This is a genomic window from Thermostichus sp. MS-CIW-30 (assembly GCF_054058015.1).
The window spans coordinates 1-54,352 of the sequence record NZ_JBSRZW010000023.1; the positions used below are offsets into that span (position 1 = coordinate 1).

Annotated in this window: 48 protein-coding genes and 2 pseudogenes; 22 read left to right on the top strand and 28 right to left on the bottom strand. The window is 57.5% G+C overall.

Annotated elements, in window-relative coordinates:
* Nucleotides 1-307 precede the first annotated feature (307 nt).
* From clpP to ACVWXW_RS10375, 4 genes are all read left to right on the top strand, one after another.
* Complete coding sequence (clpP, locus tag ACVWXW_RS10360) at nucleotides 308-910, top strand: ATP-dependent Clp endopeptidase proteolytic subunit ClpP (RefSeq protein ID WP_011434140.1); 603 nt, start codon at nucleotides 308-310, stop codon at nucleotides 908-910.
* Nucleotides 911-1,419: 509 nt separating this feature from the next.
* Complete coding sequence (locus ACVWXW_RS10365; protein ID WP_011434138.1) at nucleotides 1,420-2,844, top strand: form I ribulose bisphosphate carboxylase large subunit; 1,425 nt, start codon at nucleotides 1,420-1,422, stop codon at nucleotides 2,842-2,844.
* Between the two features lie 66 nt (nucleotides 2,845-2,910).
* On the top strand, nucleotides 2,911-3,318 hold the full coding sequence (rcbX, locus tag ACVWXW_RS10370) for a RuBisCO chaperone RbcX (protein WP_414349604.1): 408 nt from the start codon (nucleotides 2,911-2,913) through the stop codon (nucleotides 3,316-3,318).
* An 8-nt stretch (nucleotides 3,319-3,326) separates the two neighbouring features.
* Nucleotides 3,327-3,659, top strand: a complete 333-nt coding sequence (locus tag ACVWXW_RS10375) for a ribulose bisphosphate carboxylase small subunit (protein ID WP_011434136.1) — start codon at nucleotides 3,327-3,329, stop codon at nucleotides 3,657-3,659.
* Between the two features lie 321 nt (nucleotides 3,660-3,980).
* Here ACVWXW_RS10375 and ACVWXW_RS10380 read toward each other — a convergent pair whose 3' ends face one another.
* The 3 genes and pseudogenes from ACVWXW_RS10380 to ACVWXW_RS10390 all read right to left on the bottom strand — a co-directional run bounded on the left by ACVWXW_RS10380 (nucleotide 3,981) and on the right by ACVWXW_RS10390 (nucleotide 6,849).
* Nucleotides 3,981-4,739, bottom strand: coding sequence for a TIGR00297 family protein (locus ACVWXW_RS10380; RefSeq protein ID WP_414343840.1), 759 nt, complete (start codon nucleotides 4,737-4,739; stop codon nucleotides 3,981-3,983).
* A 73-nt stretch (nucleotides 4,740-4,812) separates the two neighbouring features.
* Nucleotides 4,813-5,386 (bottom strand): annotated as a pseudogene (locus ACVWXW_RS10385) (IS5 family transposase); the annotation flags it as partial.
* Between the two features lie 98 nt (nucleotides 5,387-5,484).
* Nucleotides 5,485-6,849, bottom strand: a complete 1,365-nt coding sequence (locus ACVWXW_RS10390; RefSeq protein WP_457403767.1) for a serine/threonine protein kinase — start codon at nucleotides 6,847-6,849, stop codon at nucleotides 5,485-5,487.
* 134 nt (nucleotides 6,850-6,983) lie between these two features.
* Between ACVWXW_RS10390 and ACVWXW_RS10395 the strand changes: the two genes are divergently transcribed.
* Both ACVWXW_RS10395 and ACVWXW_RS10400 read left to right on the top strand, forming a co-directional pair.
* Nucleotides 6,984-8,555: a photosystem II high light acclimation radical SAM protein gene (locus ACVWXW_RS10395; RefSeq protein ID WP_457403768.1), complete on the top strand. Its 1,572-nt coding sequence runs from the start codon at nucleotides 6,984-6,986 to the stop codon at nucleotides 8,553-8,555.
* Nucleotides 8,556-8,684: 129 nt separating this feature from the next.
* Nucleotides 8,685-9,512 carry a DnaJ domain-containing protein gene (locus ACVWXW_RS10400; RefSeq protein ID WP_011434132.1) on the top strand — a complete coding sequence of 276 codons (828 nt, stop codon included), beginning with the start codon at nucleotides 8,685-8,687 and terminating at the stop codon, nucleotides 9,510-9,512.
* Here ACVWXW_RS10400 and ACVWXW_RS10405 read toward each other — a convergent pair.
* From ACVWXW_RS10405 to ACVWXW_RS10420, 4 genes are all read right to left on the bottom strand, one after another.
* Nucleotides 9,509-10,204: a chorismate pyruvate-lyase family protein gene (locus tag ACVWXW_RS10405; protein WP_457403769.1), complete on the bottom strand. Its 696-nt coding sequence runs from the start codon at nucleotides 10,202-10,204 to the stop codon at nucleotides 9,509-9,511. The two genes, ACVWXW_RS10400 and ACVWXW_RS10405, sit on opposite strands and share 4 nt — an antisense overlap.
* A 132-nt stretch (nucleotides 10,205-10,336) precedes the next feature.
* Nucleotides 10,337-10,840 (bottom strand): AbrB family transcriptional regulator, encoded by a 504-nt coding sequence (locus ACVWXW_RS10410; protein WP_414330730.1) that lies wholly within the window; start codon nucleotides 10,838-10,840, stop codon nucleotides 10,337-10,339.
* Complete coding sequence (locus ACVWXW_RS10415; protein ID WP_414357549.1) at nucleotides 10,837-11,286, bottom strand: Fur family transcriptional regulator; 450 nt, start codon at nucleotides 11,284-11,286, stop codon at nucleotides 10,837-10,839. The genes ACVWXW_RS10410 and ACVWXW_RS10415 overlap by 4 nt, the downstream gene beginning before the upstream one ends.
* A gap of 29 nt (nucleotides 11,287-11,315) precedes the next feature.
* Entirely contained in the window at nucleotides 11,316-11,639 is a 324-nt protein-coding gene (locus ACVWXW_RS10420; protein ID WP_011434128.1) for a DUF1825 family protein, read from the bottom strand.
* A gap of 150 nt (nucleotides 11,640-11,789) precedes the next feature.
* On the opposite strand from ACVWXW_RS10420, the gene cobT reads away from it, so the two are divergent.
* The gene (cobT, locus tag ACVWXW_RS10425) at nucleotides 11,790-12,917 is read left to right on the top strand and encodes a nicotinate mononucleotide-dependent phosphoribosyltransferase CobT (RefSeq protein WP_457403771.1); all 1,128 of its coding nucleotides are present in this window, start codon (nucleotides 11,790-11,792) and stop codon (nucleotides 12,915-12,917) included.
* On the opposite strand, the gene clpS is transcribed toward cobT, so the two are convergent.
* The 4 genes from clpS to ACVWXW_RS10445 form a co-directional block, all read right to left on the bottom strand.
* Nucleotides 12,866-13,171 carry an ATP-dependent Clp protease adapter ClpS gene (gene clpS, locus ACVWXW_RS10430; protein WP_011434126.1) on the bottom strand — a complete coding sequence of 102 codons (306 nt, stop codon included), beginning with the start codon at nucleotides 13,169-13,171 and terminating at the stop codon, nucleotides 12,866-12,868. The two genes, cobT and clpS, sit on opposite strands and share 52 nt — an antisense overlap.
* Nucleotides 13,172-13,348: 177 nt before the next feature.
* Entirely contained in the window at nucleotides 13,349-15,190 is a 1,842-nt protein-coding gene (locus tag ACVWXW_RS10435) for a hypothetical protein (RefSeq protein WP_457403773.1), read from the bottom strand.
* A gap of 140 nt (nucleotides 15,191-15,330) precedes the next feature.
* Complete coding sequence (locus tag ACVWXW_RS10440; protein ID WP_457403774.1) at nucleotides 15,331-15,726, bottom strand: hypothetical protein; 396 nt, start codon at nucleotides 15,724-15,726, stop codon at nucleotides 15,331-15,333.
* A gap of 59 nt (nucleotides 15,727-15,785) precedes the next feature.
* Nucleotides 15,786-16,979 carry an RNA-guided endonuclease InsQ/TnpB family protein gene (locus tag ACVWXW_RS10445; RefSeq protein ID WP_457403776.1) on the bottom strand — a complete coding sequence of 398 codons (1,194 nt, stop codon included), beginning with the start codon at nucleotides 16,977-16,979 and terminating at the stop codon, nucleotides 15,786-15,788.
* A gap of 132 nt (nucleotides 16,980-17,111) precedes the next feature.
* Between ACVWXW_RS10445 and ACVWXW_RS10450 the strand changes: the two genes are divergently transcribed.
* The 3 genes from ACVWXW_RS10450 (at nucleotide 17,112) to ACVWXW_RS10460 (ending at nucleotide 20,565) form a co-directional block, all read left to right on the top strand.
* Nucleotides 17,112-17,780, top strand: coding sequence for a RibD family protein (locus tag ACVWXW_RS10450; RefSeq protein ID WP_457403777.1), 669 nt, complete (start codon nucleotides 17,112-17,114; stop codon nucleotides 17,778-17,780).
* A gap of 620 nt (nucleotides 17,781-18,400) precedes the next feature.
* Nucleotides 18,401-18,601, top strand: coding sequence for a DUF2811 domain-containing protein (locus tag ACVWXW_RS10455; RefSeq protein ID WP_041436785.1), 201 nt, complete (start codon nucleotides 18,401-18,403; stop codon nucleotides 18,599-18,601).
* A gap of 149 nt (nucleotides 18,602-18,750) precedes the next feature.
* Nucleotides 18,751-20,565 carry a tetratricopeptide repeat protein gene (locus ACVWXW_RS10460; protein WP_457403779.1) on the top strand — a complete coding sequence of 605 codons (1,815 nt, stop codon included), beginning with the start codon at nucleotides 18,751-18,753 and terminating at the stop codon, nucleotides 20,563-20,565.
* Here the strand turns inward: ACVWXW_RS10460 and rpaB are convergent.
* The 4 genes from rpaB to ACVWXW_RS10480 all read right to left on the bottom strand — a co-directional run bounded on the left by rpaB (nucleotide 20,538) and on the right by ACVWXW_RS10480 (nucleotide 23,961).
* The gene (gene rpaB, locus ACVWXW_RS10465; protein ID WP_011434119.1) at nucleotides 20,538-21,278 is read right to left on the bottom strand and encodes a response regulator transcription factor RpaB; all 741 of its coding nucleotides are present in this window, start codon (nucleotides 21,276-21,278) and stop codon (nucleotides 20,538-20,540) included. The genes ACVWXW_RS10460 and rpaB overlap by 28 nt on opposite strands.
* 463 nt (nucleotides 21,279-21,741) lie before the next feature.
* Nucleotides 21,742-22,599 (bottom strand): DNA repair protein RecO, encoded by an 858-nt coding sequence (recO, locus tag ACVWXW_RS10470; protein WP_457403781.1) that lies wholly within the window; start codon nucleotides 22,597-22,599, stop codon nucleotides 21,742-21,744.
* Nucleotides 22,596-23,291, bottom strand: a complete 696-nt coding sequence (gene deoC / locus ACVWXW_RS10475) for a deoxyribose-phosphate aldolase (RefSeq protein ID WP_414407456.1) — start codon at nucleotides 23,289-23,291, stop codon at nucleotides 22,596-22,598. The genes recO and deoC overlap by 4 nt, the downstream gene beginning before the upstream one ends.
* 205 nt (nucleotides 23,292-23,496) lie before the next feature.
* A complete protein-coding gene (locus ACVWXW_RS10480; protein ID WP_414343843.1) occupies nucleotides 23,497-23,961 on the bottom strand; it encodes a redox protein in 465 nt (154 codons plus the stop codon).
* Nucleotides 23,962-24,135: 174 nt separating this feature from the next.
* On the opposite strand from ACVWXW_RS10480, the gene ACVWXW_RS10485 reads away from it, so the two are divergent.
* Nucleotides 24,136-25,017 (top strand): LysR family transcriptional regulator, encoded by an 882-nt coding sequence (locus ACVWXW_RS10485; protein WP_011434114.1) that lies wholly within the window; start codon nucleotides 24,136-24,138, stop codon nucleotides 25,015-25,017.
* A gap of 568 nt (nucleotides 25,018-25,585) precedes the next feature.
* On the opposite strand, the gene ACVWXW_RS10490 is transcribed toward ACVWXW_RS10485, so the two are convergent.
* On the bottom strand, nucleotides 25,586-26,224 hold the full coding sequence (locus tag ACVWXW_RS10490) for a response regulator transcription factor (RefSeq protein ID WP_457403782.1): 639 nt from the start codon (nucleotides 26,222-26,224) through the stop codon (nucleotides 25,586-25,588).
* Nucleotides 26,225-26,769: 545 nt separating this feature from the next.
* Between ACVWXW_RS10490 and ACVWXW_RS10495 the strand changes: the two genes are divergently transcribed.
* The gene (locus ACVWXW_RS10495) at nucleotides 26,770-28,830 is read left to right on the top strand and encodes a ribonuclease catalytic domain-containing protein (RefSeq protein WP_457403784.1); all 2,061 of its coding nucleotides are present in this window, start codon (nucleotides 26,770-26,772) and stop codon (nucleotides 28,828-28,830) included.
* 103 nt (nucleotides 28,831-28,933) lie between these two features.
* The gene (locus ACVWXW_RS10500; protein WP_457403785.1) at nucleotides 28,934-29,947 is read left to right on the top strand and encodes a phosphate ABC transporter substrate-binding protein; all 1,014 of its coding nucleotides are present in this window, start codon (nucleotides 28,934-28,936) and stop codon (nucleotides 29,945-29,947) included.
* Nucleotides 29,948-30,205: 258 nt separating this feature from the next.
* Here the strand turns inward: ACVWXW_RS10500 and ACVWXW_RS10505 are convergent, their stop codons facing one another.
* Nucleotides 30,206-31,003, bottom strand: a complete 798-nt coding sequence (locus ACVWXW_RS10505; protein WP_457403795.1) for an ABC transporter permease — start codon at nucleotides 31,001-31,003, stop codon at nucleotides 30,206-30,208.
* 266 nt (nucleotides 31,004-31,269) lie between these two features.
* Entirely contained in the window at nucleotides 31,270-32,091 is an 822-nt protein-coding gene (locus ACVWXW_RS10510; protein ID WP_414389998.1) for an ABC transporter ATP-binding protein, read from the bottom strand.
* 196 nt (nucleotides 32,092-32,287) lie between these two features.
* Between ACVWXW_RS10510 and argJ the strand changes: the two genes are divergently transcribed.
* From argJ to hypA, 3 genes and pseudogenes are all read left to right on the top strand, one after another.
* On the top strand, nucleotides 32,288-33,505 hold the full coding sequence (argJ, locus tag ACVWXW_RS10515) for a bifunctional glutamate N-acetyltransferase/amino-acid acetyltransferase ArgJ (RefSeq protein ID WP_457403796.1): 1,218 nt from the start codon (nucleotides 32,288-32,290) through the stop codon (nucleotides 33,503-33,505).
* Nucleotides 33,506-33,631: 126 nt separating this feature from the next.
* A pseudogene (locus ACVWXW_RS10520) lies at nucleotides 33,632-34,156 on the top strand (arginase family protein); the annotation flags it as partial.
* Between the two features lie 3 nt (nucleotides 34,157-34,159).
* Entirely contained in the window at nucleotides 34,160-34,558 is a 399-nt protein-coding gene (gene hypA / locus ACVWXW_RS10525; protein WP_011434106.1) for a hydrogenase maturation nickel metallochaperone HypA, read from the top strand.
* Here the strand turns inward: hypA and ACVWXW_RS10530 are convergent.
* The 4 genes from ACVWXW_RS10530 to ACVWXW_RS10545 form a co-directional block, all read right to left on the bottom strand.
* Nucleotides 34,555-34,872, bottom strand: a complete 318-nt coding sequence (locus ACVWXW_RS10530) for a TMEM14 family protein (RefSeq protein WP_011434105.1) — start codon at nucleotides 34,870-34,872, stop codon at nucleotides 34,555-34,557. The genes hypA and ACVWXW_RS10530 overlap by 4 nt on opposite strands.
* 27 nt (nucleotides 34,873-34,899) lie before the next feature.
* The gene (locus ACVWXW_RS10535) at nucleotides 34,900-35,106 is read right to left on the bottom strand and encodes a hypothetical protein (protein WP_238376795.1); all 207 of its coding nucleotides are present in this window, start codon (nucleotides 35,104-35,106) and stop codon (nucleotides 34,900-34,902) included.
* Between the two features lie 329 nt (nucleotides 35,107-35,435).
* Nucleotides 35,436-36,242 (bottom strand): PPC domain-containing protein, encoded by an 807-nt coding sequence (locus tag ACVWXW_RS10540; RefSeq protein WP_414329052.1) that lies wholly within the window; start codon nucleotides 36,240-36,242, stop codon nucleotides 35,436-35,438.
* Between the two features lie 167 nt (nucleotides 36,243-36,409).
* Entirely contained in the window at nucleotides 36,410-37,702 is a 1,293-nt protein-coding gene (locus ACVWXW_RS10545) for a methionine gamma-lyase family protein (protein WP_414341573.1), read from the bottom strand.
* A gap of 879 nt (nucleotides 37,703-38,581) precedes the next feature.
* On the opposite strand from ACVWXW_RS10545, the gene hpf reads away from it, so the two are divergent.
* Together hpf and ACVWXW_RS10555 are read left to right on the top strand one after the other, a co-directional pair.
* Nucleotides 38,582-39,154, top strand: a complete 573-nt coding sequence (gene hpf, locus ACVWXW_RS10550) for a ribosome hibernation-promoting factor, HPF/YfiA family (protein ID WP_011434101.1) — start codon at nucleotides 38,582-38,584, stop codon at nucleotides 39,152-39,154.
* A gap of 12 nt (nucleotides 39,155-39,166) precedes the next feature.
* Complete coding sequence (locus tag ACVWXW_RS10555) at nucleotides 39,167-39,907, top strand: urease accessory protein UreF (protein WP_457403786.1); 741 nt, start codon at nucleotides 39,167-39,169, stop codon at nucleotides 39,905-39,907.
* 449 nt (nucleotides 39,908-40,356) lie between these two features.
* Here the strand turns inward: ACVWXW_RS10555 and psbV2 are convergent, their stop codons facing one another.
* Nucleotides 40,357-40,860 (bottom strand): photosystem II cytochrome PsbV2, encoded by a 504-nt coding sequence (gene psbV2, locus ACVWXW_RS10560; RefSeq protein WP_457403787.1) that lies wholly within the window; start codon nucleotides 40,858-40,860, stop codon nucleotides 40,357-40,359.
* A gap of 26 nt (nucleotides 40,861-40,886) precedes the next feature.
* Nucleotides 40,887-41,429 carry a photosystem II cytochrome c-550 gene (gene psbV, locus ACVWXW_RS10565; protein ID WP_011434097.1) on the bottom strand — a complete coding sequence of 181 codons (543 nt, stop codon included), beginning with the start codon at nucleotides 41,427-41,429 and terminating at the stop codon, nucleotides 40,887-40,889.
* Nucleotides 41,430-41,750: 321 nt separating this feature from the next.
* Between psbV and ACVWXW_RS10570 the strand changes: the two genes are divergently transcribed.
* Complete coding sequence (locus ACVWXW_RS10570; protein WP_457403788.1) at nucleotides 41,751-42,638, top strand: hypothetical protein; 888 nt, start codon at nucleotides 41,751-41,753, stop codon at nucleotides 42,636-42,638.
* Nucleotides 42,639-42,668: 30 nt separating this feature from the next.
* Here the strand turns inward: ACVWXW_RS10570 and ACVWXW_RS10575 are convergent, their stop codons facing one another.
* Nucleotides 42,669-43,976, bottom strand: coding sequence for a hypothetical protein (locus ACVWXW_RS10575; protein WP_457403790.1), 1,308 nt, complete (start codon nucleotides 43,974-43,976; stop codon nucleotides 42,669-42,671).
* 71 nt (nucleotides 43,977-44,047) lie between these two features.
* The gene (locus ACVWXW_RS10580; RefSeq protein ID WP_457403792.1) at nucleotides 44,048-45,898 is read right to left on the bottom strand and encodes a M61 family metallopeptidase; all 1,851 of its coding nucleotides are present in this window, start codon (nucleotides 45,896-45,898) and stop codon (nucleotides 44,048-44,050) included.
* Nucleotides 45,899-46,171: 273 nt separating this feature from the next.
* Here ACVWXW_RS10580 and ntcA point away from each other — a divergent pair, with 273 nt between their 5' ends.
* A complete protein-coding gene (ntcA, locus tag ACVWXW_RS10585) occupies nucleotides 46,172-46,846 on the top strand; it encodes a global nitrogen regulator NtcA (RefSeq protein ID WP_011434093.1) in 675 nt (224 codons plus the stop codon).
* Nucleotides 46,847-47,084: 238 nt separating this feature from the next.
* Nucleotides 47,085-48,368 carry a phosphopyruvate hydratase gene (eno, locus tag ACVWXW_RS10590; protein WP_011434092.1) on the top strand — a complete coding sequence of 428 codons (1,284 nt, stop codon included), beginning with the start codon at nucleotides 47,085-47,087 and terminating at the stop codon, nucleotides 48,366-48,368.
* Here the strand turns inward: eno and ACVWXW_RS10595 are convergent.
* Entirely contained in the window at nucleotides 48,365-50,452 is a 2,088-nt protein-coding gene (locus ACVWXW_RS10595; RefSeq protein WP_457403793.1) for a prolyl oligopeptidase family serine peptidase, read from the bottom strand. The two genes, eno and ACVWXW_RS10595, sit on opposite strands and share 4 nt — an antisense overlap.
* Nucleotides 50,453-50,907: 455 nt before the next feature.
* On the opposite strand from ACVWXW_RS10595, the gene treZ reads away from it, so the two are divergent.
* Nucleotides 50,908-52,731: a malto-oligosyltrehalose trehalohydrolase gene (treZ, locus tag ACVWXW_RS10600; protein ID WP_457403798.1), complete on the top strand. Its 1,824-nt coding sequence runs from the start codon at nucleotides 50,908-50,910 to the stop codon at nucleotides 52,729-52,731.
* Here treZ and ACVWXW_RS10605 read toward each other — a convergent pair.
* Nucleotides 52,728-54,254: an FAD-binding oxidoreductase gene (locus tag ACVWXW_RS10605; RefSeq protein ID WP_457403794.1), complete on the bottom strand. Its 1,527-nt coding sequence runs from the start codon at nucleotides 54,252-54,254 to the stop codon at nucleotides 52,728-52,730. The genes treZ and ACVWXW_RS10605 overlap by 4 nt on opposite strands.
* Between the last annotated feature and the right edge of the window lie 98 nt (nucleotides 54,255-54,352).

Below are 54,352 nucleotides of genomic sequence, written 5' to 3' on the forward strand. Positions count from 1 at the left end.
CGCCTGAAATTCCGAAACTTAGCTGTCCTCTGGGGCCGCTAGGGATTGGGATAAAGCTCGCACCCTGCGCATAGCGCGGGTGTCGGGTAGTTTACCTCACCACATCACAAAGAGCCACACCTCAGACCCGTTCCACATCCCAGAAGAAGAGGGATCCCGCCATAACCACCCCGTCTCTTTGCTGTTCTAGCCGGCTCACACCCCATCGAGCCCCGTACGGAGGCGGGCCGGTGAGTCGTCCTGAGCAAAGCATCCGTCCGGTGGCTTAGACTACACTAGTAAGGACTGACCCATCGTTTGGACTGGCATGATTCCCACCGTTATTGAGCAATCTGCGCGAGGCGAGCGCGCCTTTGACATTTACTCGCGTCTCTTGCGGGATCGGATCATTTTCTTGGGCACCCAGGTGGACGACGACATTGCCAACCTGATTGTGGCCCAGATGCTCTACTTGGAGTCCGAAGACCCTGAAAAAGACATCTACCTCTACATCAACTCCCCCGGCGGCTCTGTCTATGCTGGCATGGCCATTTACGACACCATGCAGCACATTCAGCCGGATGTCTCCACCATCTGCATTGGTTTGGCTGCCAGCATGGGAGCCTTTCTGCTGGCAGGGGGCACCAAAGGCAAGCGCATTGCCCTTCCCCACGCCCGCATCATGATCCACCAACCCCTTGGTGGAGCTCAGGGGCCAGCTACCGATATTGAAATTCAGGCCAAAGAGATCCTCTTCATCAAAAACAGCCTCAATAGCTTGCTGGCCTACCACACCGGTCAACCTCTAGAGCGCATCGAACGAGATACCGACCGCGACAACTTCATGACCCCAGAACAAGCCAAAGAGTACGGCCTCATCGACCAAGTGATCAGCAAGAGACCCCAGCCAACCCTGGCAGCCGTTTCTTGACCCTCCAGATCCTGTGGGTGGACTTGCTCCGCTCCCTCAAAGAAGGGAGCTTTTGGTTTTGGCCGGGGATCCCACCCGAAGGATATTAAGAAAGCCAAAGAAATCTGTATTCTCGGCAGGCAGCAACGGGACTCACTTTAACCAAACTAATCAAACTCATAAAGAAAGTAATGTTCAGCCCACTATTGCGGATGATAGCTTAGGATTAAACCAGTATAGAGTTGTGTTTGCCGAGATTCTAGCTTAGGCACTGTATAAAAATCTTTCTACTGGATTTGCAAGTCCAGGGAGTCCAAGCTAGCAATTGAAGGCACTCGAAAAGAAGGGTTTGGGGCTTCCATCCCCTGGGATGAAGAGTGTCTTAAGGCCCAACTTTGGCCTCGCGGTTGTGGGGCGAGTTCGTTCACGAAAACTCGGTGGTCTTGAGTTTTGGCCCTGGGTTTTTTCCTCTTGGTTGCATCCGTGAATGGCATTTTCTGGTTCTGTGATTCGTTCAGAGGGAGATCAACGTGGCCTATTCAGCAACCCAATCCAAAAGCGGCTATCAAGCCGGTGTGAAGGATTACCGACTCACCTATTACACTCCCGACTACACGCCTAAGGATACCGACGTCTTGGCCTGTTTCCGGGTTACTCCTCAGCCGGGTGTTCCTCCCGAAGAGGCCGGGGCGGCTGTGGCGGCTGAGTCTTCGACAGGCACCTGGACAACGGTATGGACAGATTTGCTGACCGACTTGGATCGGTACAAAGGCCGCTGCTATGACATCGAGCCGGTTCCCGGCGAAGACAACCAGTACTTCTGCTTCGTCGCCTATCCGCTGGATCTGTTCGAGGAAGGCTCGGTGACCAACATGCTCACCTCGATTGTGGGCAACGTTTTTGGCTTTAAGGCCCTAAAGGCGCTGCGGCTGGAAGATGTGCGGATCCCGGTGGCCTACCTGAAAACCTTCCAGGGCCCTCCCCACGGCATTCAGGTGGAGCGGGATAAGTTGAATAAGTATGGCCGTCCGCTGCTGGGCTGCACCATCAAACCCAAGTTGGGCCTTTCTGCCAAAAATTACGGGCGGGCCGTGTATGAAGCTCTGCGGGGCGGTTTGGACTTCACCAAAGACGACGAAAACATCAACTCCCAGCCCTTCCAGCGCTGGCGGGATCGCTACCTGTTCGTGATGGAGGCTGTCCACAAGGCCCAAGCAGAAACCGGCGAGATCAAGGGCCACTACCTGAATGTGACGGCGCCTACCTGTGAGGAGATGTTCAAACGGGCCGAGTTCGCCAAGGAGTTGGGCGCTCCCATCATCATGCACGACTACTTGACAGCCGGCTTTACTGCCAACACCAGCCTGGCCAAGTGGTGCCGGGATAACGGCATTCTGTTGCACATTCACCGTGCCATGCACGCGGTGATCGACCGGCAGAAGAACCATGGCATCCACTTCCGGGTGTTGGCCAAGTGTTTGCGCATGTCCGGTGGCGACCACCTGCACTCTGGGACGGTGGTGGGCAAGTTGGAAGGCGACCGCGCCATCACGATGGGCTTTGTGGATCTCATGCGGGAAAACTACGTAGAGGCCGATCGCTCCCGCGGCATTTTCTTCACCCAAGATTGGGCTTCCATGCCAGGGGTGATGCCGGTGGCTTCCGGTGGGATCCACGTTTGGCACATGCCGGCGCTGGTGGAAATCTTCGGCGACGACTCGGTGCTGCAGTTTGGCGGCGGAACCTTGGGACACCCCTGGGGCAACGCGCCGGGCGCAACCGCCAACCGGGTGGCCTTGGAGGCTTGTATCCAAGCTCGTAACGAAGGTCGAGACCTGGCCCGTGAAGGCAACGACATCATCCGGGAAGCGGCCAAGTGGTCGCCAGAGCTGGCGGCTGCCTGCGAGCTGTGGAAGGAAATCAAGTTCGAGTTCAAGGCCGTCGACACCCTCTAGAGATTTGCTGGGGGCAAGGGATCCCTACGGTTCTCTTGCCCTACTGGCTCCCTCCCTGGATCGGCAATGGATCTGAAACAGATCGCCAAAGACACCGCCAAGACCTTGATCAGCTACCTGACTTATCAGGCGATGCGCACGGTGCTGGCTCAACTGAGCGAAACAGATCCCCCCAGGGCTCTTTGGCTACAGCAGTTCTCCGCTCGGCAAAACCTTCAGGATGGGGAAGCCTACCTGCGGGCTTTGCTGGCTGAGCGTCCTGAGTTGGCCTATCGCATCATGACCGTTCGTGAACACATTGCTGCGGAGGTGGTCGATTACCTGCCGGAAATGGCCAAAGCCGGCATCCAGCAAGCCAACATGGAGCACCGCCGCAATCATCTAGAACGGATCACCTCAGCAACAGGATCCCTACCCGTTACCCACCCGGAAGCGGGATCCCCCCCACAAAACCCTAGACCCGAAACGGAGTGATACCCATCATGCAAACCTTACCGAAAGAGCGCCGCTACGAAACCCTCTCCTATCTGCCGCCGCTGACGGATCTGCAGATCATCAAGCAGGTGCAGTACATCTTGGATCAGGGCTACATCCCGGCCATAGAGTTCAACGAATCGTCTGAACCAACGGTTCGCTATTGGACGCTGTGGAAGCTGCCCCTGTTCAGCGCCACTTCTCCCCAGGAGGTGCTCAGCGAAGTGCAGGCTTGCCGCAGCGCCTACCCCAACTGTTTCATTCGCGTGGTGGGGTTCGACAACATTAAGCAGTGCCAAGTGCTCAGCTTCCTGGTCTATAAGCCCAGCGGCCTGCGCTAAGGGAGCTCTGGTCAGCGAAAGGGGAGAGCTTCTCCCCTTTTGGTCAAGCCTCCTGGCTTGACTTCTTTGTATGGCCGTTCTCGGTGGCACGGCAATAGAGACCGTGGTTCGGTAATGGTCATGTACAACGTTGCCGTCAACGGGCAACCGGGGTTGGGAACCAGCCTCGTTGGTCTCGGATGTTGCAGCACTCCTTCAGAGACCTGCGGGTCTATGAAGCAACTGGGACAGAGGAAGGGACAAAAACCTCACTGTTAAGGGGATGGGGCACTAGAAACCCCATCTGCCTATACGGTGGGGTAGTTCATGGTGACCCTATTTCTAGGATCCGATGCCCATAAGGGATCCCAGCCCTACCGCCAGAAGAGCGGCCAGGGTTGTTTGAATACTGTTTACAACTTCGTTGGTCATCCAGGCCAAACGGGGTTGTAACACCACTCCCATCCAGCTTTCCGCCAGGGTGGCCAGGATCCCAGCCAGCCAGCAGATGCCCAACCAAAATGGGCTTTCCCCCACCCACTCCCCGCCAATCCCCCAGGCCAACCCGGCCATCCCTGCCGCTGCCGCCACCCCCGCCAGGGATCCCTCTAGGCTCACGGCTCCTTCTGTGCCCGCCGGCACGGACTGGAAGGTGGTGATCAAAAAGGTCTTGCGGCCATAGGCTTTCCCCACCTCGCTGCTGACGGTATCGGCCAATTTCGCTGCAAAGCTGGCGCTGTATCCCAACCACCACAGGGGATGCGGGAAGAAAGCGTATCCTAGCGCACATACTGCCCCGGTTAAAGCGGATCCCCAGACGTTCTCCGGCCCTCGCGCCCCCTCTCGCTTTTCGGCGATCCCCTGCGCCTGCTTGCGCCGGATCCCCAGTTTGGTTACGGCTGTTCCCACTAAAAAATAGGCAGCTACCACCGCGTAGCCCCGCCCCCCCAGCCCCCCCCACACCAGCAGGCCCAGCAGGCCCGCGTGGATGACCCCTGCTCGCGTCAAAGCCTTCTGAGGGCTCAGCAGACCCAGCACCACCAGAGCCAGGTTGAGCCAGAGTGCCACCCCCCACTGACTCAGAAGCCACGCTTGCCACATATACCCTTAAACTTTAGCCACAGCAATTTGGCCAGATAATTCTCAGCACAAGCACCAATATAGCAATTCGTGTTAAATCGTAAAAAAATCTTTTATCGACTAAATGCCTCTCCCTGTAAACGTGCCGGTCAAATCTCCCACCACCCTCCTATTCCTCTTAGAAGGAATCAGCACCCGGCCTTCCCTTGTTATCCTCTCCCTGAATTCCTGAGAATCTTATCCCCTATCACCTTCGTATGCTCTTCTTGCCAACTCTCTGGTAATGCCTCTGCTTGGGTAATATCCTGCTTTGCCCTGCTGTGATTCTAAACACTAACGGCTTCCCCAAACCATCCACACTCACATGGATCTGAGTGCTGTATCCACCTCGACTCCTCCCCAAAGCTTGCTCCCCTTTTTTTGCGGCTGCCCAGGGGTGAGCACGAACGACAGTTGAGTCAAGGATAAGATGCTCTAAGTCAGGGTCTTTCCCAAACTCCCAAGCAACTCCAGCGATGGAATCTCTGGTGTATCATTTTCCATATCTTTTTGGGAGGTAGCGCCACGGGGATCCAGAGCGAGCTATTACAGCAGGCCTTGGATAAACTGTTTGCATCCTGCCTCTTTGCCGATGTGGATCTGGATTCTGTTTTCAGGAAAGCTATAATTTTTTGCTATTTTATTTGCTGTGATCTGCAGCAAGATAACTCATCAGACCTTACCCAAAAACTGTCCTTATCATAACTAAATGCAAAAAACCTAACGACTACACCTTTTGCCGTTCAACTGGGATCTGCAGCCAACGGCTTAGTTCCGAGGCCAACCACTCCACCTCTGGCTCCTGCAAAGGGATCCCCGCTCCCAACTCGTATTTGCGGTTGCCCGCCCAGATGTTCAACTGTGGGCTTTGGCGTGGGATCAGCTCTAGCCGGCCAATATCCCATCGCCGACTGGGGGGAACATTGCGAAACCTCAGGCCAAACACCTCGTGAGCCAGGCGAATGTATTCTGTGTCGATCCGTAGGTGGACTTTGCCGAATAGACCGTAGAGGATCCCGCCCACCATCCCCAACCCCACCTTCCAGAAGGGCAGGGTGAACAGGCCAACCACCAGATTGACCGGAAAAGGCGCAGGCACAACCGATATGATCGTGAATAAGGTGATGAAGGAGTTCCAAGCGATGGCGACAGACAGCAACACCAAAACACCGGTTTTCCGGGCCGGGATCACCACCTGAAAGGTCTGTTCGGACTTGTGCAGTTGAATCCGGCTGCCTGCTGGCTGTCGAGGAGGGACTGCTGCTGCGTCTGAGGGAATCAAGGCGGGACGACGATCCAAATGCTCCAGCGCCTCCAGGGCCTGCCGGGCGGAAGCGGGACGATTCGCCACCAGAGGCTCCGTCAACCACCGCAGCCAGTCGCGAAAGGGCGGGCTCAGTTGCACCGCTTGCTCGAACGCAATCCGGGCTCCCTCCTGGGGCAAGTCCGCCGGATGCTGGCCCGTGAGCAGGTGAATCAGCGTGGCGCCCAGGCTGTAGAGATCGGAAGCGGGCACGGTTCTGCCGCCAAATTGCTCCAGGGGCATGTAGCCGTAGCTTCCCACCACAGTGTAGGATCCCTGCTCCCGGGGGGCAGCCGCCTGAACCGAACCAAAGTCCACCAGATACACCTGCTGGTCGGATCCCAAGAGAATGTTGCTGGGCTTGAGATCCCGGTGGATGACCGGCGGATGGAGTTCGTGGAGGTAGATGAGGATGCGTAGCAGCTTCTGCGCCAAGTCGCGCACCTCCGGCTCAGCAAAACGCCGCCCTTGCTCCATCCACTCCTGCAGCGAGGGGGCGTCGATGTAGGTTTGCACCAGGGCTAGGCCCCGTCCTCCCTCTAGGCTGATCTCGAAGTGGTCGCGGTATTCAGGAATGGCCGGATGGGAGAGGGTCTGCAGGATCTGGGCTTCCCGCTCGAACAGCTTCAGGTCGGCCCAATCGAAGTCTGGCCCGAAGAGCAGCAGCTTGATCACCACCTGTTCCGAGGTGAGCAAATCCTGAGCCAGGTAGGTGTGTCTGCCGCTGCGCTTGCTCAATCGCCGCTCTGGTCGATAGCGCTGGTGCCAAATTGGACGCTCTGGAGTCATACCCCCTCCTCAGGTCTGCCCCTGCTGGTTGCTTCAGCTTTAGCTTATCCTTGTCCCTTTCGGATCCCTGCCGCCGCGCCCCTCAAAAACCGACTAGAGTGAGTGAAGAGATGTAAAGTAAGCTCTCAGGTTGTATGGCCTCGCACCTGAAGATTCAAAAAATCCTCTATGTGCGGCTGCCCTGCAACCCCATTTTTCCCATTGGGGTGGTTTATTTGGCCGATCATGTCCACAAGCTGTTCCCCCAAGTTGAGCAGCGCATCTTCGATATGGGCACCTTCCCGCCCTTGGATTTTCGCCGCCGCATGCTGGAGCAAATCGATCAGTTTCAGCCGGATTTGCTGGTTTTCTCTTGGCGAGATATTCAAGTCTATGCGCCGGTGAACGGGCGGGCCGGCAACCTGTTGCAACACTCTTTTGAGTTTTTCTACGCCCGCAACCCCCTGAAAAAATTGCGGGGATCCCTGAATAGCCTCAGGCTGGTGCTGGCCTACTATGGCGAGATTTGGCGCAACACCCGGCTGGTCTGGCAGGGGATCCGCAGAGCCAGGCGCTACAAACCTCACGCTGAAGCGGTGTTGGGGGGTGGGGCAGTCAGCGTCTTCTACGAACAATTGGGCCGCTATCTGCCCAAAGGCACCATCATCTCGGTAGGGGAGGGGGAAACCCTGCTGGAAAAAGTCATCCAAGGGCAAAGCCTAGCCACAGAGCGCTGCTATCGGGCCAAGCTGGAGCAACCTCGCCCAGGTTTGATCCACGAGCCGCCCCAACCTCTGCAAAAAACCGCCTGTGATTACACCTACATCACCGCCATTTGGCCGGAAATTGACTACTACCTAGAAGGGGGCGATTTTTACATTGGGGTACAAACCAAACGCGGCTGCCCCCACAACTGCTGCTACTGCATCTACACCGTCATCGAAGGCAAGCAGGTGCGCCTCAACCCTGTGGATGAGGTGATCCGAGAAATGATGCAGTTGTACGAGCGAGGAGTGCGAAACTTTTGGTTTACTGACGCCCAGTTTATCCCTGCCCGCCGCTACATTGAGGATGCGGAGGAATTGCTGCAGAAAATCCTTGATGCCGGCATGACCGATATCCGCTGGGCTGCCTATATTCGGGCCGACAACCTCACCCCAAAGCTGGCCGAGCTCATGGTGAAAACTGGCATGAGCTACTTCGAGATCGGCATCACCAGCGGATCCCAGGAGCTGGTGCGCAAAATGCGCATGGGCTATAACCTGCGCACGGTACTGGAGAGTTGCCGCTACCTCAAACAGGCAGGATTTAACGACCTGGTTTCGGTCAATTACTCCTTTAATGTTATCGACGAGCGACCGGAAACCATTCGGCAAACAGTACGGTACCATCGCGAGCTGGAAGCCATCTTTGGTCGCGACAAAGTTGAGCCGGCCATCTTCTTCATCGGCCTGCAACCCCACACCCACCTGGAAGATTTTGCCCGCAAAATCGGTGTTATCGACGACCGCTTTAACCCCATGCACATGACTCCTTGGACGGCGCGCAAACTGCTCTGGAACCCAGAACCCCTGGGATCCTTTTTTGGGGAAGTGTGTCTGGAAGCCTGGGATCGCAACCCCCATGATTTTGGCCGCGAGGTGATGGATATCCTGGAGCGTCGTCTTGGCCTGGCAGAGTTGGAAGAAGCCCTGAGCGCGCCTCTAACAGGGGTTTACGTGTCTTAGCTCTTGGGCCAGCAGCCTCGCTGAACCGGGCAGGATATGCTGGTCCGAAAGGAGGGATCCCTGTTGGGGTAAGGTGGCTGGCCTTCGAAGGCAGCCGGTTCTCCCTCTGTTCTGCAACCAACTGCTCCCATGCCTACTCTGCCTGCTTCCCCCACCTACTACCAACAGCTGGGGCTTTCTCCCCAAGCCAGCCTGGAGGAGATCAAAGCTGCCTACCGCCAGCGGGCACGCGAACTGCACCCGGATCGGTTGCCTGCCGATATCCCCGCAGGGTTGCGGCAGTTGGCCCAGCGGGAGTTCCTCCAGCTACAACACGCCTACCGAGTTCTCAGCGATAGCCAGCAGCGTCGGGCTTACGATCTCAGCCTCATGTCCAAACCCTTGCCTCCTCATGCGCCGGTGCAGGTGGTGCTTGAGCCGACTGCGACCTCTGTCAGTTGGCTCGCCCTCTTGAGTGCTGGACTGATAGGGGCTGCTCTGTGTTTGGCGGGCTTGGCCCTTTGGAATGCCCTCAACCCGGCCCAAGACTTGGACGCAGCCGGCAGAGTGGCCCTCCAGGCTCCTGCCAACCCGGATCCCTCTCCCTCGCCCAGGCCAGACTCCGGATGGGATGGGGATCTGCCCGCAACCTCTTCAGAGACGATGACCTCGGCCCCGGCTAGTCTTTCTGAAGCCACCTCTCCACCTTCTTCTGAGCAGATTGACCGCTTTGCCCGCACCCTCCTGGCGGTGCAACCTCTTCTGGAGAGCACCCAAAATCGCCTCCAACAGGCCAACAGCAGCGAGGAACGTCGGCAAATCGAACAACAGTTTGAGGCTGCTGCTGCCGAGATCATCGTCGCCCATCAACTGACCCCAGAGGACTATCAGCGCATCTCCGCCAGCGCCCAATTGGATCCGCAGGTGGCAGCCGCCATCACCGCAGCTGTGCGCCGTTGGAGGTCTCCGTCGCGCTAGCGGGACAGGGCCCTTGCGGCCAGCCGTGGAGAAAACACCTCGTAGATGACGGTCAAAGGCTGGCCCCTGTGCAACAAAAGATAATGCCTAGCCCAGAAGGGACCGGGACACTGCAGCAGCCGGGCAACCGGGTCTGCCTCGCCGTGGTAAAGGCCGCGCAGCTCGCGAAAGGTCTCCAGTTTTTCTTGGATCAGATTTTGGCCAATGGGCCGATCGGGATGGGGCAAGTATTGAACCAGATGTTCGGAGTTCCACCAAGAGGTGGCATAGAGCAAGGGCTGTTGAGAGGTTACTCCGCACAGCCAAACCCGCCGCCGCATCAAAGGGGATCCCAGCCGCCCCAAATCTCTGGCCAGCTGTTGCATGGACTTGGGGGCAGTGCCCTGCTCTGCCTGTAAATCAACCCGGCCCGTGTCCAGCAGATGAGCCTGAATCGGCTCTTGGATCAAGGCAGCAAGATTACGGGTGGTAAAGCCATCCCCCAAAAGCAGCAAGCGCAACAGGGGATCCACCTGCACCAGCTCAGGCTGTACCGGGTCTGGCTCCCCCTGCCAATGCAGCTGTAGAGGCCACCAATCGCCTTGGCCAGAGGAGACATTGCCCAAAGAGCCATCTGCAGAACGGAGAGCAGCGCTCCAAGGGGATCCGGCAGCGGCGGCATGGCAGGTGAGGGGAGAAGGGGAAAGTTCCAAGGCGGCGGTTCAGTTGTTAAGTTCTGTATCGCCCCTAGTCTAACCCACCCACCGTCTCTGCTCCGAGGACTTTCGTGACATACTCCGGCACTCATGCTGATGCACAGAGGGCGGGGCTTCCCGGCGGTCTAGCTAACTCGTGCCCGGCTGAACCAACAGCCGCACCACCCAGGGGACGACCACGACGACACTGATCAGGCGTGCCAAGTGCATGACCACCACTGTGCTGGTTTGGGCTCCCATGTCCAGGGCTATCAGGCTCATGTCGGAAATGCCTCCTGGAGCTGTGCCCAAGATGGCAGTCAAGCGCTCGATCCCCAGCCAACGGGAGATCAGGTACCCCGACAAGACCCCCGTGCCCACCGCAATCACTGTACAGAGCAGGGCCGGTCGCCACAGATCTTTCAGGGCCAGAAGCGTATCGGCAGTGAGCTTAGTACCCAAAAGAATGCCCAACACCACCTGCATGGCAAAACGGATCCCGGCTGGGGGAGCGGGAATTGGGATCGCTCCCCAGACATTCACCAAACCCACCGCCACCATGGAGCCCACCAGTGCTCCCGCCGGAAGCCTCAGCTTGACCCCGATCAGGGCGCCGGCCAGCCCGATCAACACCGTCCAGAGATAGCTCATCATTTGGGCTTAGCTTTGAGAAAAGAGGAACGCCGTGAGTCCGGGCTTGGCCCAACCCCTCTACGGCACTGGGCACAGACGCCGTAGAAGTCAAGCACATGGTACTCGATCGCAAATTGGTATCGGCTGGAAAGCTGTGCCTCCAAATCTTCCACCGGACAATCGGGCAAAGGCACCACCCGCCGACATTCGGTGCAGATCAGGTGGTGGCGGTTGTGGCCATTGCTGGGCAGAACCTGGTAGTAGGTCTGCTGGTCTCCCAAGTTGACCGCCTGCAGCTTGCCCTCATTGCGCAGAGCATCCAAAACTCGGTAAACCGTGGCCAGACCGACGGTGTGGTTGGCATTGCGCAACTCCAGAAAGATCTCTTGCGCCGAAAGGGGTTGTGAACGATGCTCTAGCACCTCCAGAATCAATTTCTGGTTGCGGGTCTGGCGGGAAGAAGACATGATCCCTTCGTGTAGGTCGTTCTTGGGGGTCAACGCTCAGCGTCTGCCTCAGCTTTCATGCGCTCTAGGGTCTGGTGCATCTGGTCAAACATTTGGGTCAGGGAGAGCCCAAACCCCCCAAGCTGAGTTTGCAGTTGTTTGATGGTCATTTGAGCCATAAAGTCGTCGGAGAGTTCCAGCCGCTTCATGAAAATGCGCTGGCGCTCCAGCAACTCCTCCATCTGTTCGATGAAGATTTTTTTGCCTTCCCGGTCGAATTGGCCGTACCGTTGACCAAGCTGCATCAGGTTTTGGAAATCCTGAAACAGTTGCTTGGCTTCCTCTTGGACGATCTCAGAGTCGAAGAAGCTCATGGCCTTCCGTTTGCCCTGAATAAACTGCATTGGGTATACCCATCCTATCCGAATCCGATTGCCTCAGCAGGAGGCAACCCCTCCTGCGAGTACGGGATCCCGCCCTTCTGGCTCAGGATAGACTCTGGCTTGTTTGCCTCGGTGTCCGGTATGCTTCCGTTTCCTTGCGTTAAGGCTTACACTCAGCCGGCTGTGGCCCGGCGGTGGTGCGAACGGGTGCAGGGATCCCGACCTCTGTTTCTGGCCTGCTTGGGGTTTACCGAAACGGCTCTTGTTCCGGGCATTTCGGCTGCCGGCGCTACCCCCTCCTTGCGTCGCTACACAGCTCTTGCCGATGGGGAAGTGTTGCTGGCGGGCCATTCTCACCGCTTGCCCACCTCTCCGGATGGCTATCCTTCTCCGGTGGTGATCAGCTGCGCCATCCTGAGGGAGTTGGGGATCCCGTGCCGAGTGTTCGATTGTGGCTTGCCGGAACCTTTGCCGGGGGCAGAAATGGTGAGCTCTGGGGGAGTGGCCCGCTGCTTGAGCACAGGACAGGCTCTGTCTTTGGAGCAGGTGGGATCCCTTTGGCAAGAAGGGTACGACCGCGGATCCCGGCTGGAGAAAGGCTACTGCGTGATTGGAGAATGCGTGGCGGGGGGCACCACCACGGCGCTGGCGGTGTTACTGGGGTTGGGGTGGGCAGCAGAGGGCATGGTGAACAGCAGCCACCCGGTCTGTAACCACACCCAAAAGCTGGCCTTGGCCCGGCAGGGATTGGCCCGTCTGCCAAGGGGAGCTTCTGCTGCTGAGGTGGTGGCGGCAGTGGGGGATCCCATGCAGCCCTTTGTGGCCGGGTTGGCGATGGGCGCAGCGCAACGGGGAGCGGTGCTGCTGGCGGGGGGAACCCAAATGTTGGCGGTGCTGGCCTTGATGCAGCGCTGGGGGGAAGAGCAGGGGATCCCTTGGCCCCCGGAGAACGTGGTGGTGGGAACCACCCGCTGGGTGGCAGAGGATCCCTCGGGCAATACGGTGGCCTTGGCAGAGTTGTTGGGGGTTGCTCCCCTTTTGGCCACCCAACTAAGCTTTGCCAATAGCCGCTATCTGCCTCTACAGGCTTACGAGCGGGGCTATGTCAAGGAAGGGGTGGGGGCGGGTGGGCTGGCCATTGCCAGCAGCCTTTACGCCGGTTGGGGCCAAGCGGAGCTGTTGGCAGCAGTTGAGCGCAGCTACGAACGCCTGGTGCTTCAGGCCGGCTCCAAGGGGGCCATGGTCAACCCCTCCCGCAGCAATTGCTGATGGTAGAGCTCCGCCTGTTCTTGAGGGCCGACCCAAACAACTGCTTGCCCTTCGGCATCCACCTGCACGGTCAGTTGCCGCGCTAGGGGCAAAGTCATGCCGGGGATGTATTTCAGCAGACATTCCGTAACGTGCTGAAAGGTATTGAAATCGTCATCCAAGACGATCACCTTGAAGTGGGGGTAGGGCTGGCGAACCTGGGTTCTCGAGGGCGAGAACTGCTGAGCAGGTCGAGTTGGAGCTTCCGTAGTCATAGCAGAAGAGATCGACACAACTACCGAGTAACTTGGGTCTCTCAGGGGTGAGAAACCGGTCGCTTCTGATGATCTATCTCTATCTAGTTTCTAGTCTAATTGGCATCTTGTTGGCAGCTTGTGTCTGTATTCGGATCCCTTGTCGGTCGTTGGCGTCAGCGATAGAGCATGGTTCCTCTAAAGCTCTTCCCGCAGCGGGCGGCGGGGCTTTTGCCCGCCGAAGTGGCGCTCGAAATACAGGGCAGTGGCCCGGCGTAGAATCCCGGCTTGGGCAAGGGCCTGACACAGGGATCCCCCTGGCGGCAGGTGCTTCTGGATCTGTTCGATTTGGGTGGCACTGACCAATCCAGAAGCCTTGAGGTAGTCGGCCACGTGGCGTCCCCCTGCCAGTTGAACAGAGTAGCCCCCTTCGCTGAAAAATTTGACGGTCTCCGGCTTGAGGCCGCTGTGGTGGGCCAGCACATCTGTGAAAGTGCCCCCTGCCTTTTCCCAAGCGTGAATGACGGTTTCGATGCCGGCATTGTCGATCAGGCCAGCCGCCCGCAATTGGGTCAATACCCGCTGTACCCAGGGGGTAGCCCGCTGTAGAGCTTCCAAGTCCTCTTCCCCCAAATACTGCTGCGGGGGCAATTCGCTTTCTGGGGCACTCAGCTCGGCTGCCCAGTCGGCTATGGTCAGGGCCTTGAGATCCTCTGCCTCTGGCCGGGCTTTCTCTGGAGCTGGGGTCGGTGCAGCTGCAGGTGGGGAAGTTCGCCGGGCTTCGGCTACCGCTGCGGCTAGAGCACGGTTTTCCGCTTGGGCCGCCTGCAGTTGGGCCTGGAGCTGGCTCACTTGGGCTTGGGCTTCCTGCAAGCGATCTTGAGTTTCTCGCAGTTGGGCTTGGGTTTCTTGGAGCTGCACTTGCAGGCGGTGGGTGGCCTCGGCAGCTTCTTGGCGAACGTGGGCTAGGTCGGCAGTTAAGCGCTGTTTCGTGGACTGGGCCAGTTGGAGTTGATGTTGGTGCTCCTGCAGCGATTGGTTCAGGGCGGCCACTTGGGCTTCCATTTGCTGCAGAGTATGACGCAGGTGGGTTTGCTCTTGGAGCTGCTGTGCCTGATCCTGCTGTATCTTCTGCTGCTCCTGCAGTTGGGATCCCAGCTCTTGCAGCTTGTGTTTGGCTTGAGATTGCCATTCTGTCAGCTCGTGGCAGCGGCGACGTAGGATTTCCAGCTCTGCTTGGGCGGCTTGCAGTTGCGCGGATCCCTGAGTTTGCTGGGCTTGGAGTTGCTCCTCCAGTTCCCGAATGCGCTGTTGGGCAGCCTTTTGTTGTTCTGTCTCCTGTTGAATTTGGGCTTCCAATTGGGCAATGCGCTGCTGCTGCTCCTGCTGGCGGGCTTGATGGTCGGCAACCTGCTGCAGCGATTGTTCGACCAGGAGCTGTTGCTGCTGCCGCTGCTGCTCCAGTTGCGCTTCTAAGATGGCAATTTGCTCTTGGTAGCGCTCCAGCTGGGCTTTGTATTGCTGGGTAACTCTGTAGGTCTCTTGGGCTACCTGTAGAGGGGAGACATAAAGAGGGGGCTGATCGGGAATGGTGGACCACTGCTCCACCATCACCTCCCAACTGTTGGCAGCTCCTTTCTGGCGCCGCAGCCGCTGTTGCTTGTCCAAGGCCCATTCCAACCAGTGGGGTTGTACCCAGCCCTGCTGCACCAAGATCTCCCCCAGCTTGCGCTCCGGGTGCTGCCGCTGCTGAATCAGGGCCTGATGGATGTGCTCCAGCTCCAGATACCCATGCAGCATCAAGATCTCGCCGATACGCACCAGTTCGACCGGGATCAACGGATAGAGATCTTGGGGGGCAATCCAGCCGTGCTGCATACACAGCTCCCCCAACATCAAGGGGGTATCGGCCTTTTCCCACATGGCCTGAGCCAGTTGGGCGGGGGTGAGCAGTCCTGCTCGGTTGAGGGCTTCTCCCAAGCGGATCTCAAACTTTTCCTGCTCGATGGCGGTTGGGGTGGGGCTGGTCGGCGGATTCATTGGGCCTCTCGGACGGGAAGAGTAAGCTCTGCTACAACTATCGTAGTGGAAAATCTTTAGAGAAGTAGCATGCTGCAACCGAAACGCATTTTGTCAAGCCGAGGATCCACGGATTTTGCCGGAAGGTCGCTTTTTAAGTCCTAAGAGGGGCGCTGTTCTTGGCTTTGGGCAAACTGTTGCAGCCGCCGCAGCATCAGCAATTGTCCCAAGCCCAAGGGCAGGAGAGAGACGGCCTCTACCCGCAACTGCACCCAGCCGTTCCCCCACAGCCAGTCACAGTAGCCATCGGCTCCTCCCCACATCAGCAGGCGCAGCCGTTCCGGCAGCAGGGTTTCCACCTGGTGCATGATCGAGAGGGGGCCCCATTGGGCCGCAAAGGTGCTGCCCGGCTCCAGCCTTTCGGGAAGGGATCCCTGCAGTTGCTGGGGCCAGATCCACTGCTGCAACAATCCCACCTCTGTCAGACAGCGCTGCACGGTCGATGCACTGGCCTCGACTTCAACCCGGATGGTGGAGGATTGAAATGTCCCTAGCATATCCGTTCCGCGTGGGCGCTCTGGTGACCGGTGCCACGGTTCCCCCGGCGATGCGTAAACTACCCGACCCTGACTGCTTCGCAGTACAGGGCGGGCTTTCGGTAGCCCTGCAGTTGGCAAGCCAACCACGAACCTCTAGGCTGGTTTACAGCAGCCCCCAAAAGCGCAATCACATTCGCACCATTCAAATCCGCATCCCCTTCCCATCCACAGTGCCCACACTTGAACTGCTTCCCATTGCGGTAGGATTGCGCAGGGTCGGGATGAATGTGCAAACACCGGTGGCAGGTCTGCGACGTGTAGGCAGGCGGCACAAGAATCAGAGCAACCCCCGCACGCAGAGCCTTGTACTCCAAAAATTGACGGAGTTGATAAAACGCCCAACTGTTGGCCCTGCGCCGTTCAGTTTTACTGCGGGGTTGTTGGTTGATGCGCTCCCGGATCCCTGTCAAGTCTTCCAGAGCAAGAGCGCTGTTTGTCGCCTTTGCCCTAGAGACAATAGCTTTGGAGATGCGATGATTGACCCACGCCTGAAAGCGCCTCTCCTTGCCAGACAGCCGTTGCAACAGTTCTCTGCATCTGCGCCGCGAACTGCGGGTGCCCTTACTGGCTTTGCGTTGGAGTGCCGCCCTCAGCTTGGAGTAGTGGTCTCGGACTCGGTTCAACTGCTGTCCATTCCAGTTATCTCCTTCCGATGTATGAGCAATATCCGTCCTTCCCAAATCCACGCCCAGCACTCTATCCGTGCGTTGCGGTGGGCACGGTTCCGTTTCCACACAGATTTGAATGGAGTAGGAACCGTCTTTACGCTTGACCAGAGTGGCAGATTTGGGATTGGAGCCCGCCAGCCGTTCTCTCTGGTAACGGCCAATCGCCAGCTCAAAGCGCTCCCGACCCTCCACCGTGGTCAGCGACACCGACCAGTCTTTCTCGCGGAACGAAAAGATACGGGCATCGTAGGTCGCAAAGCCTCTCTTGAACGCTTTGACCGGACGGTTTTTCTGTTGGGCAACTTTACGGGCACCGGCCAGCCGTCTGCAGACCTGCTGAGCCAAGTTACTGGACAAGCCAAACCGAGCGCGAATCTGGTAATAGCAAAGGGACTGGAGTTTGACTGCGTTGACTACTTTTTCTGGTGTGTTTTGGTTGACCCAGTTCAACGCCTGCACAAAGGCATCGATTGTCGCATCCAACTTTGCGGCTTGCGACTGGGCTACCTTGAGCTTGCAGGAGACGGTCAGGACTTGGGTCATGATTCTATCGTAACTTCCGCATTCCTCCCGGCACTGACCCTACGGGTACAGTGCGGGGCTCCTGCGATTTCTAGCTGACTCTATTCTGGTCAATTTGTAGGGTTTGCCCACCCTTTCTCAGCAATCTTGTCTTTGAATCGTCCCCATTTGGTAGCCATCTTCGCCCAGAGCTTGGATGGAAAGATCGCAGCCCACCGAGCGCAGAGGCCCTCCTTCAGCAGCCCTGAGGACTATCGGCATTTGGAAACCCAAGCTGCTCAGCAACAGGCTTTGATCATGGGGGCAGCCACTCTGCGGGCCTACGGCACCAGTCTGCATATTCGGGATCCCGAGTTGATCCAACGCAGAACTGCTCAGGGCCTATCCCCCCAGCCTCTGACGATCATCTGCTCTGGCAGCGGAGATATTCCTGAGGATTTGCCGTTTTTTCGCCAGCCCCTCACCCGTTGGCTGTGGACAACTCCCAAGGGATCCCAAATTTGGCAGAACCGAACCGGCTTTGAGGATATCTGGGTGGCTGCCGATTGGGATCTGCCGGCACGGCTGGCGCGCCTGCGCAGCTTGGGCATTGAACGGGTGGGGTTGTTGGGTGGGGGGCGGCTTTTGGGGGCATTTCTGCAGGCAGGAGCCTTGGATGAGCTGTGGGTTACCCTCGCTCCGGTGCTGCTGAGTGGATACGCCGATGCCCCTGCCAGCATTGAGGGTTGGCAAGTGCAGGGATCCCCGCCCCAGTTGGAGCTGCTGGAATGCCGCCGCGGTTCCAAGGAGCTGTTTTTGCGCTACCGAGTCGAGTGGCCCTGAGAAATGCTCTATACAAACACAAAAATTTTTGGACAAATTCAGATTTCCCAGAAATCCACAGGTTTTCCCCAGGCTTTCCACAGGCGGGTGGGCTGTTTTCCACAGGGCCTTTCCCTCAGGGGGCGGCATCGGGGGTTTCTGTGGAAAAGTGGAGGTGGGTAAGGTTCAGGCGACTACACCCTGAGAAACGTAACGGGATCGCGCCATTTTTTCCCATCCCATCAAGGCCAATGGCAGGCTTTTGTCCGGTTGGATCCCTGGCTTGGGATTGACATCCCCCATAGGGCAGAGGGCAGAATAGCCCCACCTGAGGGTGAGTGGTGTGGAGATTTTCCCGAGCGCTCTCCTTAGTAAAGAAAAGACTTCATCTGTTCTACGGCCCACGACAGGCTTAGGAACAGTTGTGAATGCCCTCCCTCCCATCCGCTGGGATAGGGGCAAGCTATGAACCTATATTGCTTGCTTTTCTGCTTGCGAGCCTGCTGAGGCTCTTGGCCTATCTAGGTTGGGTTTTGATGTTGCGGGTTCGCTCTGTTCGAGCTGCCCAAGTTTTGGCTGTGGCCGCAGGTTTTGCGGGATACCGTTTTCTCCCCTCTTAAGCCCGAGTGAGTAGTTGGACTATGAGTTCTCACAGCGTCAGCATTTTGAGCGAAATTCCTGAGGAGCTGCATGACACCCTCCAAAACTACCTCTCTCGCCATCCCGACTGGGATCAGGATCGGGTGGTGACGGCAGCGCTCTCGTTATTCCTGCTCCAAAGTGGGGAGAGCGACCGGCGGGCGGCACGCATCTACTTGGACAGCCTGTTTCGCCGCAACTGAGCCCCAGGGATGGCCTGTGAAAAGTGGGGCAGTGGGAACCTTTTGTTAGCCTGAGTAGGGATCCTGTCCCACTGCTGTCATTTGGACACTGAGGGGAGGGGGCTAAGAAGTGAAAGGGATCTCAAAAGAGGCAAAAAAGAGGCAAAGACGTGCCACGGGGCTTTGGGCGAGGGAAAGACAATCGGCAAGCGGCTAAGTCACAGAATCCAGAGCGGCGATCCGAGATCCCATCCCCAGAGGCGGCTCTGGCGTTGGTTCAACGCTACCGACAGGCGGGGGATCTGAAAGCTGCTCTGCACCTCTGCCGGCAGCTTACCCGCACCCAGCCGCGTTTGTTCGCTGCTCAGGCGTTGCTGGGATCCCTTTATCTGCAGATGGGGGATCCCCGCCAAGCTTTGACCCCCTTGCAACTGGCTCTGCACCTGCGGGGGGATTGGGTGCCGGCCTGGCAGGATCTGGGCGATGCCTGGATGCAGCTTGGCAACCCAGAGGAAGCGGCGCGAGCCTACGAACAGGGCCTGGCCTTTGCCCCCGGTGATGGGCAATTGCTTTTCCGATTGGGCAGTTGTTGGCTCACCCTGGGGAAATTGGCCCAGGCAATTGAGGTGTTGCAACAGGCAGCAGCAGCCCAGCCTCCCCAGGTCTATGCCTTGGCAGCTTTGGGGAATGCCCTGATGCTCGATGGCCAAGCTGAGGAAGCGGAAGGCTGGTTTCGCCAAGCTCTCGCCCTTGCACCCCAGGAGGGGCGAATTCTCGTTAACCTCGGCCACTGCCTGCACCTGCAAGATCGCTTGGAGGAGGCCGCCGATTGTCTGCAACGGGCCATCTTGCTGCTGCCGAGGGACGCCCAGCCTCACAACAACCTGGGCACCATCTTGCAGGAACAAAACCGGTTGGAAGCGGCCATTGAAGCCTATCGGCGCAGCTTGCAGTTGGCCCCCCACTGGCCGGAGATCCACTACAACCTGGGCACGGCTTTGCTGACCCTGGGCCGCTACGAGGAGGGGTGGCGGGAATACGAATGGCGGCTGCAGCGACAAGGGGCGACCTACCCGCGCTTTCTTTCCCCTCTGTGGACGGGATCCCCTCTGGGCCGCCAGACCCTGCTGATCTACGCCGAACAAGGGTTGGGGGACACGATTCAGTTTGTGCGCTACTTGCCGCTGCTGGCCGAGGCCCATCCCCAAGCGCAAATCTGCCTTCGCTGCCAGGAATCCCTCGTGGAGCTGTTCAGAGGGTGCCTGCCCCAGGTGCAGGTGATCTCGGAAACAGATCCCTTGCCCTCTTTTGATTGCCATCTGCCTTTGCTCAGCTTGCCACAGCGGTTGGGCACCACTCTGGAGACGATCCCGGCCCGCATCCCCTATCTTGTCTATCCCGTTCGCGCAAGTGGGCCGCAGATCCCTTTGAGCCTCTCCTGGCGGGAAGACTGGCCGGAGCTTTCCCAGGAGCGGATGAAAGTGGGGCTGGTGTGGGCCAGCGGCCGGCGTGCCCACCCTGATCTCAACCGCGTGCAAAGGCTGAAAAGTTGTCCTCTGGATCTGCTGCTCCAGCACTTGCATGTGCCTTCCATCCAGTGGGTTAGCCTGCAGGTGGGGGAAGATCTAAGGCCGCTGGGATCCCTATTGGAGCAGCACCAAGTGTTGGAGCTGGGATCCCGTTTCCGCAGTTTTGTCGATACAGCCGCAGCCGTTGCCCAGTTGGATCTGGTGATCAGCGTTGATACAGCCGTTGCTCATTTGGCCGGGGCGATGGGCAAGCCGGTATGGGTGCTGCTCCCCTTTGCCGCCGATTGGCGCTGGCTGCTCCATCGAGAAGATAGCCCCTGGTACCCCGGGGTAATGCGACTGTTTCGACAAGACACACCGGGAGACTGGGTTGGCGTGCTGAGGCGAGTCCAGGTTGCCCTCGAAGAGAAGTTGCAAGGGATCCCCTCTCAAGACCGTGCCTGTTCCTCTCCCTGAACGATGCGCTGAAACAGATAGCCGGTGCCTCGGGCCGTCAGGATCAGCTCTGGGTTGCTGGGGTCATCTTCCAGCTTGGCCCGCAGCCGCGAGATGTGGACATCCACCACCCGCGTATCCACATGGCGCTCCGGGGTATAGCCCCACACCTCTTGCAAAATCTCGGAGCGGGAAAAAGGCTCCCCCGACCGACTGACCAACAACTCCAGCAGACTAAACTCCATCCCCGTCAGGCGAATGCGCTCGTCCCGTTTGTAGACCTGCCGCTTGTTGGTATCGATGCGAATATCCCCCACTTGAATCACCCCGGAACTGGGGATCCCATCGTGGGCCGACCGCGCCACCCGTCGCAACACCGACCGAATGCGAGCTTCCAGCTCCTTGGGGGAAAAGGGCTTGACCACATAGTCGTCTGCCCCCAGCTCCAGCCCCGTGATACGGTCGGCCACATCGCCCAGCGCCGTCAGCATGATGATGGGGATGTCGGATTCTTTGCGCAGCTCCTGGCAAACCCCATAGCCATCCAGCTTCGGCATCATCACATCCAGCACCACCAGGTCGGGATCCTGCTTGTGGAAAACCTCCAGCGCCTCCTCGCCGTCCGAAGCTGTGACCACATCGTATCCGATCATGGACAGACGGGTTTCCAAGATGCGTCGAATGCTGGCCTCATCATCGACCACCAGAATCCGTTCCTTACGCTGTGCTTCCACGGTGCTGCAACTCCTGAACTTCTAACGGTACTCGGTAAAAGAGAAATCTGAAAAAGAACTGAGGTGGGCGCTAACTTGAGTTGGGCGGATACAGGAACCTCAGGGGCTGCTCCTCAGTTGGGCAGACTCACCGAGTGAAATTGAACACTCACAAGCAATCATCTGCAATTAACCAAAGCCGCACCCCAGGGATGCAGCTCCGGGAAACAAGCACCAAGCAGAAGGCCCTCTCGGCAGTGGATTCAATCTTGTTAAAAGCTCCAACTTCAATCCCACCTGATGATGCTGTCCAGTACCTGGTGCAAGGCACTCCTCCCCCCAAACCATTGCTCAAACCTGAGAGGCCTTCGTAAGAAGTTACTTTCCATAACCTAATTTATCATCCAAAATCGGCTGCCAACCCGCCTCGATGCTCTATTTTGCGGCTATTGGGCCGGACTTGATACATACCTTCACAACTTTTTCAGACCGATGCCCATTTTTCGGGATGTCCCTCAGGAAAAGCTGGGGATCCTTGACCGTTTGCGGTGGGAACAGCGTAGCAACTGGCCAATAGCTCGGCGGAACGGATTTCTCGATCTGTATGATGCTCCAAAACACGCCGCAACAGACGTTCTGCCTCCAGCCAAGCAGCCAAAGGCAGCGAATCCTCCGGCAGAGGCAGTGTGGAGCTGGGCAGGGATCCCAAGGCACGCAAGGCAGAAGCGGAGACCCAGGCAATCGGGCTGGGCCGCTGGGCCACCCGGCAGGGATCACAGATCAAGCCACCCCATTGGGGGCTGAAAAAAACGCCGTCGACCAACTCCCCTTGACAGAAGTAACAAGCCTGCACCTGAGGGGCAAACCCTGCCAACGCCAGGAGGTGATACAACCCATGGGTGAGCAAGGGCAGAACGGCCTGTTCCGAAGCAGCCCGCTCGATGCGTTCCAAGTGTTCGACCAACACCACAAACAGCTCTTCCTGGGCTTGATCGGGCAAGGCCAACAGCAAGGCCACCTCCGCCAAATACTGCGCTGCTGTGAGATGGGCTAAGCTGCGGCTGAGACGAGGAAAAGTCTGCAGGGTTTCCGCTTGGACGATGCGCTGTAAACGCTGGGAGGTATCTGCTTGGGCAGACCAACGCCCCCGCACCATCAGCAAATCGTTGATGACAAAAGGCTCCATCCGCCCGCCCAGCTTGGAAGGCTGCTTACGGGATCCCTTGGCCACCGCCCGGATTAACCCTTGCTCGCGGGTCAAGATGGTTACAATCCGATCCGCCTCTCCCAGGGGGATCCCTTTCAGGTTGATGCCCGTAACCCGATAGGTGCGCCCACTCATGGGGTTCCTCTGGCTCGCAGCTCTTGCATCAGCTCCAGCCCCCAAGAGGTGCCAATACGGCTGGCCCCCGCCTGGATCATGGCCTCTGCTTGAGCCACCGTGCGAATGCCGCCCGACGCTTTCACCCCCACTTTGCCGCGGCTGAGTTGCCACAACAGTTGCACATCTGCCGGCGTCGCCCCCCCCATCCAGCCGGTGGAGGTCATCAAAAAAGCCGCCCCCGCATCGATACAAATCTCCCCGGCCAGCTTTTTCTCCTCCTCGGTCAGCAGAGCCGTTTCCAAAATGGCCTTGACGCAAACCCCCGTTTCTTCCACCAGTTGGGCAATCTCAGCATGGAGGCGATCCAGCTCCCCCGCCTTGAGCCAAGCCAAGTTGATGCGGACATCCAGCTCCCGGCACCCCTGCTCCACCGCCAGTTGGGCCTCGTAGAGCTTAGCCTCTGCAGTGGTTGTGCCCAGGGGAAACCCCACCACCGTGCTCACCTTGACCGGGGATCCGTGCAGCCGCTCCACCACCCGCGGCACATAGCAGGGAGGAACACAAAAAGTGGGGAAGCCATAGCGCAAGGCAATCTCACACCCCTGGTCAATCTGTTCTGGAGTAACCATCGGCAACAGCAGAGTATGGTCGATGTACTCCGCCAAATTGAGCGAGCTATCCGCTATGCCCTTGCGCTCCAGAGAGAGCATTGGTCGATCCCCCAGCACCCATCTTTACTCTAGCTTCAGTTTTCACCTGCAGGGATCCCCAAAGAGGGCTGAGCCTCTGGCCACAGCCAACCCACCAGGGCATCCCTTCGACCCCACAGTGTCCATTCCCTCGGCACAGCTCACACAGGCTGCTGCCCGATTGCGAGCCCTGATTGACTCGCGGGGGGGCATGGGTTAACTGTACTCAGGCACAAATGCGGGGCAAAGGTGCAGGCGCCGAGGTCACCTGCAGCAATCGGGGGATGCGGCTGCTGTCGTAGATGCGAAATTCTTTTTCCAAGATGGCTTTTTCGTCGCGCACCGCCTGGTTCAATACGATGGATCCCTCTGGATCGGAGACGGAACGGTGAAAAGTGCCGGGAGGAATGCGCAAAATGCCTCGGTTCGCTTCCAGGCGCACAATATGGAAGGGATCCCGCCAGCTAAAATTCACCAGGTAAAACGTCCGTCCGCCCCATAGAGCCAGTAGGTTGTCCTCTTGGTGTGGATGCATATAAAACTGCCAATAGCCCTGAGGATTATTGGGGGGACTGATGGCCGGCCCATCGTGGTAAACCAAATCGCGGGCGTTGGATCGCGCAACCGTGATGTCAAAAAAACGCACGCCGGGAGTATCTCGAAATTGATGGAAAGGCAATAGGGCAAACATGGATCTCGACATAGGGACACTTGACCAACGACAGGAAGATAAAGAGGTTTTCACACTGTTTCCCGCTGTTTCGCAGTGTGAAGGAGAAGTTATGTCGTAGTTTAGTCAGGTGCGGCGGAGGGTTCAAACCTGAGATAGCATCACATCTATGCGCAGATCGAATAGATGGGATCCATGAACATCTCACAACTGCAAACCCTGGTGGCTGTGGTGGAGCGGGGGAATTTCAGCGATGCCGCTCTGCAATTGCACATTTCCCAGTCGGCGGTGAGCCGGGCCATTGCCAGCCTAGAGGAAGAATTGGGGGTGACTCTACTGGTGCGCGGTCGCTTTGGGGCGCGCCTAACCCCGGTGGGGGAGCGACTGCTGCGCCATGTTCGCAAAATGCTGCAACTGCGGGAACAAATGGATTATGAGGCCAACCTGGAAAAAGGGTTGCGGGGGGGAAATGTGCGAGTTGCCGCTTTTCGCAGTGCTGCAACCCATTTGCTGCCGCCGGTGATCGCCCGCTTCCGCCAACAATTTCCCCAGATTACCCTCACCCTCACAGAAGAAGATCCGGCCACTGTCGAACATCTGTTGCGATCGGGCCAGGTGGATATTGGCCTGTTGCCCCTGCCGCGGGCTGGTGAGGATCTACAGACGTGGGAGATTGCCCGCGATGAGTTCATTGTGTTGGTTCCGCTGAGTTTTGGGCCCCTGCCGGAAACCCTGACCTGGGAGGATCTTTCCCGTTTTTCCTACATTCTCTACAACTACGCCGAATGCACCACCGCGGTGCGGAACCACTGGGAAGCTGCTCACCAAACCCTCAAGGTGGCCTACTTGGTGAAGGAAGACTCCACCATTGTGAACATGGTGGCACAGGGTCTGGGGGCTGCCATCTTGCCCCGCTTGGCCGCCATTCCCATTCCCGAAGGGATCCAGATCCGCCGGCTGCCGATCCCACTGGAGCGGGTGATCGGGGCTGCCGTTCTGGCCTCTGCGCTGCATCCGCCTGCAGTATTTGCCTTCCTGGAAGCCTTGCGGGGAAACCCATCCCAGTTGCCAAGTTAACATTGCATCGGGAGTACAAGGCAGCTTTGTTGACACCACGCTCATCCATCCAGTGACGCAAGCATTGGTTGCGGACAAACTGGGCAGGGCCTCATCCAAGGCTTGGTATGGCGCTGGAGCGGCGTTGAGGAGTTTGGCTTCCCTGACCAGCATGGGTTTATTTCATTGCAGGTCTATATCATTGCAGGTCTATAGTCATTTCAAACTAGATTGAGACACCCCCGCTGCTGCCCAAACGTTCCACGCCGCTTCCACAATCACCTTTAGATCCTGTCCCAGAGGGAGAAAGGAGCTAGGAAGCAATGCAACGGAAATGTTTCATTCCTGTTTAAAATGACAACAACAGGGCAAAAACTGTCCTGGAAGGACGGGGCTTTAGACCCAGTTTTTGGGTAACGCAGTGAAAATCGGCGGCCAATGTACGTTGGGGCAAGGCCAGCAGATCCTCCCCCGCCATTGAAAAGACTTGCCCACCCCAGTTACCTTGCCCTTCAAGTGCGATCACTACCCTATCTCCAATCGCGCCGAGGAGATAGAGTTCTCCAGCCGTTGAAAGGGGTGGCGGGAATTACAACGGTTTTTTGCCCAAACCACTTTCTATTGCCCAGCGGGCCAGTTCTGTGCGGTTGTGCAGGCCGGTTTTGCCCAGCATGTTGCTGACGTGGCTTTCAACGGTGCGCTGGCTCACCCCAAGAGTTTCGGCAATCTCGCGGTTGGACAGGCCCCTGGCCACGTACTGGATCACCTTAGTTTCTGTTGGCGTCAGCTCAATTTCCCGATCCAGTTTTATGACCGGCTGAATGCCCACATTCTGCACTTGTAACAGGCGCTCGGTATGTTTGAGAGAAGACTCCACCTGCGCCACCAATTCTTCCGGCTCAAAGGGCTTGACCATGTAAACATCTGCCCCTGTGGTCAGGCCGCGCACCCGATCCGCCGTCTGCCCACGCGCCGACAGAAAAATCACAGGTATCCAGTCCGTAGCACTGTTGGAGCGAATGGTTTCCACAAAGGTATAGCCATCCATCTCCGGCATCATCACATCGCAGATGATCAGGTCTGGAGTGAAATGGCGCATCGCTTCCAACCCCTCCAGACCGTTGCTCGCCGCCACCACTTCGTAGCCGCGAAACTCTAGGTAGTCCTTGGCCAGCAGGATTAAGTTCGGATCGTCATCGATGAGCAACAGTCGCTTTGGGTTGTCCACGGTTTACCTTTTGAGCGCTAAGCTAAAAAGTTTTAGGTGAAGAAATACGGAATCTCCTGTTTCCGTGACTTTCACTGTAGGGAAACGACTCTTGAGTACCACCCTTTTGCTTGCTCAATTGGGGAGCAGCCTATGGTAACTGTGCCCTACCCCTAGGATATCACACATGGAAGAAGTGGAAGTATCCACTTGCGAAATGCTGGCAACAGTATCTCTACGGAATTTAGGAGCCCTGGCTGGCAACAGTATCTCTACGGAATTTAGGAGCCCTAGTTGGTAACCTTATCCCACAAACCTGGCAGAGCTGGCCTCTGCTCTGAAATCGCAGTGCCCAACACATAACCGCAATCTACCCAAAAATTTGTATCTCGTGTGTCTATATATCACATACCTATATGCTTAAGTACCGATATATCTAACATCTGCTACCTGTTCATAGTGTCCGTATGTCTTCTGGCCGGGGTTTCCACGTAGGCAGGCGGGCAGAGCTGATGGAGAATGGAAGAAAGCCTGCGCTTTAACGACAGCCGACATGGGGAGAACGGGTGGAAAAGGGCACACTGGTGGAGTTTCGTTACAATAACGACCGTGTGTTGGCAGTGGTTCAGGGCACTGAGGGTAAGAAGAACCTACTGCTGGGGGTGCCTTCCGGGCAGGTTCATAGTGTTCACCCTCGCCAGATTACCTTTGCTTTGAACGGGGGATCCAGCTTCACGGCTTCCGACATTCCCGGCTTTTGGCAGGCGGTGCAGGCAAAGTTGGATCCCGAAAGTTTGGCGTTGGCCTGGGAACTGGTGCAGGAGGAGCGTCAGCCCCTGAGCTTGGCGGAGATGGCTCGGCTGTTGTTTTCTGATGATTCTCCGGTCTCTACCTATGCCGCCTACCGCCTCTTGAGCGAGGATCGCACCTACTTCAAGCAAAAGGGGGAGAGCTACGAACCCCGCACTCCGGCTCAGGTGAAGGAGATCCTCCATCAAATGGCCGTCGCCCAACAACGGCAGCAGGAACAAGCAGAGTTTGAGGCCCACCTGCGGGAGGCTCTGGCTCATCCCGGCCAAGGGTATCCCTGGACTCCTGCCGAGCGGGCCCGCCTGGAGGTGCTGGAACGCCTGGCCCTGCAGGGAGCAGCAGCAGCCATTCGCAGCCACGAGGATCTCTCTTCCAATCTCAACCCGTCGGATCGGGAACGGGCCTCGCAACTGCTGGAGCTGATGGGGTTTCCTGACACTCCGCAGGGGGCTTTTGAAGCTTTGGTGGCTCTGGGGCTGTGGAGCCGCCACGAGAACCTGGCCCTGCGCCTCACCGGGATCCCAACCCAGTTCCCGAAGGCGGTGGAGCGATACACCCAAGCCCTGCTCAGCCAGCCTCCCTCTTTCTGGGATCCCCACCTGCGGCAGGATCTCACTCACCTCCACACCTACACCATCGATGATGCCAGCACCCGCGACATTGACGATGCCCTCAGCGTCGAGTTCTGGTCGGATGACGCGGTGAAGCTCTGGATCCACATTGCCGATCCCAGTTGTTGGGTGCAGTGGGGGGATCCCCTTGATTTAGAAGCCCGCAAGCGTGGCACCAGTGTCTATTTGCCGGAGCGGGTGATCCCGATGTTCCCGCCGGAGTTGTCCACTGGCCCGATGAGCTTGGTGCAGGGAGAGGTGCGGCCTGCCCTTAGCTTTGGCATTCTACTGGGATCCGACGGCCAGATCCGGGATTCCGAAATTTGCCTCAGCCAGATCAAAGTGACCTACCGCCTCACCTACGAAGATGCCGATGAAATGTTGGAGTTGGGGGCAGAGGCTCAACTGACAGCCATTGCCCGGGCAGCCCAGTGGCGTTATGCCTGGCGGATGGCTCAAGGGGCAATCCAAATTGGCTTGCCCGAGCAAGATATCAAGGTCATCGACGAGATCCCCCACCTCCGGGTAATCGAGGATACTCCTGCGCGGCAGATGGTGGCGGAAATGATGGTGCTCACCGGCGAGGTGGCGGCTCGCTTCGCCAGCCAAAATGGGATCCCGGTGCCCTATCGTCTGCAGCCGGCTCCCGACTTACCTCCTCCCGAAGTGCTGGATAGGTATCCCCAGGGGCCAGTTCGGTCTTTTGCCATCATGCGCTGTCTATCGCGGGCGGAAGTAGCCACCCAGCCGGGGCGACATACGGGGCTGGGGCTTGAGGCCTACTGTCAGGTTACCTCCCCGATTCGGCGCTACCTGGACTTGGTGGCCCACTACCAGATCAAGGCCTTTTTGCGCGGGGATCCCTTGCCGTTGACGGAGGCGGATGTGCAGCAGCTGCTGCTGGGGATTGAGCCGGGCACCGCTGAGGCCAACCAGGTGGAGCGGAAATCCAAGCGCTATTGGAGCATCGAATACCTGCGCCTGCGACCGGGGCAAATTTGGCGGGCTCTGGTCTTGGGCTACCTGCGCGAGCAGGAAAACTTGGTGTTGGCCATGCTGGATGAGATTGCCTTTCGGGTGCCGGTGCGCCTAGAACGCCAGATTCCTCTGGGGGCTTGGATCGAGTTGGAAGTTGTGCAGGCGGATCCCCGTGCGGATGTGATCGAGCTGCGCGAGGTGGGACGAGAGGCGGCCATGTGCGGATAGATGCACCTTAACCTGCTGCTCACCCAATCTGCGCGGATAGCTGATACAACAGAGGGGGAAGTCTCAAAAGTCTGGATCGTGAATTTTCTTTAGGGGGGATCCCATGACTGCACGACCTTCCGGCCCACCTCCAATCGTTTACATTCTTTTGTTCGCGATACTGGGAGGCGGCGGCTGGTATGCCTATCGTTCCGGCCTGTTGGACTCATTCCTGAATAGAGGGAACACGCCTCCTATCCCCAGCCAGATTCCAGCTGCCCGGCCCCAAGCCCCAACAGCGCCCAACCCCCCTCAGGCCCAGGTACCCAACCCGCCTGCCAACGCCGTTAATCTGGATACTTCTCTGCCCAACCCAGCAGTGCTCCAGATGGATGGCAGCGTCACGATGATCCGGATCGTCTTGGCCCTGAAGGGAGGCTACACCCAGCGCAACCCCGGCATTCCCCTCGCCTATGGGATCCCGGATGGCAAGCCCAATGGATCCAATGCCGGCCTGAAGGCCCTGATGGAAGGTCGCATCCAGATGGCCGCTAGCTCCCGCCCCCTCAATGCCAGCGAAGTGCAGGCGGGTCTACAGGCGATCCCGGTGGCCAAAGATGCCCTGGCGGTGGCGGTGGGGGTGAACAACCCCTACAAAGGAGGACTGACGCTGCAGCAATTGGCCGATATCTTCCAGGGTCGGATCACCAATTGGAGCCAGGTGGGCGGCCCGGATCGGCGGATTCGGGTCCTCAATCGCGCCCCCCAGAGCGGCACCTACAGCGTTTTCCAAGAACTCGTGTTGTTGGGGCTGCCCTTCGCTCCCGATAACCCTCCCTACTTCACCACCGCCACAGAAGATGTCACCACCCCGCTGCTGCGGGCTTTGGGAGAAGATGGCATCACCTACAGCACTGTCGATCAGGTGCAAAACCAGCAAACGGTGCGGATTGTGCCCATCGACGGCCAGATGCCCACCCGTGAGGCCATCCAGAGGGGCAGCTACCCCTTGGCGCGGAATGTGTTTTTGGTGGCACCTCAGAGGACTAGCCCTGTGGTGGCCGATTTCATCAACTACGCGCTCTCGGATCAAGGCCAGCAAATCATTGGCCGCACTGAGTTCATCCCCCTCCGATAGCAACCCAAAAATAGCATCTGAGATAGCCGCCGACAGCAAGCGCAGCGATATCTCTGGGCTTTTCCAGAAGACGCCTTCCACCTGCTCCTATTCAAGGCACTTAGTCGTTTCAGGTTAGAGTGAGGCGCCTGAGCTATTGAGAAAAGCCTTTGGCCGCGTGCGTTCAACGTTTTAGGGGTGGGTGCAGCGTCCTAGTTTGAATCCAAATGACCCTAGATGTTAGAGAGGGGGCCCTAATTTTCACCAAAGTTCAATTTTTCAGTTCTCTCGGCGCACAGCACTCTCATGCCACTTGCCCAACACCCGGTCGGATAGAGCACTCAAGGAAATGAAGATCAGGATCCCCAAGCCGGTGACCAAAATCAAGGCCGCAAACATGCGGGGCACCTGCAGGTTGAAGCTGGAGATCAAGATCTGGTAGGCGATCCCGGCCCGCTGCCCGCCAGTACCAGCGACAAACTCCGCCACCACCGCCCCAATCAAAGAGAGGCCACCGCTGATGCGCAGGCCCCCCATGAAATAGGGCATGGCACTGGGTAGCCGCAAGTAGATCAACGTTTGCCAGCGGTTGGCCTTGTACAGTTGGAACAGGTTGAGCAGGTTGTGATCGACGCTGTTCAGCCCCAGAGTGGTGTTGGAAAGAATCGGGAAAAAAGCCACAATCCAGGCGCACACCACCATCGCGGCAAAGGTGTTGTTGCGCAGCCAAATGATGATCAGCGGGGCGATGGAGACAATGGGCATCGTCTGTAAAATCACCGCATAGGGGAAAAAGCTGCGCTCAATCCACTTGCTCTGGGTGAACACAATCGCGACCAAAAGCCCCGACACTGTGGCAGCCAAAAAGGCCACCACCGTAATTTGCACAGTGATCAACAGGGAAGGAAAAAGCGTTCCCCAGTCGCGGATGAGGGTTTGCACCACCAAAATCGGCCCCGGCAAGAGGTAGTGGGGCACTCCTGTTACCCGCACCGCCACTTCCCAGCCCACCAAGAAGAGGATCCCGACGAGGACGGGGGCAATCACTTCCAGATTGAGCCAGCGGCTCAGATTCAACCCCTTCGCGGGCACCCCTGAGCCGGCACTCGGTATGTCTGCCTCATCCGTGGGTTGGGATCCGAGTTTTTCTCCAACTGCGCCGGTCAGCCTGGGCAGAGTCCAATCCGGCCAATGCAGAGGCCAGCCCTCCCCCAAGCCAACAAGGGATCCCAGCCAACGGCGCCATGGCTCGAGAAGCTGGACAAACAGGTCGAACATATCGTGAGGTTGGGGCATCAAGGGACTTACGCAACAGAGAGAACACCGCTAAGCCAGGGATCCCATCAGCGCAAACGTCCAGCAGAGAGGGGGCGCAAATAGGGGGGATCCTGAGCTGAGCCGTGCATGGCCTCGTGCAGACGGGCCGACACTTCACGGCAGTAGTTGTTGTAAAGGGAAGAGGTGCGAAAGTCTTCCGAGCGGGGATAGGGCGCATCGATGGGAATATCGGCTATCACCCGCCCTGGGCGAGCCGCCATCACCACCACGCGGTTGGACAGGTAGACGGCCTCGTAAATGTTGTGGGTAACAAAGATCACCGTCCAGCGCTTTTCTTGCCACAGCTCCAACAGGTCGCTGTTCAACTTGCTGCGGGTGATTTCATCCAGAGCTCCGAAGGGTTCATCCATCAGCAACACCTGCGGCTTGGTTACCAGGGCGCGAGCAATGGAAACCCGCATGCGCATGCCGCCCGATAGCTCGCGGGGAAAACTGCGCTCAAACCCCCGCAGGCCCACCAGTTGCAGAGCTTCCAAGACATCTCGATTGGCTTTTGGCTTGGGCTCACCTGCCAACTTTAAGGGTAGCCCCACATTGTCCATCACCGTCGCCCAAGGCATAAGGGCCGGTTCCTGAAACACAAAGGCCAACTTGGGTTCCCCTTGGGGAGCATCCTTCTCAAGATTTTGCCCCCATTCGATAGAGCCTGTGGTCAGATGCCCCAGACCTGCCACCAACCGTAGCACTGTGCTTTTCCCACAGCCGGATGGCCCCACCAAGCTAACGAACTGCCCTTCTTGGATGGTCATATTCATGTCCTGCAAAGCCACCGTGCCATTGGAATAGACCTTGCTGACATGGTTGAGGGTAATGACAGGGGTGGGCATGGCTGGCAATTCCCGGAGCGGAGGAAGCACACACTTTCAAAATAACCCTCTCTGCCGCCTCTGCTTGGTAGGCGTAACTACAACTCTTTCCCTCAGAACCGGTTTCCAGAGAGTTTCTCACGGAAAGCTTGCGATGACCCAAATCGGAGCAGCAAGTCGGTATGATGTTGCCGACCACCCTCTGGCCAAGGAACACATGGGATCCCCATTTAAACCGGTTGCAGGTGCTGTTACAGCCCCGCAAGGGTTTCGAGCTGCTGGAGTGGCCGCTGGCCTCAAGCCCTCAGGAGCTGCGGATCTGGCTTTGATCGTTTCCGAGTGCGATGCGGTTGGGGCAGGCGTTTTTACCACCAATCAGGTCAAAGCAGCCTGTGTTACCTACAACCAAGGGATCCTCGCCCAACAGCAGCCGGTGCGGGCCATCCTCTGCAATGCTGGGCAAGCCAACGCCTGTACCGGCGAAGAAGGGGAGCGCAACAACGCCCAACTGGCCCTCTGGGTGGGAGAACGGTTGGGGATCCCGGCCCATCAGGTGCTCACGGCCTCCACAGGGGTCATCGGGCGACAACTGGAAATGCCGAAAATCCAAGCAGCCCTGCCTGGCCTTATCGACAGCCTCTCTCCAGAGGGGGGGGAGAGCGCCGCCCGCGCCATCATCACCACCGACTTGGTGACCAAAAGCGTTGCCCTGCAAGCTGAGATCGACGGGTACACCGTCAGGGTCGGGGGCATTGCCAAGGGATCCGGCATGATCCACCCCAACTTGGCCACGATGCTGGCTTTTTTAACCTGTGACGCGGCTGTGGATCCCCGCCTGTGGCAGCAGATCCTCAAGCAAGCTGCCGACCTCAGCTTTAACCAAATCACGGTGGATGGGGATACCAGCACCAACGACATGCTCTTGGCCCTGGCCAACGGCCAAAGTGGGATCCCACCCCTGCAAGCCGGCACAGAAGCTGCCCAGACTTTGGCGGAGATGGTCAACCAAGTTTGCATTCATCTGGCTAAGGCCATTGCCCGCGATGGGGAAGGAGCTACCAAGCTGCTGGAAATTCGGGTGTGTGGGGCTGTGGATGATGGGGCAGCCCGGCATATGGCCCGTGTGATCGCCAGCTCTCCCTTGGTGAAGGCGGCAGCTTTTGGCAACGATCCCAACTGGGGACGGGTGGCAGCCGCCGCTGGACGGGCCGGGATCCCTTTTGACAGCCGCCGGTTGGATATCCGTCTGGGGGATTTTCTGCTCATGCAGGCGGGAATGCCCCTGGCTTTCGATCGCAAGGCAGCCTCTGAGTACTTGAAAGGGGATCCGGTGACCTTTACCGTGGATCTCCATCAGGGATCCGGCCAGGGCGTGGCCTGGGGCTGCGATCTCAGCTACGATTACGTGCGCATCAACGCCGAATACACCACCTAATGGGGGATCCCAGCCATGACCACCGAATCGAACGCAAATAACGGCTTTTCCACCGAAGCCCAAGCGGCTTTGGCCAAAGAAGCGAGGCTTTCCCTATCCGGCTGGCAACAATGAGTCGAGGCTTAGCCTTGGTTTCATGCCACCAACATCCGCAACGCACCGGCCCACAACCTGGTGCAACTGGGCATTGGTGGCTGGCAAGTGCCACGGCAAGGGGTGAAGGTGTGCCGGGAGCGGGCCACCCACATCCTCACCGTTACCGACATCACCGAAATGGGCTTGGATGCAGCCGCCGATTTCGCCCTCGAAAAAGCCCTAGACGGCACCGATTGTGTGTACATCAGCTTCGATATCGACTGCATCGATGCCGGCTTTGTACCCGGTACAGGCTGGCCAGAGCCGGGTGGGCTGCTGCCGCGGGAAGCGCTCTACTTGCTCAAGCGCATTGTGCGGGAAGCACCGATCTGTGGCCTGGAGGTGGTGGAAGTCTCTCCCCCCTACGACATTAGCGATATCACAGCTCTAATGGCCACCCGAGTTATTTGCGATACGCTGGCCCATTTGGTGGTATCTGGGCAACTGCCGCGCCGAGAAAAGCCCGCCTACATCCACCCGGAGGCGACGCCAGAAATGGTCGGCGACTGGAGGTGAGAGATGCACGAGACCGACATGACCCGCGCCTTGATCCAAACACTACGCGACTGGTGGCAAAGTCAGCCGGGACAGCCTCAGATCGCTCGGGTGCACCTGGTGGTAGGACAGTTCACCTGTGTAGAGCCGGCCAGCCTAACCTTTGCCTATGCCGCACAAACCCAGGGTACTTTCCTACAGGGATCCCAGTTGGTCATCCGGGAAACGCCGCTCATTGCCTATTGCCATCCCTGCGGCCAAGAGTACAAGCCAGAGATAGGCCGGCGCTATGCTTGCCCCAACTGTGGATCCCCGATGGAAGAGATTCGCTCGGGCCGAGAGCTGAAAATTGACTACATCGAAATTGACTACATCGAATGTTCAACAAACTTCACCCCACCGGCGCAACCAGAAGTCGCCTAGGCCGCTCCAAAGCTAAGTCCCAGAAGGACAGCTGCTCCCAAGCTGAGGATGAACATCAAGCCGGCAGGCATTAACGTTCGGGTTTTGCGGTAGCGCAGGGCGAATACGATAGATCCCAGCACTGTCGTCCCCAGGCCCAAGCCCAGCCCCCAGCGGGGATCCACCCCCAGCAGCCCATAGCTGACTCCGCTGAGGGCGGCCCCAACCAGCCCCCCGATGAGAGACTTGGAGCTTTTGCCTTTGCTATAGCCGATTGCTCCGCCCACCAAAAGCAGTGCCCCGTAGACCAGCAAGGTGATTTGTGCGGCCAGCATGATGGGAAAACCTTGTCCTCTCTAGGTTTAATCCACGAGGATATCGCGAATCAAGGGCAAGCGAATGCTGATGTAGCGATTGAGAATTGAGGCATCGACACTGCTGAGGGCGTGTTTTTTCTGACAGGCGCTCAGAAGCAGGTTCACCAAGTCATCGTCACGCTTTGTGAGCCAATCTGGCCTGCCAATCTCGCTGACCAAAGACCAAAACTGGCGTACCATTTCAGGAGTCATGGCATCCATTTTGTGGAGATAGGGGCTGAACTGCAAAAGAATGGTCTAGGCCATCGATTCGATTCTAGAAAAAAGACCTCATCCCCGAGGACAATATTTCAGCTCCGTCACAACTTAGGATAAGATGTTATGCTTTCCCACAAAGCTCAGCAAGCAGTGCCCCTTCTGGCTTTGTGAGAATCTTAGGAAGGTAAACTGGCAACTCCTGACATATATCAACATTAGGCGTTAAAAAACGATGATTCCTGTCAAAATCTCGACATCAGCACCAGAAGGTTCACAAGCCCCCTTATCCAAGCTGTAAGACAGGGAATCTGGGCGAGCAGGGGCTAGCGCAAGGCGTACTGTAACCTATAGGCTCCTTCTTCTCGTGGCTTATGGGTGTTGGCCCGCAGGGTATAAGTGCCGGTGCGGGGCAGAAAGGCAATCATCAGAGCATCGGTTCCACCCCCTTGGTCATCATCCCAAGCCCTGACTTCTCCACTGGGATCCAGCAGCTGCAAAAAGGCATCGAAATCGGAGCTGGTCATGGAAGCGATCAGGATCTGGCCGGCGCGGGCGGCAATGGGATATTCGTCCATCCAACTGCCATCCTCGGGATGCTGAAGGGATCCCTCCTGCAGACGGCCCGATAGGCTTTCCTGCCAATCTACCTGGGTGAGGATATAGGTGAGCCGGTAGTTGCCGGTGGATTCCGGCTCAAAGCTGGTGGCCCGCAGGGTATAGGTGCCTCCCTCCGGCAGACGCACTGCCAACAGGGCATTCACATCCAGGCCAGAGTCATCGTCAAAGCCGATCACCCGCCCTTGACCGTCCACCAGCTCCAGATAAGCATCAAAATCTTCGCTCTCTAGGGCCGCAATCAAAATCTGTCCCGGCTCAGCGGTGACGGGGATCCCATCCCAAAAGCTGCCGTACTGGCGGCTGACTTGATCTCCCACCTCCAGCGCTCCCGTCACGGTTTGGCTGCCTCTCCACAGAGCAGAACGGGTCAGCGCAGATCCCACCGGCAAGCCTCTCTCTCCCACCCGATCCAGCAGCCGACAGCCGCCGGCCAACCCCAATGCCACCAGAGCCAGAGTCAAACGGGATCCCCAACGGCGAGGAGATGCGCAAGAACGATACCAGCTCAACATCGGAAGGGATCCCTTTCTAAAGAATGGCAACTGTAGACTGATCCTACCCCCTGATTGATTGAGCGAAAAGTTGGTCAGAGACGACAACTTCTGCCAACTTCGTGCTGAGTTTTGAGGTTGTTGGCTTGCCCCTTCCTTGCTGTTTCAGCCGAGAGCAAACTGTTGGCCTACAGGGTTTCCCAAGCTTGCAAGACGGCTTCTAGGGCCAGCCGCCCATGGTAGAGATGGGTTCCCCCCTGCAAGTAGACGGTGTAGGGATCCCGCATCGGCCCATCGGCAGACAGCTCGGCGCTGCTCCCGGCAATAAAGGTGCCTGCTGCCATCACCACCGGGTCTGCATAACCGGGCATCACCTCCGGAACTGGGGTGAGGTAGGAATCCACAGGAGAACTGTTTTGAATCGCTTGGCAGAAAGCCTGCAGCTTTTGCGGGGATCCCAATTGAATGGCCTGGATGATATCGGTGCGGGGAGTTTGAGGCAGAGGCGAGACCGGGTAGCCCAAATCAGAAAACACCTGCGCCGCCAGATGGGCGATCTTCACCGCTTCGGCCACCATCTGCGGGGCCAAGAACAAGCCTTGAAACAGAAGGCGGTTGAGATCTAGAGTTGCCCCCCCCTCCGAACCAATGCCCGGAGCCGTTAACCGACAAGCGGCTTGCTCCACCAGCTCTGCCCGCCCGGCCACATAGCCCCCTGCGGGAACGAGGGTGCCCCCCGGATTTTTGATCAGGGATCCGGCAATCAGATCTGCGCCCACATGGGTTGGCTCCTGGGTTTCCACAAATTCGCCGTAGCAATTGTCCACAAAAACCACAACTTCGGGGTTTTGTGCTTTGACCATTTGGATCATCTCGGCAATCTGGGCAATGGAAAAGCTGGGCCGCCAATCGTAGCCACAGGACCGCTGAATGTGAACCAAGCGGGTTTGCGGTCTGAGGGCGGTTTTCAGGGCCTGCCAATCGACAGTTCCCTCCCGCAAATCCAACTGGCGGTAACCGATGCCAAACTCCCGTAGGGATCCCCGCCCGGAACCCCGCAGACCGATGACCTCTTCAAGGGTGTCGTAAGGGGGGCCGGTAATCGCCAGCAGCTCATCCCCCGGACGCAGCACCCCAAACAAAGCACAGGCAATGGCATGGGTACCAGACACCATCTGCAGCCGCACCACTGCTGCCTCACAGCCCATAATCTGGGCAAACACCCGATCCAAAACCTGCCGCCCCTGGTCGTCGTGGCCATACCCCGACACCCCGGCAAAGTGATGGGATCCCACCCGCTGGTCGCGAAAGGCCCGCAGCACCCGCGCCAGGTTCTCTCTGAGGGTCTTCTCCACCGCCTGAAACTGCTCCTGTAGAGCCTCTTCTGCTCTGTCTAAAAGCTCTGCCGCCTTCAACGGGATCCCTCCGCCCACCCAGTCTGCCCCACCTTTTGCACACCAAGCTGGTTTCGAGGGTAGCATTTCAGCCACCCCGGAAAGAGTTGGCCTTCTCCCCACCGCTCCTCAAGGTGACTGCAGCGGCAGAACCGAGTTCCAAGTTCTTATGTACTTATGTAGCTCTCCGATAGAAACCTTACAGCATGGAACAGTGAACAACAGGCTTGTCAAAGCTAATACCGACAACAACACCATCTCTCAAGTCGAAAGCCTCATATTGATAAAAAATCGATAAAAAGCTTAATTTATATCAATATCCCTTCATTTTTGCTGTCAATGGCTATCCAATCAAGATGCTGCTAGGCTGTAGGATAATACCAACATACCCTGGAGGAAAGCTGAAGCATCTGGATTGCCGAGCTTATGGGCAATACGGCCCACGTTTAGTCTCTCAAAAACAGGTCAGAGTTAGAGACATTGTTTAACCAACTCAAAATCCAGCTCAGGAAGATTTTTAGCAGGCTAGATCTGTCTATGGGTTTGATGATAGATTTGGCTTTTGACTGAGGAACTTGCAACTTAAACTCTAAAAAACCTTTCCCAAAGACACTCAACACAGCCAATAGAAGTGCATGTCTTGCAGGGCGGGGATCCCGCTTCTCTACAGAGCTCCTGCGATTCGGGAAAATCTGGAATTCAACATCTCTGAAACATTAAGAGAGCCTAAATTTATTCTTAACCTCTGGCAGAGATCCTTGAGCGAGATGTTAACCTAGACTTAACCCAAGAGGTTAGTGCCACTCCCAAAGCCGATCTGCTCACCCTTGATGACAGGGCTCCATTTTTGCCAATTAAAGGGCTGACGTCGCCTGTGAGCTGGGATCGCTTTCCAGAGTTAGAGGGATCCCGGGTGGGGATGAGGCGCTATCTCAGGTATAAACCGACATGACTGGGAGAGTCCTCATGACTAAGCTTGTGATCCAAGGGAAAAACGTCGAGATTACCGACGCCATCCGCAGCTACGTTCAAGAAAAAATTGAGCGTGCTGTCAGTCATTTTGCCCAGATCACCAGTGAGGTTGATGTCAATCTATCGGTAGCCCGCAACCCCCGTATCAGTGCCAGCCAATCTGCCGAAGTGACCGTCTACGCCAATGGCACCGTGATCCGGGCGGAAGAAAGCAGCGAAAACCTCTATGCCAGCATCGACCGTGTGGCCGACAAGCTGGCCCGCAAGTTGCGCAAATACAAAGAACGGAACGGCATTCACCGCGTCCGCCACACCCCCAAAACCTCCGTGGCAGTGGCCCAGCAGCCCGTCACCGATCCGCTAAATACGGAACGGCAAGCGGAGTTACCCGCAGAGGTGGTGCGCACCAAATACTTCGCCATGCCACCCATGACGGTTCAGGAAGCGTTGCACCAGTTGGAGCTGGTGGATCACGACTTCTACGTTTTCCGCAATATCGAAAATGGCGAGATCAACGTTATCTACGTCCGCAACCATGGCGGCTATGGCCTGATCCGCCCCCGCTAAGGCTTGGTGAAGATGCGTGGTGAGCTCTCCTCCCAACTTACTTCTCCAGGATCCAGCGGCACTTTCTATCTGTTGCTACAGCTCACCGATTCTGCCCTGCCGATTGGGGCTTATTCCCACTCCTGGGGCTTGGAAGCTGCCGTTCAAGCGGGTCAACTTCGCGATCGGGCTGGGGTGCAGCAGTACCTGTTGGGGGTTTTGCACATGGGCTTAGCCCCCACCGAGGGCAGAGCCTGTGCCTTGGCCCATCGTCTATCCCGATTGGGATCCGAGTCGGGAGTGGAGAAGCTGCAGCAACAGCTGCAAGCAACCCGTTGGGCGGCAGAGCCGCGCCAAGCCAGCTTGGATTTGGGCAAACGCCTAGCTCAACTGGCAGAACGCACCTGGGGAATCTCCGTCCCCAAAGCAGAGGGGAATCCACTGCATCATTCCGTGGTGTTTGGCTGGATCTGCGCTCAGGCGGGCATTGGGTTGGAAGATACCCTGCGTGCCTTCTTGTTCTCCTCCCTCACTGGGCTGGTCTCGGCAGCGGTGCGTCTGGTACCTTTGGGGCATACCGAGGGGCAAAGCCTATTGGCTCAGTTGTACGAGCCCATCGAGGCAGTGGTACACCAAGAGATCCTGCCGGTTGTGAAGCGGGCCGAAAGGCCAAACCTCTCCCCCAGCTGGCCGGCTTTGGGCAGCTTCACCCTCCTACAAGAACGCGATTGTCAAGTCCACCAACAGCTCTATTCCCGCCTTTTTCAATCTTGAAAGCCGTCAACCCTCACCCCTAAACCCTTCTCCCAGAGGGAGAGGGGAGTTCAGGGAAGAGTTTTTAGGGTCATCTTGATTCAAACCAGGACACTGCACCCACACCTAAAACCTTGGTCGCGTCTTCGCGTCAGCGTTGCGGAGCAATAGCGTTGCGGAGCAATAATGCAAGGGATCCAAAAGGTTTTTCTCAGTAGCCCAGGCATCTCACCCCAAGCTGAAACGAGTATACAATTGCCTTCCTTTTTGAGGATTGGTTGGCTATTCGCTCACCCCTGATCTGCTCAGTTCTCCTCTGCTTCTCTTGGGCAAAGATGGGTTCGCGCGGCCAGAAGCGCATTGAAAAGCGAAAAGAAGGTGCCCTTACCAAAGAATTGGGTCTAAAGCCCTGCCGTACCGCTATGCAGCTCGCCTTGGCGGGCCTAGCACGGTGGCTTTTGTGCTACACCCTAACCGGCATCGATCAAATCGTTGGATCCCCAGCCAGGGGCAACCTGAGCCGCTCTGAGAATAAAGGCAGCCAGATTTCTCAGGGCTTCGTCGTCCATCCAGGAAGGGGGTACAGGTCGGCATCCATAGCTGGAATCCGAGCCATCGTAGCTGCGGGGATCCCGCTGGTACTCCATCAAGGCTTGAAGGGTATCTCGGGGTGGAGTGGCACCGCGCAAGTCCTTCAAAGAGAGGGAAATGTTGGGAGCCGGCAAAGTGGCACCGCCCACATGACAATTCAAACAGGCGGACTGAAAACGATTTTTGCCGTCCGTGAGCTGCTCTGGGGTAAAGGTGAGGGTATGCCCTGCGGCATCTAGAGGCAATTCCACAGGGCCACTCACCCGCAAATACTGGTTCACGTAAGGATCAATGCGGGCAGCCACCGGACTGGCCAGCCCCAGCCACAACAAAGCCAGGATCCCGACCCAGGCCCAGAGGCGAGACGGGGTCCGCCATCTCATAGGCAACTTCTGATCCAGATGCGGCATTAGAGATAGGCTGATAGGTCGCTGTGGCTTTCGTTCTTGGTACCACCCCAGCCGGGAACGGTCTTGGCCTGCACCAGAATGTAGCCCGCAATCAGCTTCAGATCCTCGTCGGTGAGGTTGCGCAGACGTGGATACTCACTGGTGAGCTGGGTGTTGGGGTGATACTCCAACAGAGACTCCACCCCGTCATAGGTGACTGGATTCTTGATGTAATCCACAATCGCCAGCACATTATCCCGTGGGGGAGTTGCCCCCTCCAGATCCGAAAGCTTCAAGCTCACATCCGGGTTGGGATAGGTCTGGCCGCCCACATGGCACTGGGCGCATGCGGTGTTGAATAGCTTCTTCCCTTTGGCCAACTGGGCTTCGGTAAAGGTAATAGACTCAGTTGGCGACAGAGCCACTGCAGGAATATCCCTAGCTGCAAACACTGGAGCCAGACCCCAGCCAAACCCAGCCATCAACGCAGCCAACAGCAGGACAAGCAACCGACGACGCGCTGGCGCAAACACCTTCTGAAAAGAAAAAGCTTTGCTAAACATGGTTCTCCGTAGATCAGCCTAGAAAGAGGAGAGGTGGGCTCCACTCCAGCCACAAACCCGACAACAGGATCAAGAATAGACCATTAAGAGATCATTTGCAGATGGGATCCGGGATAGTTTCCCAATGGTTCCATTTGCCTTTGGTGTTAAGTTTGATTACGGAGCTATGGCCTGTTGGGAGTCTGTTGGCCGAGAGCTGACTTGGCCACAGCCCAGTCGAGAGAACTGAGCAGGTAATGAGCAGGTAATATAGAGCTTGGCTTGCTTGCCTGGCAACCTCAGAGCAGGAGAATACGGCAGACTCCGTTCCAGGTTTTCCCCATGTCCTCTATCCGATTCCAGCCGTTGCGGGTGGCTTTCACCTGTGCGGATCCCAGTCAAGTGCAAATGCCCGTTGCCGATTTGCTGGCGGCCTTGCCGGCCTCACCGCTTCTGACCTACACAGACCCGGAAGCAGCGGACTTGCGGGTAGAGCTGTTGCCCGATGCCACTTATCACTTTTACCGGCGGGGGGAAGAGGTGGCTCTGGCGGCCTTCCGGATCCCGGTGAAGAAGCTACTGGCCCTGCCTCGCAAGCTGGTGCGGCTGTTGGAGCACGTGGCTGCTTTTGGTAATCTTTTGAACCTGCAACCTGCCAGCGATGCGCTGAGCAGCATCTTGGAAGTGGAATTTCTCCAACTGGAAACCCCGGCCAGCAGCTCTGCCCCTGCCGAAGTGAGCCCCCTGCCGCGGGATCCCCAAGGGAAAGTGCAAATCCAAGCAGGCCGCAACCTGGCCATTGCCTTGAGAAACAGAGCCCCCACTCCAGTGCATGTTTATGTCACCGTCTTTGACGAGCGGCGGTACAGCGTGGATTTGGTTTACCCCTATCAACCAGATCTGCCTGCCCGTTTACGCCCCAACGAGAGCCTGCTGATCGGCTCTGGCCCCCGCTACTTGCTGCAGATGCAACTACCGGAAGGGATGGATGTAGCGGTGGATCGCTTCAAAATCTGGGTCAGCGGTAGCAGCATGCAGCCGGGCATTATGGTAATGCCTCCCCTAGGGCAACGGCTGGAACCTCCCTCAGAAGATCCCTACGGGGCCGGATCCCGCCTGGATCGGGAAGTCCGGCTGGCCATTCTGGGCAAAGCAGGCAGCACTCCCATGCCGGCTTTTGCCGAGGATCCCTGGTGGTGTATGGAGCAAGCCGTCAAGATTGTGGCCTGAGCCGATGCTCTTGGGGACTTTTTCAGACTTTCAGAGATGGCTTTTCAGGATCCCATCAAAGGTAGACTCAACCTCATCGACGCCAATCACTGACAGGTGATAGAGGGAAGATAGACTACTTTTTGTATCTTGACTAACATCAGTTAAAACTATGAAAGCTTGGCTTTCCTGAAGACCGAGTTCATCAGCGATTCTGGAGTATTTTTGTATTTTATCTTGGTACCCACCTGTCCTCGATTCCACCCAGTAGAATTTATCATTGATATGGAAGAAAAGATCCATCTCAAAATCGGCTCTATTCGATAAAGTAACTTGGGCATTCGCGACGTAAGAGAAACTGATCTTTTTGGTGTGAGCCGCAACAAGGCGGATCAGCGTGCCCCTAACATATCTTTCCAGCCAGTTCCCTGCCAGAAAATTCAGCGCCTGAGGCGACCTACTGGGTCTCGCTACCAAAAGGCATCTGGGCGCCTTAGAGTATCTGTACTCTTCCAAAAATGCGATGTCGTGTAACTCCTTAGCAACTTGGCAAGTTGAACTGACTACTTGTGGAGGTTCGTCTCTAAGGTTTAGGGAGAAAGAACTGCCGCTCTTCATGTTTGATTTAACCATTCCATAAAATCTCTTGATAAAAGAGTATCGGCTGCCCATAAAGGCGGCTATTTGATCTAGCTTTTCCTCTTTTTCTTCCGCAGCTATGCTTTTTATCTTTATGTTTTTTGAGTTTAAGAACGACTCTATCTTTGATATATCAACAGTAGCTGTCCCATCCTTGTCTCTTAGTACTTCGTCTGGTGTCTCAGGATCTGGTGCTTTACCAATGACCTGAGTAACCTGCTCATTCTGGGAGTCCTGATTTGCAGTTGGGCATATCTCGGATCCATGAGAACTTTGAATAGTAACCCGTAGTTGCCGATAAATATCTTTGGCCTCTTCCACTAGATTTTCCAGAATGGCTAGCTGATTGTTCAGTTGCTGGCCATGTTCGGCCAACTTTACAGATATAGCTTGTAGAAAGTCTCTGCCCCAGTCCTGTAGCAAGCTTTGCTGGCTGTCAGCAAGGCGAAATTTAAACTCTTCAAGGGTAGCTTGGACGGCCTGTAACTTTTCCTGTAACTTTTGAGAAATCTTGTCTACCAATCCTTCGCTCAACTTGATGAGTGCTTTGTCCGGGTTGTTGAGTTCTTGGCTGCGTTGGCTTAGCTGCGAAGATATATCTCTGATAATCTCTCGTTTCCAGATTTCCAGTTTAGGACTGGCCCCATACTGGCGAGCAACGTAAATGCCTACCGAGAAACCAACAGCTGCCCCAATCAATAAAACCAAAACTAAGTCCATGAGATACTCCTGTCCTCTGCTGCTGTTACTTTTCTTTCCAGTTAACTGGATTACCTGCTTGCCTCAACATGCTAGGAGGAGATAGGTGAATTTTCAAGCAGATGGGGACCTGCCTCTGACCGAAGCTGGGCGCCGACAAGGGATCCCAGCCAGCCTTGCTGAAGAGCTTCTTGAGCAGGAGTCAGTTCAGGCAACACCTCCAACGTGTAGACATCGGGCCGAGGGGGATCCAACGGGATCCAGAAATGTTTCAACTGATCGGCTTGAAAAACGCTCAAACAAATGATCTGGTGGGGCTGATAGGCCGTCAAGCGTTCCGCCAAGTTGGCAGCGCTCACCCTGAACCCATCCAGGGCCACCAGCTCATCGCCGGCCCAGATGCCCGCTTTTTGCGCCGGGGATCTCATCTCCACTGTGCTGATGCGATTGCCCTCGCCGTTGAAATTAAGGCCCAAGTAAGGGCTGGGGTTGGGGCGGCTGAAGTGGGCTTTAAGGGTGAGGCCAAAGGGGTGTAGGTAAGTGTTGTAGTCTAGCTCTTCCGTGCCTTCCACATAGGCTGCGAAAAACCGGCCAAGATCGGCACCGGCTGCCCGCTCAAACGCCTCCCGCAAGTCTTGGTCGCTGTAGCCCTTCCCTGACCGACCAAAGCGCTGCCACAGATCCTGCAAAGCTGTATCCAGGGATCCCTGACCGCCGGAAAGGTGACGGATGTGCAGATCCAGCAGCCAACAGACCAAAGCCCCTTTTAAGTAATAAGAAACCTGGCTGTTGAGGGTGTTTTCGTGGGGGCGGTAGAGTTTGATCCAGGTATCGAAGCTGGACTCCCGCAGCGATTGCACGGCCCGGCCCGGAGTACGCTGCAAGCGGCCAATCTGTTCGGAAAGAATCTTCAAGAAATCGCCGGCACTGAGGATCCCTGCCCTCAATAAGATGACGTTTTCGTAATAGCTGGTCGCCCCCTCACAAAACCACAGACATTCCAGATAATTTTCCTGGTTGTAGTCGATCTTTTCCAATGCCAGCGGACGCAGACGCTTGACATTCCAGGCATGAAACAACTCGTGGGCCAGCAAAGACAAAAAGCGCCGATAGGACTCCGGCTGATGCAGCTCTAGCCCAGAGTAAAGAAGGGTGGTGCTGTACTTGTGCTCAAGGCCACCAAATCCTCCCGGCGACAAATGCACGATAAACCAGTAACGGTCATAGGGTAGCCCACCAAAAAATGCGGCTGTGGTTTCGACAATGGCCTTGGCATCGGCAACGGCCCGATCGACATCCAGAGTGCCCGACCCCCAAACCACAAGGTAATGCGGGATCCCTTCCACCTCAAACGATTGCACTCGATGTGGACCCACCTCCACCGGGCTATCCACCAGCTCGTCATAGTCCTCTGCCACAAAAGACTGGCCGGAAGTGGGATCCTCAGAAGGAGAGGTCAAGGGCCGCAAACTGGTGGCGATGTGCCAATCCGGCTTGGGGGGGATCACCGTCAAAGTGTAGGGTTCCCGCTCGCGACCGGGCACGTAGAGGAAGAGCGCTGCCCCGTTGAAATAGGCGTGGGTCAAATCCAGATGGTTCGTGCGCACCGTCAGCTCATAGGCATAGACCCGATAGCACACCTTCACAGCAGAAGAACCCGGCGGATCGATTTGCCAGGTATTCTTATCCACCTTCCGCCAGGCCAAAGGGATCCCTTGCTCAGTTGCCGCCTGAAACTCCTGCACGTGACGGGCATATTCCCGCACCAGGTAGGATCCCGGCGTCCACACCGGCAGTCGCAGCCGCAAAGGCACCTCTGGATCCACCTCTTGGATCTGCAGTTCCACCTCCAGCAGGTGATTGGCCGGATCCGGCATCCGCACTGTGAAATGCTGGCGGCTCAGTTGAGAAGGTGCAGCAACGATAACCTCTGGGATCCCCATAGAACCCACCCTACCCTCTACTGCCAAGGGCTGGCGCAGCCCCCAGCGGCAATGGCTCCTATCCTAACCTCTGCCTTTGGCTGGAGAGCAGCAACGAGACTTAAAAATGTAGCGCGTGCTACAAAGATACCTAGGCAGAACCTTCTACTTTAGGGTAAATCTTGGTATCCTCGTAGATTCTGAAGTCAATGGGTTGCAACCTAGCCTAATGCTTCTAGATTGATCTTAGTAGGTTGATCTTAGGTATAAACTGACCTTAAAAGGTTGATGAGTATGGCGGTGGCCGTAGCGGAAAAATCTCTGATCACAGCCTTCAAGCAATTGGGAGGCCCTCACCATCCTCCGGTTATCGAAACGTTTGAGCGCGGGAAGACCATTTTTTTTCCAGGGGATCCGGCGGAGCGGGTTTACTTTTTGGTAAAGGGAGCCGTTAAGCTCTCGCGGGTCTACGAAATGGGAGAGGAAATCACAGTTGCCCTCCTGCGCGAAAACAGCATCTTCGGCGTGCTCTCCTTTATCACGGGACAGCGCTCCGACCGCTTTTATCACTCGGTGGCTTTTACACCTACCGAGTTACTCTCTCTGCCGATCGAGCAGGTGGAAAAATCCTTGCAGGAGAACGCCGAACTGGCCATGTTGCTGGTTAAAAGCCTGTCGTCTCGTATCTTGCAAACGGAGATGATGATCGAGACGCTGGCTCATCGCGACATGGGATCCCGTCTGGTCAGCTTTTTGTTGATCCTCTGTCGCGATTTCGGAGTGCCTGGCCCGGATGGGGTCACCATCGATCTCAAGCTGTCTCACCAGGCCATTGCCGAGGCCATTGGCTCAACCCGCGTCACCATCACCCGCCTGTTGGGAGAGCTGCGCAAGAAGAAGTACATCTCCATTCACAAGAAGAAGATCACCGTACACGACCCGATGCGGCTGAGCCATCGCTTTGCCTAGAAGGAAGAGGAGAACACTTCCTGAGCAGCACCTTGCCCAGGCAAACCCCGCTCGACGGCTGGTTGAAGCTCTGGCCGGCCTATGTTCAATCTACTGCTGCAGCCTTGAAGAATCTCTGTGCCCGAAGGACAGACTTAAAGTTTTCTGGAAGCTGACCGGATCGCGGGCAAGAATCTACTAGTCTATGGGGGGATCTGGCTTTGGCCAGAGCTATCTAGCCAATTGCTGAGGTGTAACTGTGGAAACGGCCATCGAGTGGATTACCGCCCATGAGATCCTCGACTCGCGAGGGCGTCCCACCCTAGAAGCCCTGGTGGGTCTAGCCAATGGAGCAACGGGCTTGGCGCAGGTTCCCAGCGGTGCCTCGACCGGTACCTTCGAGGCCCATGAGCTGCGGGACGGGGATCCCAAACGCTACGGCGGTAAGGGTGTGCTGAGGGCGGTGGAAAACATCCTTGGCCCCATCCAGTCGGAGCTGCAGGGAGAAGATGCCCTCAACCAAGCCCGTATTGACCAGTTGCTGATCGACCTGGACGGCACCCCCAACAAGTCCCGCCTGGGGGCCAACGCTATTTTGGCAGTTTCTCTGGCGACAGCCAAAGCGGCTGCGGAAGCAGTGGGCTTGCCTCTTTACAAATACCTGGGGGGGCCTTTTGCCAACCTGCTGCCGGTGCCGCTGATGAACGTGCTCAACGGCGGCGCCCACGCCGACAACAACGTCGATATTCAAGAATTTATGCTTGTGCCCATTGGAGCGGCCAGCTTTCGCGAGGCGCTGCGCTACGGGGCTGAGGTGTTTGCGGTACTAAAACAAGTGCTGCAGCAGAAGGGGCTGTCCACCGGTGTGGGGGATGAAGGGGGGTTTGCTCCTGATCTCGACTCCAATGCGGCGGCTTTGGATCTGCTGATGACGGCTATTGAACAGGCAGGCTACAAACCGGGAGCAGATATCGCCTTGGCCTTGGATGTGGCCGCCAACGAGCTGCTGCAGGATGGGCAATATCACTTTGAGGGCAAAGCCCACAGCGCGGCTGATATGGTGGCTTACTACCAGCAACTGCTGGCCAACTATCCCATCCTTTCCATTGAAGATGGGCTAGCGGAAGAAGACTGGGCCGGTTGGCAAGCCATGACCGCTCAACTGGGATCCCGGGTACAGCTGGTGGGAGATGACCTGTTTGTAACCAACCTGACCCGCCTGCAAAAGGGCATCGACAGCGCCGCCGCCAACGCCATTTTGATCAAGCCCAACCAAATCGGCACCCTGACGGAGACCGTCTCGGCCATCCAATTGGCAGTTCAAGCCGGCTTTCGCACCATCATCAGCCACCGCTCTGGCGAGACGGAAGACACCACCATTGCCGACTTGGCGGTGGCCACCCGTGCCGGGCAGATCAAAACCGGATCCCTCTGCCGCAGCGAGCGCATTGCCAAGTACAACCAACTGCTGCGCATCGAAGACGAGCTGGGGGAAGCGGCAGTTTATGCCGGTCGGGTGGGCCTGGGTCCTAGAGCTCGCTAACTTCCCGTTCCGTCCCAGGGGATCCCTAGCACCTGCACCAAAAAGGCCCAGCGGTCGGCAGCTTCCTCAATCAGCTTGCTGGTGGGCTTGCCGGCCCCGTGCCCTGCCTTGGTGTCGATGCGGATGAGGATGGGCTGGGATCCCCCCTGGGCTGCCTGCAGGGCAGCGGCAAACTTGAAGCTGTGGGCGGGCACCACCCGGTCGTCGTGATCTGCGGTGGTGATCAGGGTGGCGGGATAGGCAGTGCCGGGCTTGAGGTTGTGCAGAGGGGAATAGGCGTAGAGGGCCTTGAATTCCTCCGGGTTCTCCGGGGATCCGTACTCGGAGATCCAGGCCCAGCCGATGGTGAACTTATGAAAGCGCAGCATGTCGAACACCCCCACTGCCGGCAGGGCCGCTGCAAACAGCTCCGGCCTCTGAACCAGGCAGGCCCCCACTAAGAGGCCGCCGTTGCTGCCGCCGGAGATGGCCAACTTGGCGGGGTTGGTGTAGCCATGGGCTATCAGCCACTCGGCAGCGGCAATAAAGTCGTCGAACACCTTTTGCTTGTTGAGCTTGGTGCCCGCCTGGTGCCACTCTTCTCCGTACTCGCCGCCGCCGCGCAAATTGGGCTGGGCGTAAACCCCTCCCATTTCCAGCCAGGCCACCAGACCCACTGAAAAGCTGGGGGTAAGAGAGATGCCAAAGCCGCCGTAGCCATACAGCAGGGTGGGGTGATCCCCTGTCCGAGTCAGGCCACGGCGGTGGACGAGAAACATGGGGATGCGGGTGCCGTCTTTGCTGGTGTAAGACACCTGCTGCACCTCGTAGGCCTGGGGATTGAAATCCACCTGGGGCTGACGGAACAGGGTGCTGGTGCCGCTGGTGAAATCGTAGCGGTAGATGGTGGGCGGGGTAGTGAAGCTGGTAAAGGTGTAGAAGGTCTCGGTGTCGTAGCGCTTGCCGCCAAAGCCGCTGGCAGATCCCAGCCCGGGCAGCGGGATTTCTCCTAGGTAGCTGCCGTCTAAAGCAAAGGTCTTGATCTGGGTGTGGGCGTCTTTGAGGTAGAAGGCCACAAACTGATTGTTGATCAAGCTAACCCCCTGCAGGGTCTCCTCCGCCTCAGGGATCACCTCCTGCACCTGGTCGGGCTGCTCCAAGTCAATCGCCACCAGTCGCCGCCGAGGAGCTTGGCAGTCCGTCAACAGCCAAAAGCGGGATCCGTCGTTGCCCACGAAGCTGTATTCGGCCTCAAACTCGCGGATGAGCTCTACTACAGGAGACTGGGGATCCCGCAAGTCTTTGTAGAAGATGAGGTTTTTGGGATCCGTGCCCCGCCAGACGGAGATGATGAGGTAATTCCCATCTTCAGTAACCCCGCCGGCAAAGCCCCACTCTTTTTGGTCGGGGCGGTGATAGACCAAGACATCTTCTGACTGGGAGGTGCCCAGGCGGTGGTAGTAGAGCTTCTGGAAGTAGTTGGCGCTTTCGTATTCGCTGCCGGGGGCCGGTTCGTCGTAGCGGCTGTAGAAAAATCCTTGTCCATCCAGCGTCCAGCTTACTCCCGAGAACTTAATCCAGCGCAGGTGATCCGGCAAATCCTCGCCGGTCTCGATGTCCCGCACCTTCCACTCTTGCCAATCGGAGCCGGAGCAGGAGAGGCCATAGGCTAGATACCGTCCAGCGTGCTCCGCACCGCTGTCGCGAGCGCGGCTGATGGCAATGCCCGCTAGAGCCACCGTGCCGTCTTCCGAGAAGGTGTTGGGATCCAGCAAAACCCGCGCCTGGCCCTCTAGACTTTCTTGGGTGTAGAGAACGCTCTGGTTTTGCAGGCCGTCGTTTTTGAAGTAGAAGTAGCGGCCCCCTTCTTTGAAGGGCTGGCTGTATTTTTCATAGTTCCAGAGCTGGGTCAGGCGTTCTCGGATCCGCTGCCGGGCTGGGATCTGCTGCAAGTAGTTAAAGGTAAGGTGGTTTTGCGCCTCAATCCAGGCCCGCGTCTGCTCGGAATCCAGATCCTCCAGCCAGCGGTAGGGATCCGGCACCGGCTGCCCGTGGTAGATGTCCACAACAGTGGGATCGGGATAGCTGGGCGGGTAGTTGAGCATGAGACCTAAGCGCTAGAGCATGACTCTAGTCAATAATAAGCTCAACTATACTGAAAATAATGTATAATATGTTCAGTACGGATTACTACCAGTTGATCTTTCTGTTTACTTTCGAGTCTGCCAACATGGTAGCCAAAGCAAAGCAGAAAATTGGTAGTAAGACGACACGGAAACTGCGCTTTGGGTATTCTACTCAAAGCTTTGCGGGATACCGCCATTCTGTTTGGACTCCGTCCCGCTAACGCGAATGGAAACAAACAGAATGCTATCGCTGCATAGTTGAACAGTGATGTTCAGCAGTGTTCAGCGTAAATGTATCAGACCCATTCCACTATGGCAGAGGAGAAGCCAAAAACCCACTCTCCGGCTTTTGCCAGGCATGCTCGCTATAGTGGAAGCCGAGTTGCGGGATAGATTCTGTGTTGCAGGCTTCTCCTTTCTTCCAGGCCGGGCGGATGGGCGCCTATCCCCTGGGCTCAGGCTGCTATCACTTCTCGGTGTGGGCGCCCTTGGTTGAGCAGGTGGAGCTGAAGCTGCTCAGCCCTGTCCAACGTTGCTTTACTCTAGTGCGGGATGAGCAGGGCTATTGGCAGGGGGAGGTGGACGGGATCCCACCTGGGCCAGTGGACTACCTCTACCGCCTGCACACCTCAGCAGGGGTAGTGGAGCGGCCGGATCCCGCTTCCCGCTGCCAGCCCTACGGCGTCCACGGCCCTTCGCGGGTGGTGGATCCCCACTTCGACTGGCAGGATCAGGGGTGGAAGGGGATCCCGCTGCCCCAGTGGATCCTCTACGAGCTGCATGTAGGCACCTTTACCCTCGAGGGCACCTTTGCCGCCCTGATCCCTCGCCTGCCGGAATTGGTAGAGTTGGGGGTGAATGTGCTGGAGCTGATGCCGGTGGCCCAATGCCCGGGGGGACGCAACTGGGGCTACGACGGTGTTTATCCCTACGCGGTGCAGACCGCCTATGGGGGAGCTGAAGATCTGAAAGCCCTGGTGAACGCCTGCCACCAACTGGGCTTGGCCGTCATCTTGGATGTGGTCTACAACCACCTGGGGCCGGAGGGGAACTACCTGCGGGATTTTGGCCCCTACTTCACCGACAAGTACCACACCCCTTGGGGGGATGCCCTCAACTTCGACGACCGCTATTCTGACGGCGTGCGAGAGTTTTTCCTACAAAACGCCGAGTACTGGCTGGAGGAGTTTCATCTCGATGGGCTGCGGCTGGACGCGGTGCATGCCATCTACGACTTCAGCGCCTACCCCTTCTTGCAGGAATTGGCAGAGCAGGTGGATGCCCTAGAAGCTCGCACTGGCCGGCCCAGGGTTCTCATTGCCGAAAGCGACCTCAACGATGTCCGCCTCATCACCCCCCGAGAGCAAGGGGGCTACGGGCTAGATGCCCAGTGGTGCGATGACTTCCACCACTCACTTCACACCCTGCTTACCGGGGAAAAGACAGGCTACTACCAGGACTTTGGCGAATTGGAGCACCTGGCCAAGGCTTACCGGGAGAGCTACGTTTATTCTGGCCAGTACTCCTGCTACCGCGCCAGGCGTCACGGCAACTCCGCTGTTGGGCGACCGGGATCCCAATTTGTTGTCTGCATTCAAAACCACGACCAGGTGGGCAACCGCAGGCTGGGAGAGCGCCTTAGCCAGCTCACCTCTTTCGAGGGCCTCAAATTGGCTGCCGCTGCCCTGCTGCTAGCTCCCATGCTGCCGCTGCTATTTATGGGGGAAGAGTATGGGGAAGTGGCGCCATTTCTGTATTTTGTCAGCCACGGGGATCCCGACCTGGTGGAAGCGGTGCGCCAAGGACGCCGCCGCGAGTTCAGCGCCTTTGCCTGGCAGGGAGAGCCGCCGGATCCCCAAGCTGAAGAGACTTTCTTGCGCTCCAAGCTGAATTGGGAGTTGAAAAAGGCCGGTCACCACCAGGTTCTCTGGAAGTGGTACCAGGCCCTGATCCGGCTGCGCAAAACCCAACCGGCTCTCCAGCACTTGGAGCGGGATGGAGTGGAAGTGGAGCTGTTTTCGGGCGCTGGCCTTGCCCTGCACCGCCGCCACGGATCCCAGGCTTTGCTTGCCCTTTTCAACTTCAGCCCCGATCAGCCAGTCACCTATACCCAATGGCCCAGCGGCACCTGGGAAAAACTTTTGGACAGCCATGAGACCCAGTGGTTGGGCAAGGGATCCTCTCTGCCCGCCGGAAGCCAAGGAGATCTTGTGGAGGTACCGCCCTATGGGGTGGCGGTGTACGGTCAGAACCCCTAAAAGAGGTAATCCCGGCCGCAGCCGTAGCGCCAAGCCTCGCGGCGCCGTCTCCAGAAGTAGTCCTGGGGGTTGGTTTCCGGCTCCGGGCGATCTGTTAGCCTTTGCAGCAGCTCGTAGAGGCCAAGGGCGCCAAAGTGGCCCGCCCATGCCACCAGCTCCGGCAACCCCAACCGAGGCAAAAGTCTGGCTACCAAGCTGGGATCCCGACGCGTCACCCCCCACAGGGCCTGGGCCAAGCCGCCGAACTGCACTACATCCTGCAAAAAGGGCTTCACCACCTGGGGGCCGGCGGCAACCATGGCCGCAAACACCCTGCTCAACAGGCGGTTAATGCTATTGGGATCCCAACTTTTGTTCTGCAGAGGGGGAATCATGGCCTTCTGAAATAGCCAGGTCACGGCCAAGTTGGGCTGGTAGGGTTGCAGCAGGGCTAGGGCTGCCTGGTTCAACTGCCGTTGCGCCAGGGCCTCGTGGATTCCTTGTTGCAGGCGATCCAGGTGGCGCAACATGGCGCCAAAGCCGCCAAAGCTTAGAGGCGACTGGCTGCCACTGCTGTCCCCCACTGCCAACAGGCGATCCCAGGGCAGTTGCAGAGGGCTGCAGCGGTAGGCGGGGAAAACGCCACATAGCTTGCGCACCCAGCGGATCTGGGCCAGCTCCACCCCCTGGTAGGCTGGCAGCAGCCGGCAGTAATCCCGCCAGAGCTGCTCTAGACTAGGCCGCTCCGGATCTCGGTCGCAGTAGGTGAACAGATAGGTGGTGCGCCCATCGCGGGCGGGGAAGGCTTCCCAAAAGGGCTGGTAGCCGTTCTGGGCTGGGGTAAAGCTGTAGAAGAGATCTCCCGTGGGTTGGTCGGGCAGCCCCTGGGCACAGGATCCCACCACCAGACACACGCTATCCGGCGGCTGTCCTCGGCGAGCCTGGGCCACGAGGGGGGAGCGATGCCCCATAGCATCCACCAGCAACTGGGCAGTGAGGGATCCCGTGTTGGTTTGGATGCCGATCCCATCCGGGTGAACAGCAGCACCCAAAAAGCAAGTATTTTCCCGCAATTGGCCACCCCATTCCAAAAAGTGGGCTTTGCAGTGCTCCAGCAATCCAGCGGGATCCACCCCCACATTCAGCACCCCTTCCACCCACCAACTGGGGCCATCCCCAAAGCCAATACGCCCGCCAGGATAATGGGTCACCTGCACCTTCTCCCATTCCCTTGGGGTGAGCAGTTCCAGCTCCAGCAACACCTGCAATTCCTGCCGGGAGGTGTTCCACTCCTGCTCCCGACCCCGCAGGATCCCTCGCTCCAGCAGGATCACCCGCCAGCCCCGCTTGGCCAAAGCCGCCCCCAGAAGGATCCCCAAGGTGCCGCCGGCAATCACCACATCGGCATCCCAGGATTGGCTGCCCAAACGAGCGGAAGAAGGGTGAACCACTGCCGGGGGCAGTTCCGCCTGCGGCTGCCGCAGGGATCCCCACCAGGCATCCGAGGCGGGCAAGGCTTCCGGCGGGGGGACAACTTCAGCCATCGGCAGGAGCATGACTCTAGTCAATAATAAGCTCAACTATACTGAAAATAATGTATAATATGTTCAGTACGGATTACTACCAGTTGATCTTTCTGTTT

Coding starts and splice junctions, on each gene's coding strand:
- hypA (WP_011434106.1), top strand. CDS start 34,160: ATGCACGAGACCGACATGACCCGCGCCTTGATCCAAACACTACGCGAC.
- argJ (WP_457403796.1), top strand. CDS start 32,288: ATGGGATCCCCATTTAAACCGGTTGCAGGTGCTGTTACAGCCCCGCAA.
- hpf (WP_011434101.1), top strand. CDS start 38,582: ATGACTAAGCTTGTGATCCAAGGGAAAAACGTCGAGATTACCGACGCC.
- clpS (WP_011434126.1), bottom strand. CDS start 13,171: ATGACTACGGAAGCTCCAACTCGACCTGCTCAGCAGTTCTCGCCCTCG.
- recO (WP_457403781.1), bottom strand. CDS start 22,599: ATGAGTGGGCGCACCTATCGGGTTACGGGCATCAACCTGAAAGGGATC.
- clpP (WP_011434140.1), top strand. CDS start 308: ATGATTCCCACCGTTATTGAGCAATCTGCGCGAGGCGAGCGCGCCTTT.
- ACVWXW_RS10415 (WP_414357549.1), bottom strand. CDS start 11,286: ATGTCTTCTTCCCGCCAGACCCGCAACCAGAAATTGATTCTGGAGGTG.
- rcbX (WP_414349604.1), top strand. CDS start 2,911: ATGGATCTGAAACAGATCGCCAAAGACACCGCCAAGACCTTGATCAGC.
- ACVWXW_RS10605 (WP_457403794.1), bottom strand. CDS start 54,254: ATGGCTGAAGTTGTCCCCCCGCCGGAAGCCTTGCCCGCCTCGGATGCC.
- psbV (WP_011434097.1), bottom strand. CDS start 41,429: ATGTTTAGCAAAGCTTTTTCTTTTCAGAAGGTGTTTGCGCCAGCGCGT.
- ACVWXW_RS10595 (WP_457403793.1), bottom strand. CDS start 50,452: ATGCTCAACTACCCGCCCAGCTATCCCGATCCCACTGTTGTGGACATC.
- ACVWXW_RS10545 (WP_414341573.1), bottom strand. CDS start 37,702: ATGCTACCCTCGAAACCAGCTTGGTGTGCAAAAGGTGGGGCAGACTGG.
- ACVWXW_RS10580 (WP_457403792.1), bottom strand. CDS start 45,898: ATGGGGATCCCAGAGGTTATCGTTGCTGCACCTTCTCAACTGAGCCGC.
- ACVWXW_RS10375 (WP_011434136.1), top strand. CDS start 3,327: ATGCAAACCTTACCGAAAGAGCGCCGCTACGAAACCCTCTCCTATCTG.
- ACVWXW_RS10480 (WP_414343843.1), bottom strand. CDS start 23,961: ATGTTTGCCCTATTGCCTTTCCATCAATTTCGAGATACTCCCGGCGTG.
- ACVWXW_RS10445 (WP_457403776.1), bottom strand. CDS start 16,979: ATGACCCAAGTCCTGACCGTCTCCTGCAAGCTCAAGGTAGCCCAGTCG.
- ntcA (WP_011434093.1), top strand. CDS start 46,172: ATGGCGGTGGCCGTAGCGGAAAAATCTCTGATCACAGCCTTCAAGCAA.
- ACVWXW_RS10485 (WP_011434114.1), top strand. CDS start 24,136: ATGAACATCTCACAACTGCAAACCCTGGTGGCTGTGGTGGAGCGGGGG.
- ACVWXW_RS10535 (WP_238376795.1), bottom strand. CDS start 35,106: ATGACTCCTGAAATGGTACGCCAGTTTTGGTCTTTGGTCAGCGAGATT.
- ACVWXW_RS10380 (WP_414343840.1), bottom strand. CDS start 4,739: ATGTGGCAAGCGTGGCTTCTGAGTCAGTGGGGGGTGGCACTCTGGCTC.
- ACVWXW_RS10530 (WP_011434105.1), bottom strand. CDS start 34,872: ATGCTGGCCGCACAAATCACCTTGCTGGTCTACGGGGCACTGCTTTTG.
- ACVWXW_RS10540 (WP_414329052.1), bottom strand. CDS start 36,242: ATGTTGAGCTGGTATCGTTCTTGCGCATCTCCTCGCCGTTGGGGATCC.
- ACVWXW_RS10455 (WP_041436785.1), top strand. CDS start 18,401: ATGAGTTCTCACAGCGTCAGCATTTTGAGCGAAATTCCTGAGGAGCTG.
- ACVWXW_RS10390 (WP_457403767.1), bottom strand. CDS start 6,849: ATGACTCCAGAGCGTCCAATTTGGCACCAGCGCTATCGACCAGAGCGG.
- ACVWXW_RS10395 (WP_457403768.1), top strand. CDS start 6,984: ATGGCCTCGCACCTGAAGATTCAAAAAATCCTCTATGTGCGGCTGCCC.
- ACVWXW_RS10555 (WP_457403786.1), top strand. CDS start 39,167: ATGCGTGGTGAGCTCTCCTCCCAACTTACTTCTCCAGGATCCAGCGGC.
- ACVWXW_RS10510 (WP_414389998.1), bottom strand. CDS start 32,091: ATGCCCACCCCTGTCATTACCCTCAACCATGTCAGCAAGGTCTATTCC.
- ACVWXW_RS10500 (WP_457403785.1), top strand. CDS start 28,934: ATGACTGCACGACCTTCCGGCCCACCTCCAATCGTTTACATTCTTTTG.
- ACVWXW_RS10435 (WP_457403773.1), bottom strand. CDS start 15,190: ATGAATCCGCCGACCAGCCCCACCCCAACCGCCATCGAGCAGGAAAAG.
- cobT (WP_457403771.1), top strand. CDS start 11,790: ATGCTTCCGTTTCCTTGCGTTAAGGCTTACACTCAGCCGGCTGTGGCC.
- treZ (WP_457403798.1), top strand. CDS start 50,908: ATGGGCGCCTATCCCCTGGGCTCAGGCTGCTATCACTTCTCGGTGTGG.
- ACVWXW_RS10570 (WP_457403788.1), top strand. CDS start 41,751: ATGTCCTCTATCCGATTCCAGCCGTTGCGGGTGGCTTTCACCTGTGCG.
- psbV2 (WP_457403787.1), bottom strand. CDS start 40,860: ATGAGATGGCGGACCCCGTCTCGCCTCTGGGCCTGGGTCGGGATCCTG.
- ACVWXW_RS10400 (WP_011434132.1), top strand. CDS start 8,685: ATGCCTACTCTGCCTGCTTCCCCCACCTACTACCAACAGCTGGGGCTT.
- ACVWXW_RS10410 (WP_414330730.1), bottom strand. CDS start 10,840: ATGATGAGCTATCTCTGGACGGTGTTGATCGGGCTGGCCGGCGCCCTG.
- ACVWXW_RS10420 (WP_011434128.1), bottom strand. CDS start 11,639: ATGAGCTTCTTCGACTCTGAGATCGTCCAAGAGGAAGCCAAGCAACTG.
- ACVWXW_RS10440 (WP_457403774.1), bottom strand. CDS start 15,726: ATGCTAGGGACATTTCAATCCTCCACCATCCGGGTTGAAGTCGAGGCC.
- deoC (WP_414407456.1), bottom strand. CDS start 23,291: ATGCTCTCTCTGGAGCGCAAGGGCATAGCGGATAGCTCGCTCAATTTG.
- ACVWXW_RS10575 (WP_457403790.1), bottom strand. CDS start 43,976: ATGGACTTAGTTTTGGTTTTATTGATTGGGGCAGCTGTTGGTTTCTCG.